The organism is Streptomyces sp. NPDC059957, from assembly GCF_042730015.1.
Taxonomy (GTDB): Bacteria; Actinomycetota; Actinomycetes; order Streptomycetales; family Streptomycetaceae; genus Streptomyces.
In genome coordinates this window covers 49,872-105,357 of record NZ_JBHWMB010000007.1, presented here as the reverse complement: position 1 = coordinate 105,357, position 55,486 = coordinate 49,872, and the positions used below count along the sequence as shown (strand labels likewise).

General features: G+C 71.3%; 53 protein-coding genes and 1 pseudogene (1 of these 54 running past the window's edge). 33 read left to right on the top strand and 21 right to left on the bottom strand.

Annotation, left to right across the window (positions count from 1 at the left end; all coding sequences use genetic code 11):
• The 11 genes from ACFWBW_RS07175 to ACFWBW_RS07125 all read left to right on the top strand — a co-directional run.
• Positions 1–63, top strand: the 3' portion of a protein-coding gene (locus ACFWBW_RS07175; RefSeq protein ID WP_385369358.1) for an MraY family glycosyltransferase. It extends 1,272 nt beyond the left edge of the window; 63 of the gene's 1,335 nt are visible here — the last part of the coding sequence; the start codon falls outside the window, past its left edge; its stop codon occupies positions 61–63.
• A gap of 275 nt (positions 64–338) precedes the next feature.
• The gene (locus ACFWBW_RS07170; RefSeq protein WP_385369189.1) at positions 339–776 is read left to right on the top strand and encodes a hypothetical protein; all 438 of its coding nucleotides are present in this window, start codon (positions 339–341) and stop codon (positions 774–776) included.
• A gap of 210 nt (positions 777–986) precedes the next feature.
• Positions 987–1,823 (top strand): F0F1 ATP synthase subunit A, encoded by an 837-nt coding sequence (atpB, locus tag ACFWBW_RS07165; protein ID WP_385369356.1) that lies wholly within the window; start codon positions 987–989, stop codon positions 1,821–1,823.
• An 81-nt stretch (positions 1,824–1,904) separates the two neighbouring features.
• The gene (gene atpE / locus ACFWBW_RS07160) at positions 1,905–2,135 is read left to right on the top strand and encodes an ATP synthase F0 subunit C (protein ID WP_030768902.1); all 231 of its coding nucleotides are present in this window, start codon (positions 1,905–1,907) and stop codon (positions 2,133–2,135) included.
• A gap of 50 nt (positions 2,136–2,185) precedes the next feature.
• The gene (locus ACFWBW_RS07155) at positions 2,186–2,719 is read left to right on the top strand and encodes a F0F1 ATP synthase subunit B (protein WP_382753146.1); all 534 of its coding nucleotides are present in this window, start codon (positions 2,186–2,188) and stop codon (positions 2,717–2,719) included.
• The gene (locus tag ACFWBW_RS07150; RefSeq protein WP_385369187.1) at positions 2,716–3,531 is read left to right on the top strand and encodes a F0F1 ATP synthase subunit delta; all 816 of its coding nucleotides are present in this window, start codon (positions 2,716–2,718) and stop codon (positions 3,529–3,531) included. Before ACFWBW_RS07155 ends, ACFWBW_RS07150 begins: the two co-directional genes overlap by 4 nt.
• 130 nt (positions 3,532–3,661) lie before the next feature.
• A complete protein-coding gene (atpA, locus tag ACFWBW_RS07145) occupies positions 3,662–5,257 on the top strand; it encodes a F0F1 ATP synthase subunit alpha (protein WP_266881149.1) in 1,596 nt (531 codons plus the stop codon).
• A gap of 20 nt (positions 5,258–5,277) precedes the next feature.
• The gene (locus ACFWBW_RS07140) at positions 5,278–6,195 is read left to right on the top strand and encodes a F0F1 ATP synthase subunit gamma (protein WP_266904423.1); all 918 of its coding nucleotides are present in this window, start codon (positions 5,278–5,280) and stop codon (positions 6,193–6,195) included.
• On the top strand, positions 6,195–7,634 hold the full coding sequence (atpD, locus tag ACFWBW_RS07135; RefSeq protein WP_385369184.1) for a F0F1 ATP synthase subunit beta: 1,440 nt from the start codon (positions 6,195–6,197) through the stop codon (positions 7,632–7,634). The genes ACFWBW_RS07140 and atpD overlap by 1 nt, the downstream gene beginning before the upstream one ends.
• A gap of 129 nt (positions 7,635–7,763) precedes the next feature.
• Positions 7,764–8,138 carry a F0F1 ATP synthase subunit epsilon gene (locus ACFWBW_RS07130; RefSeq protein ID WP_243336233.1) on the top strand — a complete coding sequence of 125 codons (375 nt, stop codon included), beginning with the start codon at positions 7,764–7,766 and terminating at the stop codon, positions 8,136–8,138.
• Positions 8,139–8,293: 155 nt separating this feature from the next.
• Positions 8,294–8,743, top strand: coding sequence for a DUF2550 domain-containing protein (locus tag ACFWBW_RS07125; RefSeq protein ID WP_385369182.1), 450 nt, complete (start codon positions 8,294–8,296; stop codon positions 8,741–8,743).
• Positions 8,744–8,813: 70 nt separating this feature from the next.
• Here ACFWBW_RS07125 and ACFWBW_RS07120 read toward each other — a convergent pair whose 3' ends face one another.
• From ACFWBW_RS07120 to ACFWBW_RS07110, 3 genes are all read right to left on the bottom strand, one after another.
• Positions 8,814–10,661, bottom strand: coding sequence for a glycosyl hydrolase family 18 protein (locus ACFWBW_RS07120; protein ID WP_385369180.1), 1,848 nt, complete (start codon positions 10,659–10,661; stop codon positions 8,814–8,816).
• Between the two features lie 202 nt (positions 10,662–10,863).
• On the bottom strand, positions 10,864–11,505 hold the full coding sequence (locus ACFWBW_RS07115) for a response regulator (RefSeq protein WP_385369178.1): 642 nt from the start codon (positions 11,503–11,505) through the stop codon (positions 10,864–10,866).
• Entirely contained in the window at positions 11,502–12,785 is a 1,284-nt protein-coding gene (locus ACFWBW_RS07110; protein WP_385369176.1) for a sensor histidine kinase, read from the bottom strand. Before ACFWBW_RS07110 ends, ACFWBW_RS07115 begins: the two co-directional genes overlap by 4 nt.
• Positions 12,786–12,892: 107 nt before the next feature.
• On the opposite strand from ACFWBW_RS07110, the gene ACFWBW_RS07105 reads away from it, so the two are divergent.
• Both ACFWBW_RS07105 and ACFWBW_RS07100 read left to right on the top strand, forming a co-directional pair.
• Positions 12,893–13,462, top strand: coding sequence for a hypothetical protein (locus ACFWBW_RS07105; RefSeq protein ID WP_385369174.1), 570 nt, complete (start codon positions 12,893–12,895; stop codon positions 13,460–13,462).
• Positions 13,463–13,601: 139 nt separating this feature from the next.
• Entirely contained in the window at positions 13,602–14,720 is a 1,119-nt protein-coding gene (locus tag ACFWBW_RS07100; RefSeq protein ID WP_385369172.1) for a hypothetical protein, read from the top strand.
• A 62-nt stretch (positions 14,721–14,782) separates the two neighbouring features.
• Here the strand turns inward: ACFWBW_RS07100 and ACFWBW_RS07095 are convergent, their stop codons facing one another.
• The gene (locus ACFWBW_RS07095; protein ID WP_385369170.1) at positions 14,783–15,355 is read right to left on the bottom strand and encodes a cob(I)yrinic acid a,c-diamide adenosyltransferase; all 573 of its coding nucleotides are present in this window, start codon (positions 15,353–15,355) and stop codon (positions 14,783–14,785) included.
• Positions 15,356–15,570: 215 nt separating this feature from the next.
• Between ACFWBW_RS07095 and ACFWBW_RS07090 the strand changes: the two genes are divergently transcribed.
• The 3 genes from ACFWBW_RS07090 (at position 15,571) to ACFWBW_RS07080 (ending at position 19,988) form a co-directional block, all read left to right on the top strand.
• Positions 15,571–16,419 (top strand): 3-hydroxyacyl-CoA dehydrogenase family protein, encoded by an 849-nt coding sequence (locus ACFWBW_RS07090; protein ID WP_250744745.1) that lies wholly within the window; start codon positions 15,571–15,573, stop codon positions 16,417–16,419.
• Between the two features lie 159 nt (positions 16,420–16,578).
• Positions 16,579–16,902, top strand: a complete 324-nt coding sequence (locus ACFWBW_RS07085; protein WP_243336243.1) for an STAS domain-containing protein — start codon at positions 16,579–16,581, stop codon at positions 16,900–16,902.
• A gap of 212 nt (positions 16,903–17,114) precedes the next feature.
• Positions 17,115–19,988 (top strand): ATP-binding protein, encoded by a 2,874-nt coding sequence (locus tag ACFWBW_RS07080; protein WP_385369168.1) that lies wholly within the window; start codon positions 17,115–17,117, stop codon positions 19,986–19,988.
• Between the two features lie 31 nt (positions 19,989–20,019).
• Here the strand turns inward: ACFWBW_RS07080 and nucS are convergent, their stop codons facing one another.
• Positions 20,020–20,691 (bottom strand): endonuclease NucS, encoded by a 672-nt coding sequence (gene nucS / locus ACFWBW_RS07075; RefSeq protein ID WP_327304507.1) that lies wholly within the window; start codon positions 20,689–20,691, stop codon positions 20,020–20,022.
• A 220-nt stretch (positions 20,692–20,911) separates the two neighbouring features.
• Between nucS and ACFWBW_RS07070 the strand changes: the two genes are divergently transcribed.
• The gene (locus ACFWBW_RS07070; RefSeq protein WP_243336246.1) at positions 20,912–21,304 is read left to right on the top strand and encodes an SCO5389 family protein; all 393 of its coding nucleotides are present in this window, start codon (positions 20,912–20,914) and stop codon (positions 21,302–21,304) included.
• A 114-nt stretch (positions 21,305–21,418) separates the two neighbouring features.
• Here the strand turns inward: ACFWBW_RS07070 and ACFWBW_RS07065 are convergent, their stop codons facing one another.
• The gene (locus tag ACFWBW_RS07065; RefSeq protein WP_385369165.1) at positions 21,419–22,450 is read right to left on the bottom strand and encodes an LLM class flavin-dependent oxidoreductase; all 1,032 of its coding nucleotides are present in this window, start codon (positions 22,448–22,450) and stop codon (positions 21,419–21,421) included.
• A gap of 241 nt (positions 22,451–22,691) precedes the next feature.
• On the opposite strand from ACFWBW_RS07065, the gene ACFWBW_RS07060 reads away from it, so the two are divergent.
• On the top strand, positions 22,692–23,033 hold the full coding sequence (locus tag ACFWBW_RS07060; RefSeq protein ID WP_254384262.1) for an ATP/GTP-binding protein: 342 nt from the start codon (positions 22,692–22,694) through the stop codon (positions 23,031–23,033).
• On the opposite strand, the gene ACFWBW_RS07055 is transcribed toward ACFWBW_RS07060, so the two are convergent.
• The 7 genes from ACFWBW_RS07055 to mce all read right to left on the bottom strand — a co-directional run bounded on the left by ACFWBW_RS07055 (position 23,030) and on the right by mce (position 33,490).
• On the bottom strand, positions 23,030–23,893 hold the full coding sequence (locus ACFWBW_RS07055; protein ID WP_385369163.1) for an ABC transporter permease: 864 nt from the start codon (positions 23,891–23,893) through the stop codon (positions 23,030–23,032). The genes ACFWBW_RS07060 and ACFWBW_RS07055 overlap by 4 nt on opposite strands.
• Positions 23,890–25,077, bottom strand: a complete 1,188-nt coding sequence (locus tag ACFWBW_RS07050; protein WP_385369161.1) for an ABC transporter ATP-binding protein — start codon at positions 25,075–25,077, stop codon at positions 23,890–23,892. Before ACFWBW_RS07050 ends, ACFWBW_RS07055 begins: the two co-directional genes overlap by 4 nt.
• 154 nt (positions 25,078–25,231) lie before the next feature.
• Complete coding sequence (locus ACFWBW_RS07045) at positions 25,232–26,011, bottom strand: ABC transporter permease subunit (protein WP_385369354.1); 780 nt, start codon at positions 26,009–26,011, stop codon at positions 25,232–25,234.
• A gap of 2 nt (positions 26,012–26,013) precedes the next feature.
• Positions 26,014–27,036 (bottom strand): ABC transporter ATP-binding protein, encoded by a 1,023-nt coding sequence (locus ACFWBW_RS07040; protein ID WP_385369159.1) that lies wholly within the window; start codon positions 27,034–27,036, stop codon positions 26,014–26,016.
• Positions 27,037–27,149: 113 nt separating this feature from the next.
• Positions 27,150–28,088 (bottom strand): cellulose-binding protein, encoded by a 939-nt coding sequence (locus tag ACFWBW_RS07035; protein ID WP_243336252.1) that lies wholly within the window; start codon positions 28,086–28,088, stop codon positions 27,150–27,152.
• A 202-nt stretch (positions 28,089–28,290) separates the two neighbouring features.
• Positions 28,291–32,880, bottom strand: a complete 4,590-nt coding sequence (scy, locus tag ACFWBW_RS07030; RefSeq protein ID WP_385369157.1) for a polarized growth protein Scy — start codon at positions 32,878–32,880, stop codon at positions 28,291–28,293.
• A 181-nt stretch (positions 32,881–33,061) separates the two neighbouring features.
• The gene (gene mce, locus ACFWBW_RS07025) at positions 33,062–33,490 is read right to left on the bottom strand and encodes a methylmalonyl-CoA epimerase (protein ID WP_073773050.1); all 429 of its coding nucleotides are present in this window, start codon (positions 33,488–33,490) and stop codon (positions 33,062–33,064) included.
• A gap of 137 nt (positions 33,491–33,627) precedes the next feature.
• Here mce and ACFWBW_RS07020 point away from each other — a divergent pair, with 137 nt between their 5' ends.
• From ACFWBW_RS07020 to ACFWBW_RS07010, 3 genes are all read left to right on the top strand, one after another.
• Positions 33,628–34,824, top strand: coding sequence for an acetyl-CoA C-acetyltransferase (locus tag ACFWBW_RS07020; RefSeq protein WP_385369156.1), 1,197 nt, complete (start codon positions 33,628–33,630; stop codon positions 34,822–34,824).
• 76 nt (positions 34,825–34,900) lie between these two features.
• A complete protein-coding gene (gene meaB / locus ACFWBW_RS07015) occupies positions 34,901–35,914 on the top strand; it encodes a methylmalonyl Co-A mutase-associated GTPase MeaB (protein WP_385369154.1) in 1,014 nt (337 codons plus the stop codon).
• Positions 35,915–35,954: 40 nt separating this feature from the next.
• Positions 35,955–36,029 (top strand): 50S ribosomal protein bL37, encoded by a 75-nt coding sequence (locus tag ACFWBW_RS07010; RefSeq protein WP_099895366.1) that lies wholly within the window; start codon positions 35,955–35,957, stop codon positions 36,027–36,029.
• 75 nt (positions 36,030–36,104) lie between these two features.
• On the opposite strand, the gene ACFWBW_RS07005 is transcribed toward ACFWBW_RS07010, so the two are convergent.
• The 5 genes from ACFWBW_RS07005 to ACFWBW_RS06985 all read right to left on the bottom strand — a co-directional run bounded on the left by ACFWBW_RS07005 (position 36,105) and on the right by ACFWBW_RS06985 (position 39,440).
• Positions 36,105–36,668: a PepSY domain-containing protein gene (locus tag ACFWBW_RS07005; protein ID WP_385369152.1), complete on the bottom strand. Its 564-nt coding sequence runs from the start codon at positions 36,666–36,668 to the stop codon at positions 36,105–36,107.
• 119 nt (positions 36,669–36,787) lie between these two features.
• Positions 36,788–37,264, bottom strand: a complete 477-nt coding sequence (locus tag ACFWBW_RS07000) for a MarR family winged helix-turn-helix transcriptional regulator (protein WP_385369352.1) — start codon at positions 37,262–37,264, stop codon at positions 36,788–36,790.
• A gap of 69 nt (positions 37,265–37,333) precedes the next feature.
• Positions 37,334–38,140 carry an AIM24 family protein gene (locus ACFWBW_RS06995; RefSeq protein WP_385369351.1) on the bottom strand — a complete coding sequence of 269 codons (807 nt, stop codon included), beginning with the start codon at positions 38,138–38,140 and terminating at the stop codon, positions 37,334–37,336.
• A gap of 11 nt (positions 38,141–38,151) precedes the next feature.
• Entirely contained in the window at positions 38,152–38,802 is a 651-nt protein-coding gene (locus tag ACFWBW_RS06990) for an AIM24 family protein (protein ID WP_385369150.1), read from the bottom strand.
• Positions 38,802–39,440: an AIM24 family protein gene (locus tag ACFWBW_RS06985; protein WP_385369148.1), complete on the bottom strand. Its 639-nt coding sequence runs from the start codon at positions 39,438–39,440 to the stop codon at positions 38,802–38,804. Before ACFWBW_RS06985 ends, ACFWBW_RS06990 begins: the two co-directional genes overlap by 1 nt.
• Before the next feature lie 183 nt (positions 39,441–39,623).
• On the opposite strand from ACFWBW_RS06985, the gene ACFWBW_RS06980 reads away from it, so the two are divergent.
• The 5 genes and pseudogenes from ACFWBW_RS06980 to ACFWBW_RS06960 all read left to right on the top strand — a co-directional run bounded on the left by ACFWBW_RS06980 (position 39,624) and on the right by ACFWBW_RS06960 (position 44,917).
• Complete coding sequence (locus ACFWBW_RS06980; protein WP_385369146.1) at positions 39,624–39,968, top strand: DUF3817 domain-containing protein; 345 nt, start codon at positions 39,624–39,626, stop codon at positions 39,966–39,968.
• Positions 39,965–40,261, top strand: coding sequence for an MTH1187 family thiamine-binding protein (locus tag ACFWBW_RS06975; protein WP_250744763.1), 297 nt, complete (start codon positions 39,965–39,967; stop codon positions 40,259–40,261). The genes ACFWBW_RS06980 and ACFWBW_RS06975 overlap by 4 nt, the downstream gene beginning before the upstream one ends.
• 83 nt (positions 40,262–40,344) lie before the next feature.
• Positions 40,345–40,971, top strand: coding sequence for a C39 family peptidase (locus tag ACFWBW_RS06970; RefSeq protein ID WP_385369144.1), 627 nt, complete (start codon positions 40,345–40,347; stop codon positions 40,969–40,971).
• 167 nt (positions 40,972–41,138) lie between these two features.
• A pseudogene (locus ACFWBW_RS06965) lies at positions 41,139–42,901 on the top strand (glycosyltransferase family 2 protein).
• A gap of 3 nt (positions 42,902–42,904) precedes the next feature.
• Positions 42,905–44,917 (top strand): galactose oxidase-like domain-containing protein, encoded by a 2,013-nt coding sequence (locus tag ACFWBW_RS06960; RefSeq protein WP_385369142.1) that lies wholly within the window; start codon positions 42,905–42,907, stop codon positions 44,915–44,917.
• Between the two features lie 125 nt (positions 44,918–45,042).
• Here ACFWBW_RS06960 and ACFWBW_RS06955 read toward each other — a convergent pair whose 3' ends face one another.
• Entirely contained in the window at positions 45,043–46,062 is a 1,020-nt protein-coding gene (locus ACFWBW_RS06955) for a glycoside hydrolase family 6 protein (RefSeq protein WP_385369140.1), read from the bottom strand.
• A 276-nt stretch (positions 46,063–46,338) separates the two neighbouring features.
• A complete protein-coding gene (locus ACFWBW_RS06950) occupies positions 46,339–47,319 on the bottom strand; it encodes a DUF5937 family protein (RefSeq protein WP_385369138.1) in 981 nt (326 codons plus the stop codon).
• Positions 47,320–47,477: 158 nt separating this feature from the next.
• Between ACFWBW_RS06950 and ACFWBW_RS06945 the strand changes: the two genes are divergently transcribed.
• The 6 genes from ACFWBW_RS06945 to ACFWBW_RS06920 all read left to right on the top strand — a co-directional run bounded on the left by ACFWBW_RS06945 (position 47,478) and on the right by ACFWBW_RS06920 (position 53,459).
• The gene (locus tag ACFWBW_RS06945; protein WP_385369136.1) at positions 47,478–48,950 is read left to right on the top strand and encodes an MFS transporter; all 1,473 of its coding nucleotides are present in this window, start codon (positions 47,478–47,480) and stop codon (positions 48,948–48,950) included.
• Between the two features lie 21 nt (positions 48,951–48,971).
• Positions 48,972–49,481 carry a MarR family winged helix-turn-helix transcriptional regulator gene (locus ACFWBW_RS06940; protein WP_385369134.1) on the top strand — a complete coding sequence of 170 codons (510 nt, stop codon included), beginning with the start codon at positions 48,972–48,974 and terminating at the stop codon, positions 49,479–49,481.
• A 104-nt stretch (positions 49,482–49,585) separates the two neighbouring features.
• Complete coding sequence (locus ACFWBW_RS06935) at positions 49,586–50,668, top strand: MBL fold metallo-hydrolase (RefSeq protein ID WP_385369132.1); 1,083 nt, start codon at positions 49,586–49,588, stop codon at positions 50,666–50,668.
• 69 nt (positions 50,669–50,737) lie between these two features.
• Positions 50,738–51,067: a DUF3817 domain-containing protein gene (locus ACFWBW_RS06930; protein ID WP_385369130.1), complete on the top strand. Its 330-nt coding sequence runs from the start codon at positions 50,738–50,740 to the stop codon at positions 51,065–51,067.
• Positions 51,068–51,152: 85 nt separating this feature from the next.
• Entirely contained in the window at positions 51,153–52,853 is a 1,701-nt protein-coding gene (locus ACFWBW_RS06925; protein WP_385369128.1) for a methylmalonyl-CoA mutase, read from the top strand.
• Between the two features lie 54 nt (positions 52,854–52,907).
• Complete coding sequence (locus tag ACFWBW_RS06920; protein WP_385369126.1) at positions 52,908–53,459, top strand: hypothetical protein; 552 nt, start codon at positions 52,908–52,910, stop codon at positions 53,457–53,459.
• Here ACFWBW_RS06920 and ACFWBW_RS06915 read toward each other — a convergent pair.
• Positions 53,401–54,063, bottom strand: a complete 663-nt coding sequence (locus tag ACFWBW_RS06915; RefSeq protein WP_385369124.1) for a TetR/AcrR family transcriptional regulator — start codon at positions 54,061–54,063, stop codon at positions 53,401–53,403. The two genes, ACFWBW_RS06920 and ACFWBW_RS06915, sit on opposite strands and share 59 nt — an antisense overlap.
• A gap of 250 nt (positions 54,064–54,313) precedes the next feature.
• Here ACFWBW_RS06915 and ACFWBW_RS06910 point away from each other — a divergent pair, with 250 nt between their 5' ends.
• Complete coding sequence (locus ACFWBW_RS06910) at positions 54,314–55,321, top strand: tetratricopeptide repeat protein (RefSeq protein ID WP_385369122.1); 1,008 nt, start codon at positions 54,314–54,316, stop codon at positions 55,319–55,321.
• The last annotated feature ends 165 nt before the right edge of the window (positions 55,322–55,486 follow it).

Below are 55,486 nucleotides of genomic sequence, written 5' to 3'. Positions count from 1 at the left end.
GCGACCGCCATCGGCCCCCGTTCGCGCTTCCCCGACCGGCGTAAGGCCGGGTCCGCGCGCTGACGTCCGGAGCGCATGTCGGACATGAACGCCTTTTACCAGACAAGCCACTTGGTTGTCGCGCACACACGCGCAGGGTCACTCTCATGTGTGACAGTCCGCACACCCTCCGAGTAAAGCTCTCATCAAATACTTTGTGATACCGTTCACTAAACCCGGCGACAGAGCCGAAGGACCGTAGTGCGACGGTCCATTGGCCCGAGGTACTCACTCGGACCGGGCTTACGCTCGTCCTGTACGAGTCCCTGTGCCCCCACCACCACGCGGAGCAAACCGCCATGCGGTCAGATGACGTCCGACCCCTTCTGCAATCCGCCGTTCCCACGGCTGTCGCCGGCGCTCTCGCCGCCGTCGTCAGTGGGATCGTCGCCGGTGGCAAGGGGGCCGTGGGCGCCGTCGTCGCGACGGTCGTGGTGATGCTGTTCATGGGCATCGGATTCCTCGTACTGCAGCGCACGGCGAAATCGCTTCCGCACCTGTTCCAGGCCATGGGGCTCATGCTCTACACGGCCCAGATCCTGCTGCTCTTCGTCTTTCTCGCCGTGTTCAAGAACACCACCCTGTTTAATCCCCGGGCCTTCGCCATCACGCTCGTCGTCGCCACCCTGGTGTGGATCGGCGCACAGGCGCGTGCTCATATGAAGGCCAAGATCCTCTACGTCGAACCTGACTCGATGAAGGGCGACAAGCCCGGAAATTCGGGTCAGAAGTCGTGAGGGGTAGGGGCGGAATAAGTACGCGTTCGGGATGCTGCTATCGTCCGGTTTCAACTGTGGCAATGCGGGCGCGGGCATCTGAGCTGACGCCTGTTCCATCGCGAGGCTCGATGCCCGACCGCCGCCCCCACATCCGTTACACCAGTCCAGTGCCGAACAGCGGCTGTCCGCCGCGCCGACACAACGAGGTTGCCGTACCTATGCGCCACGCTGAAGGAGCCCGCGGTGAGTGCTGACCCGACGACGGTGCTCGCCTTCGAGACCGATTGCCACATCTTCGACGGTTGTGGATTCCCGGCTCCCGGCCTGCACTCGTTCCTGTTCGAGCCGATCTTCGGGGACGGTGACAGCAGCGCGTACTTCAACAAGACGATGCTGCTCGCCCTGCTCGGCTCGGTCGTCATCGTCGCCTTCTTCTGGGCCGCCTTCCGCAAGCCGAAGGTCGTCCCGGGCAAGCTGCAGATGGTCGCCGAGGCGGGCTACGACTTCGTGCGCCGCGGCATCGTCTACGAGACGCTGGGCAAGAAGGAGGGCGAGAAGTACGTCCCCCTGATGGTCTCGCTGTTCTTCTTCGTCTGGATCATGAACCTCTGGTCGATCGTTCCGCTCGCCCAGTTCCCGGTGACCGCGATCATCGCGTACCCGGCGGGCCTCGCGGCCATCGTGTACGTGATCTGGATGAGCGTGACCTTCAAGCGTCACGGCTTTGTCGGTGGCTTCAAGAACCTGACCGGCTACGACAAGTCGCTCGGCCCGGTTCTGCCGATGGTCATGGTCATCGAGTTCTTCTCGAACGTCCTGGTGCGCCCGTTCACCCACGCGGTCCGACTGTTTGCGAACATGTTCGCCGGTCACACCCTGCTGCTGCTCTTCACCATTGCCAGCTGGTACCTGCTGAACGGCATCGGGATCGCCTACGCCGGCGTCTCGTTCGTCATGGTGATCGTGATGACGGCCTTCGAGCTGTTCATCCAAGCTGTCCAGGCGTACGTCTTCGTCCTCCTCGCCTGCAGCTTCATCCAGGGCGCGCTGGCCGAACACCACTGATCCAGGTCGAGTCCGCTCAGACCCCCGTATTCGTCCGGTGGCCAACCCCCACCGGTCCGTGAAAGAGAAGGAAGAACTGGCATGTCCCAGACCCTTGCTGCCGTCACCGGCTCCCTCGGCTCCATCGGTTACGGCCTCGCTGCCATCGGCCCCGGCGTCGGCGTCGGCATCATCTTCGGTAACGGCACCCAGGCTCTTGCTCGTCAGCCCGAGGCGGCCGGCCTGATCCGCGCCAACCAGATCCTCGGCTTCGCCTTCTGTGAGGCGCTCGCCCTCATCGGTCTGGTCATGCCGTTCGTCTACGGCCCGTGATCCTCGGATCCACGACCACCCCCTAGACGAAAGGCACTGATGTGAACCTCATGGTTCTCGCGAGCGAGGAAATTCAGAGTCCTCTGATTCCGCCGCTCCCCGAGCTCGTCATCGGCCTGATCGCCTTCGTCATCGTCTTCGGCTTCCTCGCCAAGAAGCTCCTCCCGAACATCAACAAGGTTCTGGACGAGCGCCGCGAGGCCATCGAAGGCGGTATCGAAAAGGCTGAGGCCGCTCAGACCGAGGCCCAGAGCGTGCTGGAGCAGTACAAGGCCCAGCTCGCCGAAGCCCGGCACGAGGCCGCGCGCCTGCGCCAGGACGCGCTGGAGCAGGGCACTGCACTCAAGGAAGAACTGCGCGCAGAGGGCCAGCGGCAGCGTGAGGAGATCATCGCTGCCGGTCACGCCCAGATCGCGGCTGACCGCAAGGCTGCCTCGTCCGCCCTCCGTCAGGACGTCGGCAAGCTGGCGACCGACCTGGCCGGAAAGCTTGTCGGCGAGTCCCTCGAGGACCACGCCCGGCAGAGCCGCACGATCGACCGCTTCCTCAGCGAGCTTGAGGAGAAGGCCGAGGCCGCCCGATGAACGGAGCGAGCCGCGACGCGCTGGCCACCGCCCGCGAGCGTCTCGACGCGCTGACGGACAACACGTCCGTCGACGCGGCGAAGCTCGCCGGTGAGCTGGCGGCCGTCACCGCGCTGCTCGACCGTGAGGTCTCGCTGCGTCGGGTCATCACGGACCCGGCGCAGTCCGGCGAGGCCAAGGCCGAGCTGGCCGGTCGTCTGCTCGGCGGCCAGGTGGGCGGGGAAACCCTCGACCTGGTGTCCGGCATGGTCCGGTCCCGCTGGTCGCAGTCCCGTGACCTGGTGGACTCGCTCGAGGTCCTGGCGGCCACCGCCGACCTCACCGCCGCCCAGCGCAGCGGAGGCCTCGACGACGTCGAGGACGAGCTGTTCCGGTTCGGCCGGATCGTCACTTCGAGCACCGAGCTGCGCGCAGCACTGACCGACCGGTCGGCGACCGCCGCCGCCAAGAGCCAGCTGCTGCGCAGCCTGCTCGGCGGCAAGGCGAACGCCGTCACCGAGCGGCTGGTCACGCGTCTCGTCACGCACCCGCGTGGACGTAGCCTGGAAGCGGGCCTCGAGTCCCTTTCGAAGGTCGCCGCCGAGCGTCGTGGCCGCATGGTCGCCACCGTGACCACCGCGGTTCCGCTCAGCGACGTCCAGAAGCAGCGTCTCGGCGCGGTGCTGGCCAAGCTGTACGGCCGCCCGATGCACCTGAACCTCGACGTGGACCCCACGGTCCTCGGTGGGATCTCGGTGCGGGTCGGCGACGAGGTCATCGACGGCACCATCGCGGACCGCATCGCCGAGGCGTCGCGCCGCATGGCCGGCTGACCAGCCACACATTAGAAAAAAGTATTGCCAGCGGCCCGGTTGGGCCGTGCAGAACTTGCAGAAGATTCCTGGGGGTCGCCCCCAGACCCCTAAGAAGCTTCAGGCCCAACAAGGAGAGCAGGGAACCCAGATGGCGGAGCTCACGATCCGGCCGGAGGAGATCCGGGACGCACTGGAGAACTTTGTCCAGTCGTACCAGCCGGACGCGGCCTCGCGCGAGGAGGTCGGTACGGTCAGCGTTGCCGGCGACGGCATCGCGAAGGTGGAGGGCCTGCCCTCCGCCATGGCGAACGAGCTGCTGAAGTTCGAGGACGGAACCCTTGGTCTCGCCCTGAACCTCGACGAGCGCGAGATCGGCGCCGTCGTACTCGGCGAGTTCAGCGGTATCGAGGAGGGCCAGCCGGTGCAGCGCACCGGTGAGGTGCTCTCCGTCGGCGTCGGCGAGGGTTACCTCGGCCGCGTTGTCGACCCGCTCGGCAACCCGATCGACGGCCTCGGCGAGATTGCGACCGAGGGCCGCCGCGCCCTCGAGCTGCAGGCCCCCGGCGTCATGGTCCGCAAGTCGGTCCACGAGCCGATGCAGACCGGCTACAAGGCGATCGACGCGATGGTTCCGGTCGGCCGTGGTCAGCGTCAGCTGATCATCGGTGACCGTCAGACCGGCAAGACCGCTCTGGCCGTCGACACGATCATCAACCAGCGCGACAACTGGCGCTCTGGCGACGTGAACAAGCAGGTTCGCTGCATCTACGTCGCCATCGGCCAGAAGGGCTCGACCATCGCGTCCGTTCGCGGCGCCCTGGAAGACGCCGGCGCGCTCGAGTACACGACGATCGTCGCCGCCCCGGCGTCCGACCCGGCCGGCTTCAAGTACCTGGCCCCGTACACCGGTTCGGCCATCGGCCAGCACTGGATGTACGCCGGCAAGCACGTCCTGATCATCTTCGATGACCTGTCGAAGCAGGCCGACGCCTACCGCGCCGTGTCGCTTCTGCTGCGCCGTCCGCCGGGCCGCGAGGCCTACCCGGGCGACGTCTTCTACTTGCACTCCCGTCTGCTGGAGCGCTGCGCCAAGCTCTCCGACGACATGGGTGCCGGTTCGATGACCGGTCTGCCGATCGTCGAGACCAAGGCGAACGACGTGTCGGCGTTCATCCCGACCAACGTCATCTCCATCACCGACGGCCAGTGCTTCCTCGAGTCCGACCTGTTCAACGCGGGCCAGCGCCCGGCGCTGAACGTCGGTATCTCGGTCTCCCGCGTCGGTGGCTCGGCCCAGCACAAGGCCATGAAGCAGGTTTCCGGCCGTCTGCGCCTGGACCTCGCCCAGTACCGCGAGCTGGAGGCGTTCGCCGCCTTCGGTTCCGACCTGGACGCCGCTTCGAAGGCCTCGCTGGAGCGCGGCAAGCGTCTGGTGGAGCTGCTCAAGCAGGGCCAGTACCAGCCGATGCCCGTCGAGGAGCAGGTCATCTCCGTCTGGGCCGGCACCACCGGCAAGATGGACGAGGTCCCGGTCAACGACATCCGTCGCTTCGAGTCGGAGCTGCTGGAGCACCTGCGCGTCTCGCGCAAGGACCTCCTGACCTCCATCGCGGACGGCGGCAAGATGTCGGACGACACCCTCACCTCCATCGCTGACGCCATCGCTGACTTCAAGCGTGGGTTCGAGACCTCGGACGGCAAGCTCCTGGGCGAGGACGCGCCGGCCGTCAACGTCTCCAAGTGACGACGGAAGGAAGCTGACTCATGGGAGCGCAGCTCCGGGTCTACAAGCGTCGTATCCGTGCCGTCACGGCGACCAAGAAGATCACCAAGGCGATGGAAATGATCGCCGCCTCGCGCATCGTCAAGGCGCAGCGCAAGGTGGCGGCATCGATGCCGTACGCAACCGAGCTCACCCGTGCGGTGACCGCGGTGGCGACCGGTTCGAACACCAAGCACGCCCTGACGACCGAGGTCGAGGCACCGGTGCGTGCCGCGGTCCTGCTCATCACGAGCGACCGCGGTCTGGCCGGCGGCTACTCCTCGAACGCCATCAAGCAGGCGGAGCGGCTCACCGAGCGGCTCCGCGGCGAGGGCAAGGAGGTCGACACGTACATCGTCGGCCGCAAGGGTGTCGCCTACTACGGGTTCCGCGAGCGCAAGGTCGCGGAGTCGTGGACCGGCTTCACCGACAGCCCGGCTTACGCCGACGCCAAGCGCGTCGCGGCGCCGCTGATCGAGGCCATCCAGACGGTTACGGCCGAGGGTGGCGTCGACGAGCTGCACATCGTCTACACGGAATTCGTGTCGATGATGACGCAGAACGCGGTGGACGGCCGGATGCTGCCGCTCAGCCTCGACAAGGTCGAAGAAGAGACCGGCGCGAAGGGCGAGATCCTTCCGCTGTTCGACTTCGAGCCGTCGGCGGAGGACGTCCTCGACGCCCTTCTGCCGCGCTACGTCGAGAGCCGCATCTACAACGCACTGCTGCAGTCGGCCGCTTCCGAGCACGCCGCCCGCCGCCGCGCGATGAAGTCGGCCACCGACAACGCCGGGGATCTCATCAAGAGCCTCTCCCGGCTTGCCAACGCGGCCCGCCAGGCCGAAATCACCCAGGAAATCAGCGAGATCGTCGGTGGCGCCAGCGCCATGGCAGACGCGACCGCGGGGAGTGACAAGTAATGACGACCATTGAGACGGCCGCCGCCACGGGCCGCGTTGCCCGGGTCATCGGCCCGGTCGTCGACGTGGAGTTCCCCGTCGACGCCATGCCCGAGATCTACAACGCCCTCAAGGTCGAGGTCGCAGACCCGGCCGAGGACGGCAAGCTCAAGACCCTGACCCTCGAGGTCGCGCAGCACCTGGGTGACGGCCTCGTCCGTACCATCTCGATGCAGCCGACCGACGGTCTGGTCCGCCAGGCCACGGTGGTCAACACGGGCGAGGGCATCACCGTCCCCGTCGGTGACTTCACCAAGGGCAAGGTCTTCAACACCCTGGGTGAGGTGCTGAACTACCCGGAGGAGAACGCCAACGTCACCGAGCGCTGGCCGATCCACCGCAAGGCGCCCCGCTTCGACGAGCTCGAGTCGAAGACCGAGATGTTCGAGACCGGCGTCAAGGTCATCGACCTTCTCACCCCGTACGTCAAGGGTGGAAAGATCGGTCTGTTCGGTGGTGCCGGTGTCGGCAAGACCGTTCTGATCCAGGAAATGATCTACCGCGTCGCCAACAATCACGACGGTGTGTCGGTCTTCGCGGGCGTCGGTGAGCGTACCCGTGAGGGCAACGACCTCATCGAGGAGATGGCCGAGTCCGGCGTCATCGACAAGACGGCGCTTGTCTTCGGTCAGATGGACGAGCCCCCGGGCACCCGTCTTCGCGTCGCCCTTGCCGGTCTGACCATGGCGGAGTACTTCCGCGATGTGCAGAAGCAGGACGTGCTCTTCTTCATCGACAACATCTTCCGTTACACCCAGGCCGGTTCGGAGGTGTCGACCCTTCTGGGCCGCATGCCGTCCGCCGTGGGTTACCAGCCGAACCTGGCTGACGAGATGGGTCTGCTGCAGGAGCGCATCACCTCGACCCGCGGTCACTCGATCACCTCGATGCAGGCGATCTACGTCCCCGCGGACGACCTGACCGACCCGGCGCCGGCCACCACCTTCGCCCACCTCGACGCGACGACGGTTCTTTCCCGTCCGATCTCCGAGAAGGGCATCTACCCGGCCGTGGACCCGCTGGACTCGACGTCCCGCATCCTCGACCCGCGGTACATCGCGGCGGACCACTACGCCACGGCGATGCGCGTCAAGGGGATCCTGCAGAAGTACAAGGACCTCCAGGACATCATCGCGATCCTCGGTATCGACGAGCTGGGCGAGGAGGACAAGCTCGTTGTCCACCGTGCCCGTCGCGTCGAGCGCTTCCTGTCGCAGAACACGCACGTCGCCAAGCAGTTCACCGGCGTCGACGGTTCGGACGTTCCGCTCGAGGAGTCCATCGTTGCCTTCAACGCGATCTGCGACGGAGACTACGACCACTTCCCCGAGCAGGCGTTCTTCCTGTGCGGTGGCATTGAGGACCTCAAGGCCAACGCCAAGGAGCTGGGCGTCTCCTGAAGCCGCGCTCATCCGTGAGCACAGCTGATTGACGGAGAGGGGCGGGTGTGTCCCGTCCCTCTCCTCACGCCCATTAGAATTTGACCCAACACCCGGCCATACCGCCGGGTGGTGACCCGAGGAGCCACCATGGCTGCTGAGCTGCACGTCGAGCTGGTCGCGGCGGACCGCAATGTCTGGTCCGGCGAGGCCACCCTTGTTGTCGCCCGCACCACGTCCGGCGACATCGGCGTCATGCCCGGTCACCAGCCGCTTCTCGGTGTGCTGGAATCGGGCCCGGTGACCATCCGTACCGTCGGGGGCAACACTGTTGTCGCCGCGGTGCACGGCGGATTCATCTCGTTCGCGGACAACAAGTTGTCGCTGCTGGCCGAGATCGCCGAGCTTGCCGACGAGATCGACGTCGAGCGGGCGGAGCGGGCACTGGAGCGCGCGAAGGCGGAGACCGATTCGGTCTCCGAGCGTCGCGCCGATGTCCGGCTGCGCGCGGTTTCGGGGCGCTGAGCCCCGGTACTGGTAAGAGTTTCAAACCTCAGCCGCGGCCTGTTCCGGAATTTTCCGGACCGGGTCGCGGCTGAGGCGATACGGGTCCCCCAGACTCCGTCTGGCAGGAACGCTGTCGTTTGGGTTTATTCGATGAGCGAGGAGGTCGGTGAAAGATGCTCCTCGCTCTGCTTGTGAGCGGCCTGGTCGTCGTGGCCCTGGTGGTGATCGGGCTGTTTGTGTTCGGGCTGCGCCGCAGGCTGATCCAGCGCTCCGGCGGCACCTTCGACTGCAGCATGCGCTGGGACGTGTCCGAGGAACCCGACGTCTCCGGCAAGGGCTGGGTGTACGGGGTCGCGCGCTACAGCGGTGACCGCATCGACTGGTTCCGTGTCTTCAGCTACTCCCCGCGGCCGCGCCGGCTGCTGGAGCGGTCCTCCATCGAGGTCATCGCCCGCCGTGCGCCCGAGGGCGAGGAGGAGCTGGCCCTGCTCTCCGACGCCGTCGTACTCTGCTGCGCGCACCGCGGCACCCGCCTGGAACTGGCGATGAGCGACGACGCGCTGACCGGTTTCCTGGCCTGGCTGGAGGCGGCGCCGCCCGGACAGAGGGTCAACGTCGCCTGAGGACCGGCGCGTGAAAAACGAAAAGCCGGGGAGGACGGGGGCGGACCCGTCCTCCCCGGCTTCGGTCTTTCTACTGCAGTCCGCTGTGGATCGCGGAGGCCAGCTCACCGTTCGTGGTGTCGCCGCTGAACTCCCAGAAGAAGGCGCCCTTGAGGCCCTGCTGCTTGGCCCAGGTCATCTTCCCGGCGATGGTGGCGGGGGTGTCGTAGCTCCACCAGTTGCTGCCGCACTTGGCGTAGGCGGTGCCGGCGATGGTGCCGGTGGCCGGGCAGGTGCTCTTGAGCACCTTGTAGTCCTCGATGCCCTGCTCGTAGGTGCCGGCGGCCGGGCCGGTGGCGGTGCCGCCGGGGGCGGCCTGGGTGACGCCGGTCCAGCCGCGGCCGTAGAAGCCGATGCCGAGGTTGAGCTTGGAGCCGGTGATGCCCTTGCCCTTGAGCTTGGTGATGGCGGCCTCTGAGTTGAACCCGGCGGTCGGGATGCCGCTGTACGAGGTGAGCGGGGAGTGCGGGGCCGTCGGGCCCTGCGCCGCCCACGCGCCGAAGAAGTCGTAGGTCATCACGTTGTAGAAGTCGACGTACTGCGCCGCTCCCGCGTAGTCCGCGGCGTCCAGCTTGCCGCCGTTGGAGCCGTCGGCGGAGATGGCGGCGGTGACCAGGTTGCTCGCGCCGAACTTGGTGCGCATGGCCTGCATCATGTTCTTGAGGGAGGCCGATCCGCTGGTGTCGCAGGTCAGGCCGCAGGCGTTCGGGTACTCCCAGTCCAGGTCGATGCCGTCGAAGACGTCGGCCCAGCGCGGGTCCTCGACGAGGTCGTAGCAGGACTGGGCGAAGGCGGCCGGGTTCGCGGCGGCCTGTCCGAAGCCGCCGGACCAGGTCCAGCCGCCGAAGGACCACAGCACCTTGATGTTCGGGTACTTCTTCTTCAGCTCGCGGAGCTGGTTGAAGTTGCCGCGCAGCGGCTGGTCCCAGGTGTCGGCGACGCCGTCGACGCTCTGGTCGGCGGTGTAGGCCTTCTCGTAGTCGGCGTAGGAGTCACCGATGGTGCACTTGCCGCCCTGGACGTTGCCGAAGGCGTAGTTGATGTGGGTGATCTTCGCCGCCGAGCCCGAGGTGACCAGGTTCTTCACGTGGTAGTTGCGGCCGTAGACGCCCCAGTTCGTGAAGTAGCCGAGCTTGACCGGGCCGCCCGGCGGCGGGGGATCGACGACTCCGCCGGTGGTGGTCACCGAGAGGGCGCCGGAGGAGGGACCGGTCTGGTCGATGGTGTCGCGGGCGGTGACCGTGTAGGTGTAGGTCGTGCCCTTGGTCAGGCCCGAGTCGGTGTACGAGGGGCTGGTGACGGTGGCGATCTTGGCGCCGCCGCGGAAGACGTCGTAGTTCTTGACGCCCTTGTCGTCGGTGGCCGCGGCCCAGCCGAGGGTCAGCCCGGTGTCGGTGACGCCGCTGGCCGTGGGGGTGCCGGGAGCGCTGGGCGGGTTGTCGGTGGGGTTGGTGCCGCCGTCGCAGCTGCCGCCGTTGATCTTGCAGCCGCTGGGGGCGCCGGCGCCGGTGCCGTTGAAGCCGAAGCTGACGGTGGCGCCCGGGGCGAGGGTGCCGTTCCAGCCGACGTTCTTGCCGGTCCAGTGGGTGCCCGAGCTGGTGACGGTGGCGTCCCAGGCGGAGGTGACGGCGGTGCCGGCCGGGTAGTCCCACTCCACGGTCCAGCTGCTGAGGGTGGTCGTGCCGGTGTTCTTCACCGTCCACTTGCCCTCGAAGCCGGAGCCCCAGTCGGAGACCTTGGTGTACGTCGCGGTTGCGGAGGCGGCTGCCTCGGCGGGACCGGCGATGGCCACGAGTCCGGCGACGGGCAGGGTGAGGACGGCCAGTGCGGCCGCGACTCTTCGAAACAGCGATGCGCGTCGTGGGGGTGCTGTGCTCAAGGGTGCTCCTCCGAGGTCCGCAGCGGGCGTGGGGACGACCGCTGCATGGGGGTGGGACCTGCGCCGCCCGTGAGTGCGCCGTATGACGTTTTGTCATGGCGTGCTCACCACAGTTGTGCGTGAGAGTAGAAAGGTCTGGACCAACCGTCAAGAGGTCCAGACCTTATGTAGCAGCCCCGGAAATATTTCCGGCCGGATTCGGCTAGAGCCCCAACTCCTGCGCCAGGACGGCTGCTTGGACCCGGCTGCGCAGCTCCAGCTTGGCCAGCACCCGGCTGACGTGGGTCTTCGCCGTCGCCTCCGCCATCTCCAGGCGCACCGCGATCTCCGCGTTCGACAGACCCTCGCCCAGGCAGCCCAGGACCTCCCGCTCGCGCGGGGTCAGCGACTCCACCGTCGCCGGTACGGGGACCCGTACGGGCCGTGGATCCGCGAATTCGGCGATCAGCCGCCGGGTCACCGCCGGGGCGATCAGGCCTTCCCCGCGCGCGACGGTCCGTACCGCCGCGATCAGCTCCGCCGCGTCCGCGTCCTTCAGCAGGAAGCCCGACGCGCCCGCGCGCAGCGCGCCGAAGACGTACTCGTCCAGGTCGAAGGTGGTGAGCACGAGGACGTCGGCCAGACCCTCCGCGACCACCTGGCGGGTCGCCGACACCCCGTCCAGGCGCGGCATCTGCACGTCCATGAGCACGAGGTCGGGCCGCAGCTCGCGGGCCAGGCGCACGGCCTCCTCCCCGTCCGCGGCCTCGCCCGCCACCTCGATGTCGCCGGCGCTGCGCAGGATCAGGACCAGCCCGGCCCGCACCGCGCTCTGGTCCTCCGCCACCACGACCCTGATCGTCACTTGCGTACCGCCTCTTCTTCCACGGGCAGCGTCGCCCGGACCCGCCAGACCGCGTCCGCGCGGCCCGCTTCGAATGTTCCGCCGAGCAGTTCCGTCCGCTCGCGCATGCCGATCAGGCCGGCTCCGGAGCCGGGCGCGCGGGGGCCGGGGCGTTCCCCGTAGGGGGAGTCGACCGCGACGTGCAGCGCGCCGCCACCGCTCCTGGTCCCGGCTCCGGTGTGCTCACGGGCCAGGCGGACGGTGACCGTGCCCGGGGCGGCGTGCTTGAGTGCGTTGGTCAGGGACTCCTGGACGATCCGGTACGCGGCCAGCTCCACCGGGGTGGGCAGGGGCTCCCCGGACGGCCGGTCGTCGACGAAGGCGAAGTCCAGCCCGCTCGCGGCCCCGTTCGTACGGGCCTGGTCCAGCAGGGCGTCCAGCCCGCCCAGCGAGGGGGTGGCGACGGCCTCCTGCCCGGCGCCCGCGTCCCGCAGCAGCCCGATCAGACGGCGCATCTCGGCCAGCCCCTGCACGCTGTTCTCCCGGATCACCCCGAGCGCCTCGCGGCTGGTGGCGGGGGAGTCGATGGAGAGCGCGGCGGTGGAGTGGATGGCGATGGCGGAGAGGTGGTTGGCCACCATGTCGTGCAGTTCGCGGGCCATCCGGGCACGCTCGGCGACGACCGCCTGCGACCGGTCCATTTCGGCCAGCAGGGCGGTCTGCTCGGCGCGCAGCCGGGCGGCCACGGCGGCCTCCCGGTGGTTGCGCAGGGTGGCACCGGTCAGGGCGGGGCCGAAGCTCACGATGCCGGTGACCACGCCGATCAGCAGTGCCTGCGGGGTGCGCAGCCAGGCGACCGAGGCGATGGTCACGGCGATGGTGATCAGGCCGGTGGTCACGGGGAGGCGGCGGGCCATGGCCGGTTTGCCGTAGACGACGGCCGCGTACATCAGGTCGGTGAAGATCAGGATGGTGGCCAGGTTGCCCACGGTGAACTGGTCGGCGATCAGCCCCGCGGTGCCGACGGCCAGGGTCACCCGGGGCATGCTGCGGCGCAGCAGCTCCATCGCGCCGAGCACGAGGAGCGGGACCAGGGCGGCCCAGGCCGGGAACAGGTCCCGGGTGGGGGAGCTGTGCACCCCGAGCGACCACAGGAGCAGGCCGGCGGCCACGCTGGACACGGCGAGCAGCACGTCGTCGCGGTGCGGCGGCGGGATCTTGAGGGTCACGGCCCCATCCAACAGGCTGCGGCGGGGGCGGGCGTCGCCATCGCGGCTGCCTTTTCGGACGGGTCCGTACATCGAAGGATGCAGGACGGCCCCGCGGCGTTCGTCATCGGCGACGAGGAATCGGTGCGAAACCGGGGGGAAGCTGGAGGCATCCCCCCACCACAGGAACGGAGACTCCCGTGCTCGTCACCCTGATCATCGCCTGTGAAGTCGGCTTCTGGGTCCTGCTGGCCGGCGGCCTGGCCCTGCGCTACCTCGCGAAGATGCCGAAGACCGGCGCGGCCGTCCTGCTGTGCGAGCCGCTCCTGGAGCTGGTGCTGCTGATCGCCACCGCGGTGGACCTGCGCGGCGGCGCCGAACCGGACTGGAAGCACGGGCTCGCCGCGCTCTACCTCGGCTACACCGTCGCCTACGGGCACTACACCGTGCGCTGGCTCGACGGCCACGCCGCGTACCGGCTGGCCGGGGGCCCGAAGCCGGCCGGCGCCGGTCACGGCATGGCGCGGGCCGTCCACGAATGGAAGCTGGTCGGGCGGACCCTCCTCGCGGCGGCCGTCGCGGCCGGCCTGCTGCAGGCCGCCATCTGGTACGTCGGCGGTTCGGGCGACACCTCCGTGCTGCGCGGATGGCAGCTCACGGCCCTGCGCGTGGTGGGCATCCACGCACTGATCGCCGTCACCTACACGGTGTGGCCGAAGCGGGCACCGGTGGCGAAGGCCGCCGCGCGCGACTCCGTGGACGCGCCCTAGGTTTCCAGTGGACGTTCCGCGCTACGGCAGTCGGCTGGTTCGCGGCCGACTCGGTGGCGCGGGCCGGGCGGTTCCCGGGCTCGAGCTGATAGGCCGTCACCTGTCACTCTCCCGTAGCTCACCGCAAAGGGGCTGGTCCATGCCGGGCACACCGATGATCCGCCGACGATTCCACCGCCTGCTCACCGCGTCCCTGGGTGCCCTGCTCGCGGTCGCGGTGCAGGCCGCTCCCGCCCGGGCCGATGTGGGGGACATGACGGAGTATCCGGTCCCGACCCCCGCGAGCTTCCCTGCCGGGATCACGGCGGGACCGGACCGGGCGCTGTGGTTCACCGAGTCCGGTGCCAACAAGATCGGGCGCATCACGACCGGCGGCACCGTCACCGAGTTCGCCGTACCCAGCGAGGCGAGCTTCCCCTTCGACATCACACAGGGCCCCGACCGCGCCCTGTGGTTCACCGAGGGTGCGACCGACAAGATCGGGCGCATCACGACCTCGGGCACGGTCACCGAGTTCCCCCTGCCCGTGGCGGGCAGTTTTCCCACGGGCATCACGCTCGGCGCCGACCGGGCCCTGTGGTTCACCGAGAACGGCACGAACAAGATCGGGCGGATGCGGCTCGACGGAACCGTCACCGAGTACGCCATCCCCACACCGGACAGCTTCCCGTACCACATCGCCGCCGGACCCGGCGGTGTGTGGTTCACGGAGGTGATCGCGGGCAAGATCGGCCGCGTCGACCACTCGGGCAACGTGACCGAGTACCCGCTGCCCACCGGTTTCGAGTTCCCGATCGACATCGCGGCCGGCCCCGGCGGGATGTGGTTCACCGCGTCCGAGCAGATCGGGCGGATCACCCCGACGGGCACCATCACGCTCTTCCCCCGGCCGAACCCGGTCGGAGGTGCCGACGGCATCACCCGCGGGCCCGACGGGAACATGTGGTACGCCGACCAGCTCGGTGTCATCGGGCGGATCACCCCGACGGGGGAGGTCACCGAGTTCCCGGTGCCGGGCGGCGCGGAGAAGGTGCCCTTCAACATCGCGACGGGGCCCGACCGGAACGTCTGGTTCACCGAACTCTTCGGCGACGCCATCGGCCGGGTCGACGCCCTCCCGGGCCGGGGCCACGACGCCCCGCACGCCGCCGCCCCGCAGCCGGTACCGGGTGACGGGCACGCGCGCCACGAGCGCCCGCGCCCCTTCCTGCCCTGCGGCACCGGGACACCGCCGGGGGCGGCGCCGTTCTGCCGCTGACGACACATCGGGACGTTCCGCACCGGTACGGCCGGGCGGGACGTCCTACTGCTGTGACCGCACTAGCGGTCGCCGCCCGGGACCCACAGGACGTCGCCGACCTCCTTGTTGGCCGTGCGGGCCAGGATGAAGAGGAGGTCGGAGAGGCGGTTGAGGTAGGTGGCCGTCAGCGGGTTCATGACCTCGCCGTGCGCCTCCAGGGCCGCCCACGTGGAGCGCTCGGCGCGCCGGACCACCGTGCAGGCCTGGTGCAGGAGGGCCGCGCCGGGGGTGCCGCCGGGGAGGATGAAGCTGCGGAGCTTCTCCAGCTCGCCGTTGAAGAGGTCGCAGTCGGCCTCCAGCTTGTCCACGTAGAACTGCTCGACGCGCAGCGGCGGGTACTCGGGGTTCTCCACGACCGGGGTGCAGAGGTCGGCGCCCACGTCGAACAGGTCGTTCTGCACACGGACCAGGACCTTCACGACATCGGCGGGCAGTGAACCGAGTGCGATGGCCGTCCCGATGGCCGCGTTGGCCTCGTTGGCGTCGGCGTACGCCGAGATCCGCAGATCGGTCTTGGCCGTGCGGCTCATGTCGCCCAGTGCGGTCGTGCCCTGGTCGCCGGTACGGGTGTAGATGCGCGTGAGGTTCACCATGCCGCCAGCCTAGTGCGGGCCAACTGCAGGCCCCTGTCGCACTGCTGGGCCGTCCCGGTGTGATGTCCGTCATCTGAGACGTGACGCGTGTTACTTCGCGGTCACCGGACCCCTCTCGGACGCTAGTCTCCGCCGGAGAACGCACGAGGCTGTGCCGTATCTGAGGCCGTGTCCTGTTGAAGGCCGTGTCCTCTTCAAAGAACTTGGGGTGTGCAGTGGCTGGGAAGCTCGCCGTCATCGGTGCCGGACTGATGGGTTCCGGAATCGCGCAGGTCTCCGCCCAGGCGGGTTGGGACGTCGTGCTGCGCGATGTGACCGATGCCGCTCTGACGCGCGGTACCGACGGGATCAAGGCCTCGTACGACAGGTTCGTCTCCAAGGGCAAGCTGACGGCCGAGGACGCCGAGGCGGCGCTCGCCCGCATCACCACGACCACCGAGCTCGAAGCGGTCGCCGACGCCGACATCGTCGTCGAGGCCGTCTTCGAGAAGCTCGAGGTCAAGCACGAGATCTTCCGCGCGCTCGACAAGCTGGTGCGCGAGGACGCGATCCTGGCCTCCAACACCTCCGCCATCCCGATCACCAAGATCGCGGCCGTGACGGAGCGTCCGGAGCGGGTCGTCGGCGCGCACTTCTTCTCGCCGGTCCCGATGATGCAGCTGTGCGAGCTCGTGCGCGGCTACAAGACGAGCGACGAAACCCTCGCCACCACCCGGGCGTTCGCCGAGTCGGTCGGCAAGACCTGCATCGTCGTCAACCGCGACGTCGCCGGATTCGTGACGACCCGCCTCATTTCGGCACTGGTCGTCGAAGCGGCGAAACTGTACGAATCGGGCGTGGCCTCGGCCGAGGACATCGACATCGCCTGCAAGCTCGGCTTCGGGCACGCGATGGGCCCGCTGGCCACCGCGGACCTCACGGGCGTCGACATCCTGCTGCACGCCACCAGCAACATCTACACGGAGTCCCAGGACGAGAAGTTCGCGCCGCCGGAGCTGATGCGCCGCATGGTGGACGCGGGCGACATCGGCCGCAAGAGCGGTCAGGGCTTCTACAAGCACTGAGCACCAGTTCGAATGCCTGCACCCCAGAGGGTGAATTAGGTATCGGTTCGCTCACGGTCGGCAACTTCCCTGCCCCTGAGGCAGTCAGTTGCAGTGAGAGTTGCCGACCACGGACCAGTCGGACCATACGCAATCAGTACCGCGCTGCCGGGAGTACACATGCACATCAGGGGCGACCACGCCGAACTCGCAGTCGGGGGTCGCCTCGACGTGCGCAGCGCGGCGGACGCCCGTACGGTCCTGCACACCGCCCTGGACGACGGTCACGGCGACCTCGTGCTGGACCTCACCGGGCTCGACTCCTGGGACGCGACGGGCCTCGGCGTGATCATGGGCGCCCACCGCCGCGCCGGCCGGACCGGCCGCCGGCTCGTCCTGCGCGGGGTCCCGCCGCAGATGCAGCGGCTGCTCGTGGCCACCCGGCTGCACCGGATCCTCGCGATCGAGGGCGGGCTCGAGGCGGAGTCGCTGCCGCGCGCGTGACGCCCGTACCCGTTTCGAGCGCGCGCGCTCTGCCCTGCCGGGCCTGCTTCACAGGGCCTGCGCGAACGTAACGGTCCGGTGGTGAAGGCACCCCTGCGGTTCCCGCCCCGCCGGGCACGGTCTAGGGTTCGGGCGGAAACCGGACCAGTAGCGACAGCGGCGTGAGCGAAGGCCGGGCGAGACGGCGCACGGCGCGATCGGGGGACTTGGTCATGGACCGCAGCAGCACACAGGGGCAGGCCGACCCGGCGGAGCAGCCGGCACGGGTGGTGACGCTGACGTCCGGGGACCTCACCCTCACCGTGAACCCCGTCGACGGCAGCGAGATCGTCCGGACGCACCGCCCCGGCGGCGAGCCCGCCCCCGCCCCGGTCAAGCGCACCCCCGCCGCCCGCGCCTCCGCGGCAGCCGCCGCACGGCCCCCCGTACCGCCGGGCGCCCCCTCCGGCACGCGCCCCCTGCTGGGCCGCGAAGAGGAAGTCGAACGCCTCGTACGCCTCCTCACGCGCGGCCGCTCCGTACGGCTGACCGGACCGGCCGGATCCGGGCGCACGGCGCTGCTCGACGCGGTCGCCGACGCCTGCGCCGACCTCGCCCCCGACGGGGTCGTACGGCTCTGCGGGCACGGGCACCAGCAGCCCGGCGAGCTGCTCCAGGCGCTGTACGCCACCGTGTACGAGGCTCCGGCGGAACGCCCCGACCGGGCCGGGCTCCTCGCCCGGGTGGCGGAGATAGGGGCCGTCGTCCTCGTCGACGACCTCGACATGGGCGGCACCGCCCTCGATGAACTGCTGCGGGCCACGCCGGAGTGCGCGTACCTGCTGACCGCCACCCCCGACACCCGGGCCCCCTCCGACGGCTCGCACCTCGAAGAGGTCTTCCTCGGCGGACTGGCCCGCGCCGACTGCGTGGCCCTGCTCGAAGCCGGCACCGGCCGGGCCCTGACGGACGCGGAAACGGCCTGGGCCGGCGACCTGAGCTTCGCCTCCGAAGGGCTGCCGATGCGCTTCGTGCAGGCGGCCGCGCTCCTGCGCCAGCGCGACGAGCTCAACCGGACCGGCCACGTCGACGAGGCCGACGAGGGCGAGGAGCCCGGCGTCTTCCAGGAGAAGCCGCGCGACACCGTCTTCGTGCCGCTGCCCACGCTGGCCGAGGGCGCCGCTCCGGCGGAGCTGCTCGCCTCGCGGGTCAGCGAGTCGGCGCGGGCCGCACTGCGGATCGCGTGCGCGCTCGGCGGGGAACTGCCGCACCACGCGCACCTGCCCGCGCTGGTCGGCGACACGCACGCCGACACGGCCGTCGCCGAGCTGCTCGACTGCGGGCTGCTGAGCCCCGTCGGGACGCGCCACCGGCTGGCCGCCGGAGTCGCGCGACAGCTGGAGGAGATCGGCTACGGGGACACCGCGGCCGAGGAGGCCCGTACGGCCGCCCGCCACTACGCCTGGTGGACCGGGCACGCCTCGGTCAACCCCGCGCGGGTCGCGGCGGAGGCCGACGCGGTGCTCGCGGCGCTGGCCGGGGCCGATGTGGTGGCCGCGGTACTGCTCGCGCGGACGGCCGCACCGGCGTTCGCGGCCTCGCTGCACTGGGAGGCCTGGGAGCGGGTGCTGCGCGCGGGCGCGGAGGCCGCGCGCAAGGCCGGGGAGGTCGCGGAGCAGGCGTACTTCCACCACGAGCTGGGCGTACTGGCCCTGTGCGAGGGCCGCCTCGACCGGGCGCGGGCCGAGCTGGAGGCCTCGATCGGGCTGCGCGGAGCGCTGGCCGACAAGCGGGGGACGGTCGCGGGACGGCGTGCGCTGGCCCTGGTCACCGACCGCGAGGCGGCGGAGGTCCAGATATCACCGCCGCTGCGACTGGCTCCGCCGGCTGCGTCTGCGGCGGGGGCCGCAGGAGCGGCGAAGCCGGCCGGGCCCGGCCGGCCGGGGGCGGGGGCACCGGACGCTCCGGGAGCTCCCGGTGTCCTGCCGGTCCGGGGTCTGCCGGGGCTTGCGCCGGGTGCGGGGGCCGCGCTGCTTCCTGGGGCTGCCGGTGCTGCCGCACCGACTCCCGGGCTTCCTGCTCTTCCCGGGTCTCCCGGGCTTCCGCCGGCCGGCGGGACTTCGCAGCTTCCTGCGGCTCCCGGGGCTGAGGGGACGCCGCTTGCTCCTGGTGCTCCTGGTGCTGCTGGTGCTGCTGCTGGTGCTGTCGGGGGAGCGGGGGCTCAGCCCTTCCCTGAGGTTCGCCTGGTTCTGGGCGGTCCCGGTGTTTCCGGTGCCGCAGGGGCTTCGTTGGCTGCCGGTGCTGCCGGTGCTGCCGGTGCTGCCGGTGCTGCCGGTGCTGCCGGTGCTGCCGGTGCGCAGTCCGCGCCTCTGGCGCCCTCGGCTCCCGTGACTCCGGCGGCCCTGTCGAAGCGCACGCCGGGTACCCGGCCCGGGGCGGGTACCGCCTCCGTGTCCGAGAGCGCCGCGACGCGGGTTCCGGACTCCTTCACGACGGTGGTGCCCGCGGTGGCGCCGCCGGGCTCCGTCGCGCCCGCGACCCTGGCCGAGGTCTTCGAGGACGCCTTCCCGCTCACCCCCGAGCCGGCTCCGGCGCCCAGGACGATGCCCGAGCCGAAGCCGAGACCCGGCCGCAAGCCGATGCTGCTGGCCGCGGCCGGTGCGGTGACCGTCGTGGTGCTGGGCACGGTGGTCGCCCTGGCCATGACCACCGAGGACGAGAAGCCGCCCGTACAGGCGCCGGCGGTCTCCACGGCGCCGAGCTCGGAGGAGGCGCAGCCGCAGCCGAGTACGGGGGACCCGAGCGGAGGCGACCCCTCGCCGGAGCCGGAGGCCTCGTCGCCCACCTCGCAGGCACCGAGTGCGACCCCGTCGCCGAGCACGTCCCCCTCGGCGACTCCGACGCCTACGCCGACTCCGTCGTCGTCGAGCTCGGTGAAGCCGCCTTCGCCGCCGGTGACGAGCTCGGCCCCGCCGGTGAGCAGCCCGCCGCCCTCCCCGAGCCCGTCCGGCTCCACGTCCCCGCCCGTGACACAGGGCCCCACGGCCACGGCGACCGTGACGAAACCCCCCGCGGACACGGGCGAGACGGAGACCGCGGCCCCCTGACGGCCCGTCCGAGCCGCCGGGGCAGCTCCTCCTAGAACAGGCGGAGCTTGTCGTCCTCGATGCCGCGCATCGCGTTGTAGTCGAGGACGACGCAGTCCATGCCGCGGTCGTTCGCCAGGACGCGGGCCTGGGGCTTGATCTCCTGGGCCGCGAAGACGCCCTTGACGGGTGCCAGGTGCGGGTCCCGGTTCAGGAGCTCCAGGTACCGCGTGAGCTGTTCGACGCCGTCGATCTCACCGCGGCGCTTGATCTCCACCGCCACCGTCGCCCCGGAGGCGTCCCGGCACAGGATGTCGACCGGTCCGATCGCGGTCATGTACTCGCGGCGGATCAGCGTGTAGCCCTCGCCGAGGGTCTCGATCCGGTCGGCCAGGAGCTCCTGCAGGTGGGCCTCGACCCCGTCCTTGATCAGACCCGGGTCGATGCCCAGCTCGTGCGAGGAGTCGTGGAGGACTTCCTCCATGGTGATGATGAGCTTCTCGCCCGCCTTGTTGACGACGGTCCAGACGCCGGCTTCGTCGCCGCTCCCCTCCTTGAGGGTGCACGGCGGCGACATCCAGTTGAGCGGTTTGTACGCTCGGTCGTCCGCGTGGATCGAGACACTGCCGTCGGCCTTCACGAGGATCAGACGGGGTGCCGAGGGCAGATGGGCGGTGAGCCGGCCCGCGTAATCGACGGAGCAGCGGGCAATGACGAGACGCATGGTCGGCAACGCTACTCGACGAGAAGGCCTGCACGCGATTCGCCCCCGAAAGCCCCGTTCGAGGATGGCGCGTTGTATGCGCATTCTCCTGGTGCGGTACCCGACGGGCGCCTACCGTGGTGAGCGGGAGGTTGCGAAGCGTGCACGCTGCGTCGCGATCTCCCTCCCTGCCCGTAAGGCTCCGGCAACCCAATCGGCCGGAGTCGCGAGAGGAGAACCCATGTCGCTCGACGTCTCACCGGCCCTACTCGAACAGGCCGAGCGAGGCGAGGTCGACGAAGCCGCATTCGTCGACTGCGTCCGGACCTCCCTGCCCTACGCATGGGAGATGATCAGCTCGCTGGTGGCCCAGCTCAAGGTGGACGGCGGACAGTTCGCCGACAACCAGACGCCGCCGCCGGACGAGCAGGCGCGTGGCCAGCTGCTGCGCGCTCTCGCGAGTGACGCGATACGGGGTGCGCTGCAGCGCCACTTCGGAGTGCGCCTGGCATTCCAGAACTGCCACCGGGTAGCGGTGTTCCCGCTGGACTCCTCGGTGGACGACCGGCTGGCCAAGTTCACTTCGATCCGAGGTCAGCTGCTCAACCAGTCGCCCGAAATGCGCGACTGCTAGCAAGAGGACCGTACGAACAGCAGGACCAGCACGACCAGTACGACCGCACTCCGCACCTCCGTACGACCGGTACCCCGCTGCCGCTCCGGTGCCAACGGAGCGGCAGCCCTGGTCTCAGCCGAGCCGGGGAAGCACCTCGGCGCCGAGGCGCCGGAGGTTCTCCTCGGTCGCGGCGAGGTCGCCCGATCCCTCCGTCAGCAGGGCGAACCGCGTGATCCCCGTACGTTCCGACGTGGCCGCGAGCCGGTCGGCCGCCAGCTTCGGTGTGCCCACGGGGTGGAGATCGCACAGCAGCTCGGTGTACGCGACCGGGTCCCGCATCGCCCGCTGCCGTCCGTCCACCGTGACGTGCGCGTCCAGGCCCTGCTTGAGCCAGCCCGGCATCGCCTTCAGCAGCGTCTCGCGGGCGTCCGCCGTCCGGTCCGCCAACTGGCAGACCCCCGCCGAGACGTGGCCCGCCTCGGGCGAACGCCCCGCGGCCCGTGCCGTACGCCGCCACAGCTCGACCATGGCGGCCTTGTCCTCGTCCCCGCAGTGCATGCCCAGCAGCATCGGCAGTCCGCGCTCCGCGGCCATCCGTACCGAGCCGGGGGAGGTGCAGGCGACGATCAGTTCCGGCCCTGTCCCGTCGCCGTGCAGCGCCTCCGACGCGCGCGGTACGACGGCCACTTCGCGGAAGCCGTACCGGCCGCCCGCCTCGGCCCCGGGTGCCCCCACGCGCGGCTCGCGCAGCCAGCGCCGCAACAGGTCCAGGTCCTCCGGGAAGCGGTTCTCGTACGCGTCGAGCCCGCCGCCGAAGACCTCCAGGTCCACCCAGGGGCCGCCCCGGCCCACCCCCAGGGTGAACCGCCCCTCCGAGGTCAGGTGCAGCAGGGCCGCCTGTTCGCCCAGGGTCACCGGGTGGGTGCTCGGCAGTACGCTCACCGCCGTCCCCACGCGCAGCCGCCGGGTGCGGCCCAGCATCAGGGCCGCCAGCGTCACCGCGGACGGGCAGACCCCGTACGGGACGAAGTGGTGCTCGGCGAGCCAGACCGAGTCGAGCCCGGCCTCCTCGGCCACTTCGGCAGTCCGCACCGCCCGGTGCAGTGCCTCGCCCTGTCCCTGTCCCGGGAACTGGGCCGCCAGTACAAATGCTCCTACGCGCATCGCCTTTAGCCTCCTCGCGGCTGACGCGGCCTCCCCCAGGCGGACCGTTTTCCTCATCGGCAACAACGTCTGACACGTGCCAAAGGCACGGCCTCACCGGAAAGTTATTGGGATTGTCAGGCCAGTCGCGCCCACCGGCTGCCCGGTACTACGGTCGTCTTCGGCCACCCTGCGGGTACCCGGGCTCGCTGCGCGTAGTCTGGGAGAAAGTCACTGCCGTCCGCCCATCCGTGAGGTATACGTGTCACCGCGCCACAACCGCCCCAGGGGCGGCGAGAATCCAGCCGATCGTTCGGACCAGGGCTCGGGCCCGGGCAGTCTGGACCGGTACGGCCTGGAGCGCACGGAGGAGTACCAGGGCGAGGACTGGAAGGTCCGGCACGTCGCGGGCGCGAGCGCCGCGGGCAAGCGCTACCGCTGCCCCGGCTGCGACCAGGAGATCCCCTCCGGCACCCCGCACCTCGTGGCCTGGCCCGAGTACGGCGGGGTCGACGACCGCCGGCACTGGCACAAGGCCTGCTGGAACGCGAAGGACCGCCGCACCTCCAAGGTGCAGCGGTCCCGCAACGCTCCCAAGTATTAGACGTCCCTGCGGCCGACCACCACGTACGAGGCGGCGACCGCGGCGCCCGTCACCACGAGGATCAGTGCCATGTGGCTCAGGCTGCCCGGGAGCGCCATGCCGGCGCCCGACGACGGGTCGGAGGCGTTGGTCGGCATGCCGAACAGCTCCATCATCGCCACCGGCGCGTTGAACTGGAGCAGGGTCCGGCCGACCGGGGCGACGGCCTCCCAGATGCTGAGCACCGCCCCTATCACCGGCGGCAGCGTGACGACGCCGAGCATCACGGCGATCGCCCCCGCGGAGTGCCGCACCAGCGCCCCGATCGCCAGGGCCAGGACGCCGAGCAGGGTGACGTACAGGCTGCCCACGAGCCCGGAGGCCCACTCGGAGGGCGGGTGCGGCCCGGCGCCGGGGCCGTCGCGCAGGATCGACGCGGCCAGCCCCACCAGGCAGACCGACCCGGCCGTGGTGAGGTACGCGGTGATGCCGAAGACCAGGTACTTCGCGGTGAGCACCCGGTACCGGTCGGGGGCTGCCGTGAAGGTGGTGCGGACCAGTCCGGTGCCGTACTCGGAGGTGATCGTCAGCACCCCGAGCACCATCACCGCGAGCTGGCCGACCAGCAGCCCGAACAGGGCGGGGGCGATGAACGGCATCTGCTCGTAGTCCAGGGAGCTGGTCTGCACGATGACCGTGCCGCCGATGCCGACGACGAGCAGCACCAGTGAGCCGAGCGTCCACATCGTGGAGCGCACCGAGGTCAGCTTGGTCCACTCCGAGGCCAGCGCGTGCCCCAGGTGCGGCCGGGGAGTCGGCAGCGGCGAGGTGTTGCCCGCCGGGCCTCGCTGCCCGGCGGTCGCGGTCGTCGGGGCGGTCATCGGGTGTCCTCGGGCTTCTGGGCGGGGGTGCGCACGAGGTCGGGGGAGTGCGTGCTCCCGGCGGAGGGCCCGGCCCCGGGGGCCGTGGCGCCGGGACCGGCGAGCTCACCGGGGCTGGTGGGCATCAGGAAGGGCCTGGAGCCGCTCCCGGGCGGCGGGGGCGCGAAGAAGCCCGCCTGCGGGACCTGGAGGGCCTCGGCCGCCTCCTCTTCCTCCCACTTCGGGACGCTCAGCGGTTCGGGCTCCCAGAGCTCGGCGCGCGGGTCCTCGGTGGAGGTGTACTCGACGGAGGACTGGGTCATCCGCATGTACGCCTCCTCCAGCGAGGCCCGGTGCGGCGACAGCTCCCACAGCCGTACGCCGGCCGCGTGCGCGAGGTCGGAGATCTGCGGCAGTTCCAGCCCGGTCACCCGCAGCGCGCCGTCGGGCTCCCGCAGGACCCGGCCGCCCGCCTTGGTGAGGACGGAGCCGAGGGTGTCCCAGCCGCCGGGGTCGGTGTCGGCCGTGCGGACCCGGGCGAATCCAGCCGAATTGTGGGTGATGAAGTCCTGGGTGCCCATGTCGGCCAGCAGCCGGCCCCGGCCGATCACGATCAGGTGGTCGGCGGTCAGCGCCATCTCGCTCATGAGGTGCGAGGAGACGAAGACGGTGCGGCCCTCGGAGGCGAGCCGGCGCATCAGATTGCGGACCCAGAGGATGCCCTCGGGGTCGAGGCCGTTGACCGGCTCGTCGAAGAGCAGCACCTGGGGGTCGCCGAGCAGTGCGGTCGCGATGCCGAGCCGCTGGCCCATGCCGAGCGAGAAGCCCTTGGCGCGCTGCCGGGCCACGTCCTGCAGCCCCACGACGCCCAGCACCTCGTCCACCCGCTTCTCGGGGATCCCGGAGAGCTGGGCGATCGACAGCAGGTGGGTGCGGGCCCGGCGGCCGCCGTGGACGGCCTTGGCGTCGAGCAGGGCTCCGACGTGCCGCTGGGCGTTCGGGAGCTCGCGGAAGGGCAGGCCGTTGATCGTGACCCGGCCGGCGGTGGGCCGGTCCAGGCCGACGATCATGCGCATCGTGGTGGACTTCCCGGAGCCGTTGGGCCCCAGGAATCCCGTCACGTGACCGGGCTTGACCTGGAAGGAAAGGTCGTCGACAGCGGTCTTCGCGCCGAAGCGCTTGGTCAGGCCGACTGCCTCGATCATCTTGCTGCCCCTTGCCAGGCCGGGACGACATTCGCCCGCGTAAGGGTTAAGAGGATATCCAGTCCCTTGCGGTTCCACGTCGTCCCGGACCCTGAGCTACCCCTGAGAACAGACCCGGGGATCCCCCGTACGACCCGGGGGATCCCGTAGTACGTCAGGCGTCCCTCTTCTTGAGGACGAGGTAGCCGCCGAGCACGGCCGCCAGCACCCACAGGGCCATGATCCCGAATCCGCCCCAGGGGCCGTAGGGCACCTTCTCGCTGCCCATCGCGCCCGGGATCACCTGCATGATCTTGGATCCGGCCTGGTCGGGGAAGTACTGGGCCACCTTCCGGGTCGCCGGGACCGCCCCCAGGATGTTCGAGACCAGGAGGAAGAACGGCATCAGGATGCCGAGCGAGAGCATTGAGCTGCGCAGCATGGTGGCCACGCCCATGGAGAACAGCGCGAGCATCGCCATGTAGAGCCCGGCGCCGAAGACGGCGCGCAGCACGTTCGGCTCGTCGATGCCGATGCTGCGGTCGCCCAGGATCGCCTGTCCGATGAAGAAGGACGCGAAGCTGGTGATCAGACCCACGATCAGCGCGAGCCCGGTGGCGACGAGGAGCTTGCCGGCCAGGAAGCTGCTGCGCCGGGGTACCGCGGCGAGCGAGGTGCGGATCATGCCCGTGCTGTATTCGGTGCCCACGACCAGCACACCGAAGACGATCATCGCGAGCTGGCCGAGGGACATGCCGGCGAAGCTGGCGAGCGTCGGGTCGAAGGTGGCCTGCTCCTGCGCGGGCATGTCCTTGAAGGAGGAGTTGATGAACACGCAGAGCAGGGAGCTGATGCCGACGGTGACGAGGGCGGCGGAGGCCAGGGTCCAGACGGTCGAGCCGACCGAGCGGATCTTGGTCCACTCGGACTGGAGGACGGCGGGGAAGGCGGACATGGTCACTTACCGCCCTTGCGCTGCGCGTCGAAGCCGGCGCCCCAGGCGGGTACGTCGGCGGGCCGGGCCGGGTTGTCGGCGGCCATGCCGGGTCCCGCCGGGAATCCGGCCGCCCCCGGCGCGTGGGCGTGGTACTCGACGGAGTCGGCCGTCATGCGCATGAACGCTTCCTCCAGTGAAGCCCGCTGCGGGCTGAGTTCGTGCAGCACGATCTGGTGCTGGGCGGCCAGCTCGCCGAGCCGCTCCGACTCCACGCCGTCGATCTCCAGTGCGCCGGTGGCCGGGACGCTGATCGCGTCGATACCGGCCTCGTGCAGGACGTCCTTCAGCCGTTCCTGTTGCGGCGTGCGGACGCGCACGTAACTGCGGGAGTTCTGCTGGATGAAATCCGCCATGGACAGGTCGGCCAGCAGCTTTCCCTGTCCGATGACGACCAAATGCTCTGCGGTCAAGGCCATTTCGCTCATCAGATGAGAAGAAACGAAGATCGTCCTTCCCTCTGCCGCGAGCCCCTTCATCAGATTGCGGATCCAGAGAATTCCCTCCGGGTCCAGACCATTGACGGGTTCGTCGAACATCAGGATCTCCGGGTCGCCGAGCAGCGCGGCGGCGATGCCGAGCCGCTGGCCCATGCCCAGTGAGAATCCCTTGGACTTCTTGTTCGCCACGGCCGTCAGGCCGACCAGGTCCAGTACGTGGGAAACCCGGCTGCGCGGGATCCGGTTCGCCTGGGCGAGGCAGAGCAGGTTGTTGTACGCGCTGCGGCCGCCGTGCATCGCCTTCGCGTCCAGCAGTGCCCCGATGTACTTCAGCGGCTCCGGCAGGTCCCGGTAGTGCTTCCCGTCGATCCGGACCGTACCGCTGGTCGGATTGTCGAGGTCGAGCATCATGCGCATGGTCGTCGACTTGCCCGCCCCGTTGGGGCCGAGGAAGCCGGTGACCACCCCCGGTCTGACCTGGAAGCTGAGGTTGTCCACGGCGGTCTTCGCGCCGAATCGTTTCGTAAGGCCCTCAAGCTCGATCATTACGCCACGCTAGAACGCCGAAGGGCCGAACGCCACCTCCTAAAGGTGACGCACGGCCCTACTTAGGTCGTGAAACGGGCGAACGGTACCGCCCGGTAACCGCGACGCGAAGGTCAGCGGCTCTGCTGCGCCGGAACGCCGCGGGTGACCGGCTCGTCGTCGATCGGCGCGGAGGCGGCCGCGACCGCGGCACCCGTCAGCGTCGCCAGCATCTCGCGGACGTTGGTGAGCTGCGCGTTGATCGAGTCGCGGCGGTTGGTGAGCGCCGCCAGCTCGCGCTCGGACTCGCTGCGGATCCGGTCGGCCTTGGCGTTCGCGTCGGCCACGATGTCCTCGGCCTGGCGCTGCGCGGTCTCCACGGTCTGGCGGGCGCGGCGCTCGGCGTCCGTACGGAGCTTCTCGGCCTCCAGGCGCAGCTGCTCCGCGCGGTGCTCGATCTCCGCGAGACGCTTCTCGGCCTTGGCCTGACGGCCGGCCAGGTCGCGCTCGGACTGCTCGCGGCGCTTGGCCAGGTTGGTCTCGAAGTCCGCGGCGGCCTGGGCGGCCTTGGCGCGGGTCTCCTCGAAGAGCGCGTCGGCCTCCTCGCGCTTGGAGGCGGCGTCCTTCTGGGCCTCGGTGCGCAGCGAAGCGGCGTCGCCCTTGGCCTTCTCGACGATCCGGACGCCCTCGTCCTCGGCGGTCGACTTCCGGTCGGCGGCGAACGACTCGGCGTCGTTGCGCACCTGCTGGGCGGCCGACTCGGCGAGCTCGCGGTGCTGCTCGGCCGCGCGACGGGCCTCCTCACGGAGGTCCTTCGCCTCCTCCTCGGCCAGGCGCAGGATCTTCTCGACCCGGGCGCCGAGACCGGCGTACGACGGCTCGGCGTCGTTCACCTGAGCCTGGGCGTTCTGCGTCTCGAGGTGCAACTCCTCGATCCGCTTTTCCAGAGAGTTGATACGTCCGAGGGCGCTGTCACGGTCGGAGACCAGCTTGGTGATGCGGTCGTCCACCTGACCGCGGTCGTAACCACGCCGCACGAGCTCGAAGCCGAAGGGGGAGGATGTGTCGCTCATGGGGTTCCTGTCGAATGAGACCGATGAGGTGCTACGCGGGGTGTTAGGTGTTAAGGGGAATCCTAGGCGCCAAAGCGGCGTGTCATCGAGTCAATCCGCGTTTGATCTGGACAATGACACCCCTTTTGAGTGGCAAGGCGACAGAATGCTTGTCACTCGTTCGCCTGAACCTCCATCAGGAGCACAGCGTCGAGCACACTGACTAGCCCTCTGACGTCTTGCCACCCGAACGAGTGGAACCCGCTGTCGCACCGGCCTTCACGCCCCCCGCGCCCTGGCCGCCGACCCCGGGCTTCGCGCCGGCCGAAGGCGCCTCGAATGATTCCAACGCCTCAAGAACGTCCTGGACACGGGAGATCTCCGCCTGAATGTCCTCGCGCCTGCGCACGAGGACCTCCAGCTCGCGCCGGCCCTCCTCGACGAGCCGCTCGGCCTCCGCCTTCGCCTCCGCGAGAGCGCCCTCGGCGGCCCGGACCAGCTCGGCCTTCTTCTGCTCGGCCTCCTTGAGCAGCGCCTCCGCCTTGCGCACCGCGGCGATGCGGACCTTGCTCGCCTCGCTGCTCGCGTCCGACACCAGCTCCTTGGCCTTCGCATCGGCCTCGACGCTCTGCTCGGTCGCCGCCCGCACCAGCTTGTCCACGCGCTCGCCGGCCGACTTCATCTGCTCGGCCGACTCACGGCGGGCCCGCTCGTGCAGCTCCTCGACCTCCGCCTCGACGCGGCCGCGCAGCTCCTCCGCCCGATCCCTTATGGCCGCAGCGTCGCTGCGCGCCCCGACCAGCAGCTCGTCGGCGTCCGTACGGGCCTTCTCCACCAGGGAGTTGCCCTCCACGGTCGCCTCCGAGGAGATCCGCGCCGCTTCCTTGCGCGCCGCGTCGACCATGGCGTCCGCCTGCTCCTCGGCCGCTGTCGTGGCGGCCAGAGCCTGCTTCTGCGCGTCCCCGGTGAGCTTCTCGGCCTCCGAGGAGGCCTCCGTGATGAGCCGGTCGACCTGGCTCGCGGCCTCGCTGCGGCGCTTGTTGGCCTCTTCGCGGGCCTCGTCCAGCACCCGCTCCGACTCGGTGCGCGCCTCGCTCCGGATCCGCTCCGCGTCGGTCGCGGCCTCGGCCTTGACCCGCTCGGCCTCGGACCGGGTACGGGTCGCGTGCTCCTGCGCCGAGGACAGCGCCTCGGAAGCCTCGGCCCGCAGCCGCTCGGCCTCGTTCGCCGCCTCGCCGACCGTGCGCTCGGTGTCCTTGCGGGTCTGCTCGGTGAGCCGGTCCGCCTCCGCGACGGCCTCGCCGATCAGGTGGTCCGCCTGCTCGGCGGCCTCGGTACGGATCCGGCCGGCCTCGGCACGCGCCTCGTCCAGGGTCCGTGTCGACTCCCGCTCGGCGCCCGCCAGGGTCTCGTTCGCCGCGACCGTGACCCGGTCCGCCTCCGCGGTGGCCTCGCCGATGATCCGGCCGCCCTCCGCGCGGGCGTCGTCCAGGGTGCGCGCCGCCTCGGCCCGCAGCCGGTCGGCCTCGGCCGCGGCCTCGCCGACGGTGGCCTCGTTGGCCGTGCGCGTCTCCTCGACCAGCCGGTCGCCCTCGGTGCGTGCGTCGACGAGGATCCCCGTCGCGTCCCGCTCGGCCCCGGCCAGCGTCTGCGCGGCCTGCGCCGTGAGCTGCTCCGCCTTCGCCTTCGCCGCGTCCAGGGCGGCGGCCGCCTCGGCGCGCAGCGCCTCGGCCGCGGCCTCGGCCTCGCCGACGGTCAGCGCGTTGGCCGCGCGGGTCTCCTCGGTGAGCCGCTCTGCTTCCGACGCCGCCTCGGTGATCAGGTGGTCCGCCTGCTCGGCGGCCTCCGTGCGCAGCCGGTTCGCCTCGGAACGGGCCTCGTCCAGTGTGCCCGCGGCCTCGGTACGGGTCGCCTCCGCCGCGGCCTCGGCCTCGGCCGTGAGCCGCGCCGCCTCCGCCGCGGCCTCGCCGACCGTGGCCTCGTTGGCCGCGCGGGTCTCCTCGGTGCGGCGCTCGGCCTCGGCCGTGGCCTCCGCGACGATCCGGCCGCCCTCGGTGCGTGCGGCCTCCAGGGCCTCCGCGGCCTCGCCGCGGATGCGGTTGGCATCGTCCCGGGCGTCGGCCTTCGTACGGGCCGCGTCGCGCTCGGAGGCGGCCAGCGCGTCGATGGCCTCCGTGCGCACCCGCTGCGCGTACTCCGCCGTGTCCGTGCGCAGCTGCTCGGCCTCGGCGATCGCGTCGCCGACCGTGCGCGCGGCCAGCTCCTTCGCCGCGTCCGTCTCGGTGCGCGCCTCACTGCGGACCCGGTTGGCGTCCTCGGTGGCCCGCTCCCGCTCCGCGTAGGCGTCGGCGCGGACCCGGCCGGACTCCTCCTCGGCCTCGGTCCTCGTACGCTCCGCCGCGTGCTCGGCCGCGCTGCGCAGCCCCGCGACCTCTTCCTCGGCCTGCTCGTGCAGCCCGGCCACGGCATCGCGCACCTGCTGGGCGGTGGCCTCGGCCGCCGCGACCACCTCGGACGCGCGCCGCTCGGCCTCCTCGGTGAGCCAGACCGCCTCGGCCGTGGCCTCCTCGGAACGCTTGCGGGCCTGGGCGAGGAGCTCCTCGCTCTCCTCCCGGGCCTGCGCCCGCTCGCTCTCCGCGTCCGTACGGGCCGAAGCCAGGGTCTCCTCGGACTCCCGGCGGCGCCGGGCGGCCTCGTCCTGCGCGGCGGCCAGCGCCTCGGCGGCCTCCTGCGCGACCCGCTCGGCGGCGGCCTTGGCCTCCGCGCGCAGCCGGTCCGCGGTCTCCTGCGCCTCGGAGCGCAGCCGCTCCGCCTCCGCCTCGGCCTCGCCGGTCAGCCGCACCGCGGTCTGCTCGGCCTCCGCGCGGACCCGGCCGGCGTCCTCGGCGGCGTCGGTGCGCAGCTGGGCGGCCTCCGCCTCCGACTGCGCCTGCAGCGTGCGGATCCGCTCCGCGGCCTCCGCGCGGAGCCGGTCGCTCTCCTCGGTGGTCTCCTTGCGGATGTTCTCGGCGGCGGCCCGGGCGTCGCGCAGGGTCTGCTCGGCGGTGGTCAGGCGTCCCTCGGCGTCGGTGTGCAGCCGGACGAGCTCCTCGTCGGCCTCCGTCCGCTTCGCCGCCAGCGCCCGCTCGGTCTCCTCGCGCCGTACGGCCGCCGCGGCGTCCGCCTCGGCCCGTACCGACTCCGCCTCCTCCTCGGCCTCCGCGCGCAGCCGCTCGGCCTCGGCGCGGGTCCGCTCCAGGGTCTCCTCGGCCTGCTTGCGCAGGGTGGTGGCCCGCTCGACGGCTTCGCCGCGGACCCGCTCGCTCTCCGCGTTGGCTCCGGAGCGCACCTCGTCGGCGTCGGCCCGGGACTTGCCCAGCAGCTCCTCGGCGGTGCGGGCCGCCTCCTCGATCTGCTGGACGGCCTCGCGGCGGGCCTCGCCGCGGATCCGCTCGCCCTCGGCGACGGCCTCGGCGCGCAGCTGCTCGGCCTCGCCGCGCAGCCGGCGGGCATCCTCCTGGAGCTCGACCGTACGGGCCCGGTACTCCTCCGTGTCGTCCTTCGCGGCGCCCTTGAGCTCATCGGCCGTGGCCGCGGCCTGGGCGCGCAGCCGCTCGGCCTCCGCCTCGGCCTCGCCGCGGATCCGCTCGGCCTCCTCGGACGCCGCCCGGGTGGTGGCGCGGGCGTCCTCCGAGGCCTTGTTCAGGACCTCCTCGGCGGTGCGGGCCGCCTTCGCCAGCTGGGCCGCCGTGTCCTCGGCCGCCGCGGTACGGGCCTGCTCGCCGGCCTCTTTGCGCAACCGCTCGGTCTGCGCGCGGGCATCGGCGAGCGCCTGCTCGGCCTCGGCCTTGAGGGTCTCGGCCTCCTTGTTGGCCTCGCCGACCAGGCGGGCCACCTGCTCCTTGGCCGTACGGGTGCGCTGCTCGTTGACGGATTCCGCCGAGGCGAGCTGCCGTGCGGCGCTCTCCTTGGCCTCCGCGAGCAGCTTCTCCGCGGCGGCGCGAGCCTCGCGCAGGGCCCCTTCGGCCTCCTGGGTGCGCTGCTCGGCGACCCGGCCCAGGTCCATCGTCTGGCGGCGGGTCTGCTCGGCCTCGGCGGAGGTGGTGGAGCGCAGCCGCTCCGCGTGCTCGGTGGCCTCCTGGGCCTGCGCGGAGGCGGCGGTCAGCAGCCGCTCGGCCTCCTTGCGGGCGCGCAGCAGCGTCGATTCGGCCTCGGCGCGGGCGGATTCGTTCTCGGAGGCGAGCCGGCGGGTGGCCTCGGAGGCGACCCGGGCGGCCTCGGCGCGGGCGGCGTTCAGGGTCTGCTCGGCCTCGACGCGGGACTCGTCCATGAGCCGGCGGGCCTGCGATTCGGTGCGGGCGCGCAACTGCTCGGCCCAGGCCACGTTCTCGTTGACGTGGGCTTCCACCGTCTGGCGGCGCTCGCTCAGCTCCTGGTCCAGGCGCTGGCGGCGGTTGACGGCCTCGGCGTGCAGTTCGGCCTGGAGGCGCGCCTGGTGCTCGGCGTGCTCCTGGAGGATGCGCTGGGTCTGCGCCCGTACGTCGCGCAGTTCGCGCTCGGCGTCGGACCGCATCTGGTCGGCCTGGATCTGGGCATTGCGGAGCAGCTGCTCCGCCTGGTAGCCCATGTCCGCGCCGTCGTAGGCGGGGCGGGACGCCAGATTGCGGCGTACCTCGTGGAGCTTGGCGCGCAGCACCTCGACCTGGTACCCCAGGTCATCGGCGTGCTGGACGGCCTTCCCGCGTTCCTTCTTCAGCCGCTCCATCTCGGCTTCGAAGCGCGAGAGATGGTCGGCCTCGGCCTGATGACTCTCCTGGCTTTCGTAGCCCCGCACAGCGCGGTCCCATCCGTCCCCTGGTCGCAAGCCCGATCCCAAACGAGCACCGTCCGCCCGCTGAACGACGCCCCCGGGGAATGGTGTCAGATTCCGGGTCGGGCGATACAGGCCCCGACCCCGTCTCCGCACCGAACCCCGGCCGAGCCAAAGCCACTCTACCGGCCGGGGAAACGGGACATCAGTGCTCGGGGCTGCTCGTGACCAGTTCGGTGAGGACGCCGTGGCAGTCCTTGGGGTGCAGGAAGGTGATGGAGGAGCCCATCGAGCCGGTGCGGGGCTGGTCGTAGAGGACGCGGACGCCCTTGCCGCGGATGGCCTCCGAGTCGCCCTGGACGTCCTCGGTGCCGAAGGCGATGTGGTGGACGCCCTCGCCGTTCTTGGCCAGCCACTTGCCGACCGCGGAGTCCTCGCGGGTGGGCTCCAGGAGCTGGAGGTAGGAGGCTCCGCCGTCGGAGGTCTCGTTGATCTTGAGCATGGCCTCGCGGACGCCCTGCTCCTCGTTGACCTCGGAGTGGAACACCTCGAAGCCGTACGTGGCACGGTAGAACTCAACCGTCTTGTCCAGGTCGAAGCAGGCGATCCCGATGTGGTCGATTCTTGTCAGCATGGACACAGTGCAGCGCTACCGGAGCCGGTTACGCAACGTGCGCGCGATCACACTGACGCGCCGGTGACGCCACGGGTACCGCTCAGTACATTCGGGTAAACCCTCGTTCACTCCTCATCTTCAAGGGGCTGTGCTCCATGTCCGGAACGAACAACACCACGTCAGTGATCGTCGCCGGGGCCCGCACGCCCATGGGGCGACTGCTCGGCTCGCTGAAGTCCTTCTCGGGTGCCGACCTCGGCGGCTTCGCCATCAAGTCCGCGCTGGAACGGGCCGGGATCTCCGGCGACCAGGTCCAGTACGTGATCATGGGCCAGGTGCTCCAGGCCGGTGCGGGCCAGATTCCGGCCCGCCAGGCCGCCGTCAAGGCCGGGATCCCCATGAACGTCCCCGCGCTCACCATCAACAAGGTGTGCCTGTCGGGTCTGGACGCCATCGCGCTGGCCGACCAGCTCATCCGCGCCGGGGAGTTCGACATCGTGGTCGCGGGCGGTCAGGAGTCCATGACCAACGCCCCGCACCTGCTGCCGAAGTCCCGTGAGGGCTTCAAGTACGGCGCCATCGAGATGCTGGACGCGATGGCCTACGACGGTCTCACCGACGCCTTCGAGAACATCCCGATGGGCCTGTCCACCGAGACGCACAACGGCCGCCTCGGCATCGAGCGGGCCCCGCAGGACGCGTTCGCGGCCACCTCCCACCAGCGCGCCGCCGCCGCGCAGAAGAACGGCGTCTTCGAGGCCGAGATCACCCCGGTCGAGATCCCGCAGCGCAAGGGCGAGCCGGTGGTGTTCTCGCAGGACGAGGGCATCCGGGCCGAGACCACGGTCGAGTCCCTCGGCAAGCTGCGTCCGGCCTTCGCGAAGGACGGCACCATCACCGCCGGCACCTCCTCGCAGATCAGCGACGGCGCCGCCGCCGTGGTCGTGATGAGCAAGGCCAAGGCCGAGGAGCTGGGCCTGGAGTGGCTCGCCGAGATCGGCGCCCACGGCAATGTGGCGGGTCCGGACAACTCGCTCCAGTCGCAGCCCTCCAATGCGATCCTGCACGCCCTGAAGAAGGAGGGCCTCGGCGTCGAGGACCTCGACCTCATCGAGATCAACGAGGCCTTCGCGGCGGTCGCCGTGCAGTCGATGAAGGACCTCGGCGTGACCCCGGAAAAGGTGAACGTCAACGGCGGCGCCATCGCCCTGGGTCACCCGATCGGCATGTCCGGCGCCCGCGTGGTGCTGCACCTGGCGCTGGAACTCAAGCGCCGCGGCGGCGGGGTCGGCGCGGCCGCCCTGTGCGGCGGCGGCGGCCAGGGCGACGCCCTGATCGTCCGCGTCCCGTAGGGGAGGGGCGGCCGCCCGGCCGCCCGCACCCGTATGTGTAGCCGTACCCGTACGAGAACCGAGGAGCGCAGCAAGAATGACGGCGGTGGACGTCCCCCAGCTGGTGGCCCAGGCCCGTGAGGGCAGGCCGCGAGCGGTCGCCCGGCTGATCTCGCTGGTCGAGGGGGCGTCCCCGCAGCTGCGCGAGGTGATGGCGGCGCTGGCGCCGCTCACGGGCAACGCGTACGTGGTGGGCCTCACCGGCTCCCCGGGCGTCGGCAAGTCCACGACGACCTCGGCGCTGGTCTCCGCGTACCGGCAGGCCGGCAAGCGGGTCGGCGTCCTGGCCGTCGACCCGTCCTCGCCGTTCAGCGGGGGCGCGCTGCTCGGCGACCGGGTGCGGATGTCGGACCACGCCTCCGACCCGGGGGTGTACATCCGCTCCATGGCCACCCGCGGCCACCTGGGCGGGCTCGCCTGGGCCGCCCCGCAGGCGATCCGGGTGCTGGACGCGGCCGGCTGCGAGGTGATCCTGGTCGAGACCGTCGGGGTCGGGCAGTCGGAGGTGGAGATCGCGGCGCAGGCCGACACCTCGGTGGTGCTGCTGGCCCCCGGGATGGGCGACGGGATCCAGGCCGCGAAGGCGGGCATCCTGGAGATCGGCGACGTCTACGTGGTGAACAAGGCCGACCGGGACGGCGCGGACGCCACCGCCCGGGAGCTGAACCACATGCTGAGCCTGGGGGAGTCCCGGGGCAAGGGCGACTGGCGGCCGCCGATCGTCAAGACGGTCGCGGCGCGCGGTACGGGCATCGACGAGCTGGTCGAGGCGCTGGAGAAGCACCGGGCGTGGATGGACGAGCGCGGGGTGCTGGCGCAGCGGCGTACGGCCCGGGCCGCGCGCGAGGTGGAAACGATCGCGATCACCGCGTTGCGGGCCCGGCTGGCCGACGTGCACGGCGACACCCACCTGGAGGCCCTGGCCGGGCGGGTGGCGGCGGGCGAGCTGGATCCGTACGCGGCCTCGGACGCACTGCTCGCGACCCTGACGGAAGCGGCGGAATCGGCGGAACCGACGGAACCGGATGCGGAGCCCGAGGGCCGGTCATAGACTGGCGAACGCCCGGAATGCCCCAACGCAGGGAGGTTTCATGGCGAAGCGCGGCAACAAGAAGCGAGCCCGCAAGAAGAAGAAGGCCAACCACGGAAAGCGTCCCAACGCCTGACCGTGCGGACTGACCACACACGGAAGCCGCACCCCGTCCACGGGGTGCGGCTTCCGTGCGTGTGGCGCGTGGGGCTCAGTTGTCCCCGTCGTCGTTGTCGGACTCGGAGGAGACCACCTTCGCCGTGGCCGTGTCCACGTGCACGTTCTGGGTCTTTCCGTCGGTCGTCTTGACCTCGACGTTCCAGGTGGCGGCGCGGCCGTTGCCGTCATCGTCTTCGTCCCACTCCACCGACCAGACCTTGCCGGGGTGGGCGGCCACGGCCGTCTTCATCGCCTGCTCGGCGGTCACCTTCGCGGCGAGCAGCGAGGCGTAGTCGTCGGCCTTCTGGTCGTCGTCCTGGTTCTCCTTGGTGACGCTGCCGCTCACGGCGTCCACTTCCAGCTCCGAGTGGGTGCCGTCCTTGCTGACGACGTCCACGTGCCAGATCGCGCCGTCGCGGTCCAGGGACTCGATGACTCCGGGGTTGGCCTTCAGGGCCGCCGCTGCCGCCGCCTCGGCGGTCACGTCGGCGCGCGCGGCCGTGGCCGCGGTCAGGGCCGTCGGCGTGGCGGCGGATGCCGTCGCCGCGGCCGCCACCGGGCCTCCCAGGGCCAGGACCACGGCCGCGGCCGCGGAAACGTACGTGTTGCGCTGCATGGCAGGACCTCCTCGGGCCGGCCATGTGCGCCTACGGTCGCTCGGCGTGGGCCGGCTGCGGATGCGTTGCCACCATTGTCCGGTGATCCGCCGCGATGGGCGCGCCGAGCGACCGGGGGTCAGGCTTTGCCGCGGTTCGCCCGCAGGTGCTCGGCGACCGGTCCCAGGGACGCGCGTAGAGCCGCGAGCGCCTCCGGCGGGAGCAGGTCGATGAAGTGCCGGCGGACGGACGCCACGTGGTGCGGGGCGACCTTGCGCATCGTCTCCATGCCCTCGGGGGTGAGGACGGCGTAGAGCCCGCGGCGGTCGGACTCGCAGTTCACGCGGCGGACGAGGCCCGCCGATTCCATGCGGGTGATCTGGTGGGAGAGCCGGCTCTTGGACTGCAGGGTGGACGTCGCGAGATCGCTCATCCGCATCCGGAGTTCCTCGGATTCGGAGAGGTTCACGAGGATCTCGTAGTCGTTGTTGGTGAGCCCGAACGGCTGGAGGTCCTTTTCCAGCTGGTGCGACAGCAGTCTGCTGACGTCCAGGTGGGTGCGCCAGGCGCACTGCTCGGCGTCGCTCAGCCAGGGGGTGGCCGTCTCGGTCTCGATGGTCTCCATGAAAGAACTCTACCTAAGAAGTTGAATTACGTACAAAAATACGGCGGAGTGAGAGGTTTCCTACAGACCGAAGCGCCGCTGGAGATCACCGAGCTGCCCCGGCATCCGCGGTACGCCGCTCTGGCCCATCTGACCCATCGGACCCTGTCCGGGCACGCCCTGGGCGTTGCCCGTGGCCGCGCCGGCGCCCACGGTCCCGACCGCCTGCTCCGCCATCAGCATCTCCGAGGACTGGAGCAGTACCGTACCCGCGCCGACGAACTCGAACTGGTGCTCCTCGCCCGAGGAGCCCCCGATGCCCGTCAGCGAGCGCAGGCCGCCGATCACGCCCGACATGTACTTGTGGTCGTAATGGTGGCAGGGGGAGGGACAGTCCGCCCACCCTACGAGCGCCTGCGGGTCCACGCGCAGCGGCGGCTCCATGAACACCACCGGCCCGTTGGAGGCCGCCACGAACTTGCCGGTCCCGATCAGGGTGAGGAAGCCCGGCACGATCGACTGCTTGAGCGCGAGCGTGGGCTGGTAGGCGAGCAGGTTGCCCGACCGGATGGTCAGGTTGCCGTTGTCCAGGTCGTACGAGTTCACGTCGAAGGCCCGGTCGGCGAGCAGCATCTTGCCCTGGCCCTCGGCCACCACCCAGTCGCTCGCGTGCAGCGGCGAGTGGAAGCTGGTGCGCAGCAGCCGGTCGAACCGGCCGTGGCCGATGCCGTTGAACTCGATGCGCCCGTAGTAGGCGATCATCTTGCCCTTCTGCAGGAACCACTGGCTCCCCTTGAGCTCCACGCAGAAGGTGTAGGCGTTGACGTTGTCGTCGGACGGCAGGGTGTACGGGTCGAAGACCGTCGGGCCGCCGGGTCCGCCGGTCACGGGACCAAAGTTCACAGCTTCTCCTCCGAGGCCTGTACGTACACCGCGCCCTGGCCGGACAGCTCCAGCTGGAACGCCTCGCCCGAGCCGCGCCCGACCATGTCCCGCCAGCCCAGCGCCGTGGACAGCTTGTTGCGGACCTCGCCGTGGTGGGCGACGTAGGCCTGCGGGTCCACGTGGATCGGGCGGCCCGGGTGGATCGGCAGCTCGATGACCCCGCCGTGGGCCATCACGGCCACCGAGCCGTGGCCCTTGAGGGTGGTGGTGAACAGGCCCTGGCCCGTCACCTGGCCGCGGACCATGCCCATGACCCCGCCCTGCGCCCCCATGAACATCGTCCCCTGCTGCAGGGTGCCGTCGAAGGCGAGCAGCCGGTCGGCCTCCACGTAGAGCGTCTCGCCCGTGAGGCTGATCACCTGGATGTGGTGGCCGCCGTGGCCGAACATCACCGTGCCGCTGCCCTCGACCTCCATCAGCGGGGTCTGCTCGTTCGCCACGCGGCGCCCGATCATGCCCATCACGCCGCCCTGGCCGCCGGTCAGGCTCGGGGTGAAGGAGACCTCGCCGCGGTAGGCGAGCATCGCGCCGCGCTGGCTGTACATCTTCCGCCCCGGTACGACCTGGGCCTCGACCATCTTCGAGTTGATCTCGCGGAACGGCATCAGACGTCGCCCCCGATGGTGTTGCGCTCGCTGGGCTGGACGTACACCAGGCCCTCGCCCTCGAAGCGGATCTGGAAGGACTCGCCGGAGCCCTCGCCGATCAGCGTGCGGAAGTTCACACCGGACTGGAAGGACTGCTGGAGGTTGCCGGTGTGCGCGATGTACGCCCCCGGGTCGACGGAGAGCGGGTACTGGGCGCTGACGCGCAGCACCACCGCCGGGCCGTCGGACATGATCGCCGCCTGCCCGCTGCCTTCGACGGTGGTGGTGAACAGGCCGTTGCCCGTGCTCGCACCCCGCAGGCCGGTGAAGGTGGTGCCGGTGCGCAGGCCGGCGTCGGTGCACAGCAGGTTGCTGGACTCGACGTACAGCTTCTCGCCGCGCAGGTTGACCAGATTGATCTCGCTCGCCCGGTCGGCGAAGAAGCAGGTGCCGTGCCCCTGCACTTCCATCACGGTCATCTGCTCGCCGGTGAGCCGCCGGGTCACCATTCCGCGGAGGCCTTCGCCGCCGCCGGTCATCTTCTTGAAGGCCATCTGGCCGTCGTACGCGACCATGGAGCCGTTTTTCGCTTTCACGGCGTCCCCGGTCAGGTCGACGGCGAGCACCTTGCTGCCTTGGAGTCGGAACTGAGCCACGGGAAGACGTTATCCGCAGCGAGCGGCACCGAACAGGGGCCCGTTGGCCGATATGCGTCACGGTTCGGCACGGTCCGGTCGGGGTCGTGGCCCGGTCCGCCGGGACCCCGGCCCCGCGCCAAGATCGCCCGGCGCGGCTGAGACACTGGGACGGACCCCCGGCATCCATCCCGAAGGTTCCACGTGGACATCAAGACCGCTTCCGCCCTGCACCGGCTGCGCCTCATCTCCGTACCGGAGGCGCTCTCGTTCCCGGCGCTGCTGATCTTCGGCTCGGTGCTGAGCCGGATCTCGGACATCGACTACCTGATGATGCCGCTCGGCATCATCCACGGGATCCTGTTCGTCATCTACGGCGTCTTCCTGCTGGACGTCTGGTTCAAGGCGAAGTGGCCCCTGAAGAAGGTCGTGCTGTTCTTCCTGCTGGCGCTGGTCCCCTTCGGCGGGCTCTACGGCGACCGCCTGCTCAAGCGCGACGAGTCGGCCGGCGTGCTCGCCGCCCGTGCCCGTGAGGCGGCCCGCGCATGATGATCGCGTTCTCGGTGACCCCGCTGGGCGTCGGCGAAGAGGTCGGTGAGTACGTGGCCGACGCCGTCCGCGTCGTCCGCGCGTCGGGGCTGCCGAACCACACGGACGCCATGTTCACCACCATCGAGGGCGAGTGGGACGAGGTGATGGACGTGGTCAAGCGCGCGGTGGCCGCCGTGGAGGCGCGCGCCCCCCGGGTCTCCTTCGTCCTCAAGGCCGACATCCGCCCCGGCGTCACGGACGGCATGACGTCCAAGATGGAAACGGTGGAACGCCACCTCGCCGGGGGCTGAGCCCACTCGCGAGCCCCTCGCGCAGGGCTTGCACCGGGGGCGCCCGAGGCCGGGGGACCTCGCGTAGAGCAGACTGCGGAGGCATGACCGTCTCCGTGATCAAGCACGCCGTCCCGTACTACTCCCAGTGGGAGTCCGCCGCGCTGGTGCCCGAGTTCGTCGCGGGGGCCGACGCGGCGCGGGATCCGCTGTGGGCCGGGTCCGGCGCCGGGTCCCCCGAGGAGTACGCCTTCTGGGCGCCCCGCATGTGCGGAGTGGCCTGTCTGCGGATGGTGCTGGGGAGCCTGGGGCTCCCGGTGCCGCCCTCGGTGGCGCTGGTGAAGGAGCTCTGCGGGGCCGGGGCGTACGTCCGGGACGGGGACGCCGTGCAGGGGCTGATCTACCGGCCGTTCGCCGAGTACGTGAACGCCCGCTGGGGCCTGGACGCCCGCTCGGTGCCCGTACTGGGCCACCAGGCCGTCCGGGACACGCTCGCCGCGGGCGGGATGGCGATGCTGTCGGTGCATTGGTCGATCCGTACCCCGGCCGCCGCGGTGGAGGCCAGGGGCGGCCACCTGGTGCTCGCCGTCGGGGCCACCGACGATGCCGTCCTGGTGCACAATCCCTCCGGCTTCCCCGATGCTTCGCAGCAGTACGCGCCCGTTCCCTGGGCCGAACTGGACCGCTTCTACGCCGGACGCGGCATCCTGATCGGCGGCCGGGCCGGCTGAGGGCGCGGCCGGCGCCCGGCGCCCGGCGCTCGGCGCCATGACCCGTTCGGCCCTGGCCGTGAGGGCACGGAACGGAACCGCCCGGTCGGGTGCATCCAGTTCGACAGGCCGAGGCATCTCCCCTTTCGTTGGGATACGTACCCCGGTTTCGAGCGCTGGAGGAAACCGTGCGGCAGGAAGCCTTCGACTACGAGACCCACAGCCGACTGGCCGGCCCCTGCGAGGAGCCGGACCCCGCCGTCGCCTACCGGGTGAAGTACCGCTCCCTGCTCGCGCGCGAGGACCTCCGGACCCGAATACGGGCCGTCGCGCTCATGACCCTCGCCCCCGTCGCCGCCACCGGACTGCTGCTCTACCTCGTCTGGCCCACGCACCGCACCGTCCGGGAGGGCGGCGAGACCTGGCTGGTGCGGCTCGACGCCGTGATGCTCGGATCCGTCGCCCTGATCATGCTCTTCATGGTGGTCAACGTCGTCTCGATCGCCCACGCCACGATGGTCGCCCGGGACCCCGTCCCCGTCCCCGCCGAGCCCGGCACCCGCGTCGCCTTCCTCACCACCTACGTCCCCGGCAAGGAACCCCTCTCCATGGCGGCCGCGACCCTGCGCGGGGCCGTCGCCGTCCGCCACGACGGGCCGCTCGACGTCTGGCTCCTCGACGAGGGCGACGACCCCGGGGCCAGGGAACTGTGCGCGGCGCTCGGCGTGCGCCACTTCACCCGCAAGGGCGTCGCCGAGTGGAACACGGCGAAGGGGGCGCACCGGGCGAGGACCAAGCACGGCAACTACAACGCCTGGCTCGCCCGGCACGGCGCGGACTACGACTACTTCGCCTCCGTGGACACCGACCACGTGCCGCTCCCGCAGTACCTGGAGCGGATGCTCGGCTTCTTCCGCGACCCCGACATCGCCTTCGTCGTCGGCCCGCAGGTCTACGGCAACTACACCGCCTCGGTCACCAAGGCCGCCGAGTCCCAGCAGTACCTCTTCCACGCTCTGATCCAGCGCGCGGGCAACCGCTACGGCGCCCCATGTTCGTCGGCACCAACAACGCCGTCCGGATCAGCGCCCTGCGCCAGGTCGGCGGGCTCTACGACTCCCTCACCGAGGACATGGCCACCGGCTTCGAGCTGCACCGCAGCAGGAACCCCGCGACCGGCAGGTTCTGGCGTTCCGTCTACACCCCCGACGTGCTCGCCGTGGGGGAGGGGCCGAGCACCTGGACCGACTTCTTCACGCAGCAGCTGCGCTGGTCGAGAGGGACGTACGAGACCCTCCTGCGGCAGTACTGGCGGGGCTGCTTCCGGATGCCCGCGGGCCGCCGGCTCAACTACACCCTGATGCTCGTCTACTACCCGATGACCGCCGTCAACTGGCTCCTCGGCGTCCTCAGCTGCGTGCTGTTCCTGTGGTTCGGCGCCTCCGGCACCCAGGTCTCCTCCGAGGTCTGGCTGATGCTCTACACCGACGCCGCCGCCCTCCAGGTCGGCCTGTACCTGTGGAACCGCCGCCACAACGTCTCGCCCCACGAGCCGGAGGGCTCCGGCGGGCTCGCCGGCATGGCGATGTCGGCAGTCTGCGCGCCGGTCTACCTGATGTCGCTCGGCTCGGCGGTGCTGCGCACCCGGGGCCGTTTCATCGTCACGCCCAAGGGCGGCACCGCCAGCCCCGACCGGCCCGCGACCTTCCGCATCCACCTCTTCTGGGCCGCCGTCCTCCTCGTCTCCCTCGCCGCCTCCGTGCGCTACGAACACACCCACGCGGCCATGCGCGTCTGGGCGGTCCTCGCGCTGGCCGTCACCCTCGCCCCGCCGGCCGTATGGGCCGTGACCCGGCTGCGCACCCGTACGGCCCGGGGTGCGTCCGGCGCGGGCCCCGAACCGGGGGAGGAGCCGGAGCAGGCGTTCGCGACCACCGCGGGAGGGAACTGAGCCATGGACTACCGCCCTTCGAAGCAGTTCAAGAAGACGGCCCTGGGCGCCGGAGCCGCCGCCCTGCTGCTCGCGCTCAACGCGCCCGCCGCGCTCTCCTTCGCCGGGGACCGCTACCACTCGTACAAGATCGGGCAGGCCGGCTACCGCGTCCAGTACGGCTCGTGGGGGCTCATCGAACTCCCCGAGGAGTACCGGATCAACGCCATGCACGCGGCGCTGCTGCGCACCGGCAAGGTGCTGCTGATCGCCGGCTCGGGCAACGATCAGCGCAACTTCGACAAGGGGAGCTTCTCCACCGTCCTGTGGGATCCGCGGGACGACAGCTTCAAGAAGATCCCGACCCCGGAGGACTTCTTCTGCTCGGGCCACAGCCAACTCCCCGACGGACAGCTCCTGGTGGCCGGCGGCACCGCGCGCTACGAGGTGCTCGACGGGAAGGTCACCCGGGCCGGCGGCGGCATGCGGGTCAAGAACGAGAGCCCCGACAAGGCGGTCAGGCTGCCGAAGGGCACCGTCTTCCGGTCCCCCTCGGGCGTCGAGTACGTGTCGAAGTTCGCCGTCACCGTCCCCAGGGCCACCCGGCGGTTCGAGATCGCCTACGGGAGCGGCGGGCAGATGATGCCGTGGAAGGCCAAGGTGGTCGCGGCCGAGGCGCGGGTCTTCGTGGAGGCGGTCCACGAGGGCGCCGCGGGGCTGACCACCCAGGCAGCCCAGTACACGGTGGCCGGGCTCACCGGCAAGGACGCCGCCGACGTCTACGGGCTCGCGGAGCGGCTCGGCGCCGGCAAGCAGGACTTCCAGGGCATCAAGTCCGCCTACGAGTTCGACCCCCTGGCGGAGAAGTACGTACCGGTGGACCCGATGAAGGACGCCCGCTGGTACCCGACCCTGGTGGGGCTCCAGGACGGGCGGGTCCTCGCCGTGTCCGGGCTCAACGACGTGGGCGACGTCGTACCCGGCGACAACGAGTACTACGACCCGAAGACCAAGAAGTGGTCCAAGGGTCCCTTCCGCTACTTCCCGACCTACCCCGCCCTCTTCCTCACCCAGGGCGGCAAACTGCTCTACACCGGCTCCAACGCGGGCTACGGACCCAAGGGCAAGGGGCGCGAGCCGGGCGTGTGGGACCTGGCGACGAACCAGTACCGCAAGGTCGGCGGACTCGCCGACCCCGACCAGCTGGAGACCTCCTCCTCCGTCCTGCTCCCCCCGGCCCAGGACCAGAAGGTGATGGTGCTCGGCGGCGGCGGAGTCGGCGAGTCCAGGCTGTCCACGGACCGCACGGCCGTCGTGGACCTCAAGGCGGAGGTGCCGGCCTTCCGGTCGACGGCCCGGCTGCCGCAGGGCGTGCGCTACCTCAGCAGCGTGCTGCTGCCCGACGACTCCCTCTTCACCACGGGCGGCTCCGCCGACTACCGCGGCCGGGGCGCCAGCGACATCCGCAAGGCGCAGTTCTACTACCCGCGCACCGACACCTTCGTGGCCGCCGCGTCCCCGAAGGTCGGGCGCAACTACCACTCCGAGGCGCTGCTGCTGCCCGACGGGCGGGTGGCGACCTTCGGCTCCGACCCGCTCTTCGCGGACAAGGACAACACCAGGCTGGGCCGGTTCGAACACCGGCTGGAGGTGTACAGCCCGCCCTACCTCCACCGGGACCCGGCGCTGCGGCCGGTCCTGGGGGAGGGGCCCGAGGAGGTGGAGCTAGGCGGCTCCGCCACCTTCCGGGCACCGCGGGCCGAGCGGATCCAGCGGGCCCGGCTGATGCGGCCGAGCGCGGTCACGCACACCACCGACGTGGAGCAGCGCTCGATCGAGCTCGGGCTGGCGAAGACGGCCGACACGGTGACGGTCACCGTGCCCGCGGACCCGACGCTGGTGCCGCCCGGCTGGTACATGGTGTTCGTGACGGACGCGGACGGCACGCCGTCGGTGGCGAAGTGGGTCCGGGTGCGTCCGGCTCCGAAGCCTCCGGAGCCCCCGTCGGCGGCCTCGCGGGACGGGTGGCTGAGCTAGGGCCCGGGTCAGGCGGACAGGGCGCGGAACTGGCCGATCGCCGTGATGACGGACCCCCCGGCGCCGCGTTCGTAGCGCACAGGATCCATCTCAACTCCCCGCAGGGCAAGGGGGATTCGGTCAGTCTAGTCCGTGGAGCGGCGGGCCAGGCCCAGGGCGTAGTCCGGCCACCACTTCCCGGCCGGGGGGCCGCCGCGGCAGGTGCCGTCCGATTCGCCGGGGCGCTTGATCCAGAGGTACGCGTCCACGAGCGGGTCGCCCGTCCCGTCGGTCGGGGGCGTGCCCAGGGCGCGGCCCGGCGGGTTGCACCAGGCCTGGGCGCGGTCGCCCTGGAGGGGGCCGTCGCCGTTGCGGCTGGTGTCGATGACGAAGTGCTTGCCCTTGGTGGCCTTGGAGAGGGTGGCGCCGTACTTTTGGCCGGCCGCGCTGGGCTGGAAGTTGGAGACGTTGAGGGCGAAGCCGTCGGCGCGGTCCAGTCCCGCCTTGTAGAGGGGATCGACCAGTTTCCGCGGGTCCCGGATCCAGGCCGGGTTGCCGGCGTCCAGGTAGACCTTGGTGTTCTTGTTGCGCTTGAGCCGGTCGACGGCCTCGGAGAGGAGCCGCAGCCGCTCGTCGCGGTGGTCGGCCCGGGTGCAGCCGTCCACGAGGTGCGCAATCGCGTCCGGCTCCAGGACGACCAGCGCCTTGGTGTCGGCGATGTTGTCGGCGAAGGCGCCGATCCAGCTCCGGTACGCGGCGGCGTCCCGGGCGCCGCCCGCCGAGTGCTGCCCGCAGTCCCGGTACGGGATGTTGTACGCGACGAGGACCAGGGTGCGGCCGGCCGTACGGGCGCTCGCCCTGGCCCGGCGGATCTCGGGGCCGGGGTCGCCGGCCGGGCCCCACAGGGCCATCGGCCGGTCGGCGATGCGGCGCAGCACCTGGGCGTCGCTGTTGCGGCCCTGCGCCTCCCAGGCGGCGACCTGGCGGGCGGCGTCGCTCTGCGGGTCCACCCAGAACGGGGACTCGTCGACGAGGCCGACTCCGGCCGGGTGGTGGGGCGGAGCGGACTCCGGCTGCGCGGTGGGGGTGGCGCTGCATGCCGCTGTCGCGGCCAGGGCCAGGGCTGCGGTGAGGAGGGTGGCGGGGCGTCTGCGGGGGGCTGGCATCCGGCTTCCTCGGGGCGAAGGGGCGGGCGGCGGGTGCGGGCGTGGCCGTGGCCGTGGGCCGGGTCATCGTGACATGGGGGCAGGTGGGGAGGGGTGCGACAGCGCCGCGTGCGTATGGGTGCTGGTGTGGGGCGAAGTCCCCGCAGCAACCCTTGCCGCTGCGCGGGGCCGAGTCCCCGGCCCGCCCTTCCTCCGTTCCCCGGGCGCTGCCCGGACCCGCCGAGCCCCCGGGGCTCCGCCCCGGACCCCGCGCCTCAAACGCCGGCGGGGCTGGATCTACCCCGGATTCGTCAGGGCGATCGCCAGGGGGGTGCGTTCGTAGAGGATCTGGTGGCCGTGGCGGGAGGGGATGAGGAGGCCGGCTTCCTGGAGGGTTTTGAGGTGGGCGGAGACCGTGGAGGGGGCCAGGGACAGACGGTGGGCCAGGGCGGTGGTCGAGGCCGGCTCGGTCAGGGCGCACAGGACGTCGGCGCGGCCGCGGCCCAGGAGGCGGGCCAGGGCCTGCGGGGCCGGGCCTGCCGGGGCCGTCCACAGGGCGCCGATGCCCCTGGCCGGGTACACCAGGGTCGGCTGCCACGGCGGGTCGTAGCCGCCCACCACCTCCGGCCAGACGAAGGCGCTCGGCATCAGGAGGAGCCCCTGGCCGTCGAGGGAGCGGTCGTGGTGGCCCCGGCGGGCGATGCTGAGGGTCTTCCCCGACCAGCGCAGATCCGGGTGGAGGCCGTCGAAGAGGGCCTCCAGCCCGCCCGCGGCCAGCCGCCGGGAGTGGAACAGGATGTCCGCCTCCAGCAGGGCGCGCAGCCGGGGCCAGTGCGGGGCGACCAGCGCCCGCCAGGCCTGCTCGTAGAGGTCGGCCAGCTCCTGGACCGCCCGCTCCGGGTCGGCCAGCATCCGCTGCCCGGCCGCGCTCTCCAGGGCGCCCGGGGTACAGACCAGGGAGCGCCGCAGGTCCTCCCGGGCCGCCTGCGGATCGGCGGCCCGGACCCGCGCGAGCTCCTCCTCGAAGGTGACCGACGGGCCCGCCGGGGGCGGGCTGAGGAAGTCCGGGTTGTGTCCCGTGCGCGGCATCAGCAGCCACAGCGGCCGCAGGTCCAGCCCGGCGGCCGCCGTACGGATCCCGCGGAGCCAGGGCAGGTGGTAGGCGTGGCGCCGCCGGTCCAGCAGGACCCGTACCGCCTCCTGGGTCTCCCAGCGGGGCGAGATCGAGAACCGGCAGCGCAACAGGTCGGCGGCGCCGAAGCGGAAGTGGAAGGGCACGGGTCCCTCCGGGGGTGGGACGGGTGGGGGGCGGACGGGTCGGTCGGGCCGGTCGGGCCGGTCGGGCGGGGCTGCACGGCTGCCGGGCCCGGAGGCGGGTGATTCGGGTGGGGGCGAATCTCTGTCGCCCCAGCCTAGGCGTCGCCAAGGTGCACCGTATGACCAACGCAGAACCGTCCGGGTCCCCGGCAACCGCCGCCCCGGGCACGCCGGGCCAAGCCCCGGCCGCCGTCACCGCTCCCGGGCGGGCCGCTTCGCCCGGGGACGCGCCCGCCCCCGGGCCGGGTGCGGACGGCCGGGCCCCGGCCGCCGTCACCGTTCCCGGGCCGGGCGCGCCGGGCCCGGCCCGGTCCGTCACCGCTCCCGGGTCCGCTCCCGGCCCGGGCGGGCCGTCCGTTCCGGGCTCACCGCCGGAGCCCGTCGGATACCGGGCCGTCTTCCGGGTCGGGGAGTTCCGGCCGGTGTTCGCCGCGCACCTGCTGTCCGTGCTCGGCGTCGTCATCGCCGAGATCTCCCTCACCGTCCTCGTCTACCGCGCCACCGGCTCCCCCCTGATGAGCGCGCTCACCTTCGCCCTCGGCTTCCTCCCCTACGCCCTCGGCGGCACCCTCCTCGCGCCGCTCGCCGACCGGCTCCCCGCCCGCCGCGTGCTCGTCGGCTGCGACCTCGTCTGCGCGGCCTGCGCCGCCGCCATGGCCGCGCCCGGCACCCCGGTCGCGCTGCTCCTCGTCCTGCGCTGCGCGATGGCCTTCGTCGCGCCGCTGTTCCAGGGCACCCGCAGCGCCTCCCTCGCCGACGTCCTCGGGGCCACGGACGCGTACGTCCTGGGCCGCTCGCTGCTGCGCATGGTGGCGCAGAGCGCCCAGCTGATCGGCTTCGGGCTCGGCGGGCTGCTGCTCACCGTGCTGGCCCCGCGCGGGGCCATCCTCCTTACGGCCGCCGGTTTCCTCGGCTCCGCCCTCCTGCTGCGCCTGGGCACCCGGGCCCGGCCCGCCCGGTCCGCAGGCGCCGGGACGCGGGTCTCCCCGCTCGCCGGGCTGCGGGCCGTGCTGGGCCACCGCCGGCTGCGGGCCCTGACCCTGCTGTCCTGGCTGCCGCCGCTCTTCGTGGTCGTACCGGAGGCGCTGCTGACGCCGTACGCCACCGGCCTCGGGATCTCCACCGCCGGGCTCGGGCTGCTGATGTGCGCGATGCCGGCCGGAGCCATCGCCGGGGAGGTGTGGGCGGGCTCCGCGCTCACCGCCCGAACGCGTTCGCGGATCACGGCCCCGCTCGCCGCCGTCTCGCTGCTGCCGCTGCTCGCGTACGCCGTCCGGCCCGGCCTGCCGCTCCTGCTGGCCGCGCTCGTCCTGGCCGGGCTGGCCCACGCGTACACCCTCGGGCTCGACCAGTGGTACGTCGAGGCCGTGCCCGAGGATCTGCGCGGCCGGGCGATGACCCTGCTCAGCACCGGCCTGATGACCCTTCAGGGCGTCGGCATGGCGCTCGCCGGAGTCGCGGCGGAGTTCCTGTCCGTCCACGTGGTGGTGGCGTCGGCCGCGGTGCTGGGCACGGGGGTCGTCCTGCTGCTGCTCGCCGAGGTGCGCCGGACGGACGGGCCGAGGCGTGAGACGGATCCCGCGGCCAAATGACCGCCCGGTAGGGTCTGATGCGTGCCCAAGCCGCTCAGTCTTCCCTTCGACCCGATCGCCCGCGCCGACGAACTCTGGCAGCAACGCTGGGGCCCGGTCCCCTCGATGGCCGCGATCACCTCGATCATGAGGGCGCACCAGATCCTGCTCGGCGAGGTCGACGCGGTCGTCAAGCCGTACGGTCTGACCTTCGCGCGCTACGAGGCGCTGGTGCTGCTGACCTTCTCCAAGGCCGGCGAACTGCCGATGTCGAAGATCGGCGAGCGGCTCATGGTGCACCCGACGTCGGTGACGAACACGGTGGACCGGCTGGTGAAGTCCGGCCTCGTCGCCCGGCGCCCGAACCCGAACGACGGGCGCGGCACCCTCGCGTCGATCACGGACAAGGGCCGCGAGGTGGTCGAGGCGGCCACGAAGGCGCTGATGGAGATCGACTTCGGTCTGGGCGCCTACGACGCCGAGGAGTGCGGGGAGATCTTCGCGCTGCTGCGCCCGCTCCGGGTGGCGGCGGCCGACTTCGACGAGAAGTAGACCGACCCCCGTTCCCCCGTCGCCCGGCGCCTGACGCGGGCGGCGCCCTCCCCGGTGGCGGCGTACGCTCGGCAGGGGTGCCCGGACTGGACCGCGGAGGGCCGATGACCGCGCTCGGTGACCTGATCGAGATCGACGACCGGACCGTACTGGTCCTCGGGCAGGAGCTGGACCTCGCGCACGGCCAGCCGGACGTCGCCAATGCCCTCGTGCACCGGGCCGGCGACACCCTCGTGGTCGTCGACACCGGTGTCACCACGGCCTTCCGTACGGCGCTCCTGGAGGCGACCGGCCGCGTCGGCCCCTGGTCCCGGGCCCTGGTGCTGACCACGCACGGCCACCTCGACCACGTCGGCAACAACGACCTGGCCGACGGCCTGGGCGTACCGGCCGAGCACTGGGTCCCCGCCCCCGACCTGCCGCAGATGCGGGACCCGGCCGAGTACTGGGCCCGGACCTTCGAGCGGGCCGCCGGGGCCGCGGCGCTCCCCGACCCGGGGCGGACCGCGGCCGGGCTGGTCGCGCTCTTCCGGCCGATGCGGCCCTTGGGCGCGAAGACCCGGACCTACGAGGAACGCCCGCTGGAGCGGATCCGGATCGGCCCGCTGCGGTTCACCGGCTGGACCTTCGCCGACGGCGCGGTCCGGGTGCTGCGCAGCCAGGGCCACTGCGCCGGGCACGTGATCGTGCACCTCCGGGACGCCGGCGTCCTGCACCTGTCCGACGAGGGCAACGGGCCCTGTGGTGCGATGGCCGACGCCGACCAGCTCAAGATCCAGACCGTCCTGGCCTCCGCGGCCCTCCTCTTCGAGCGGGGGGAAGCGGAGCTGCTCACCGACGGGCACACCTTCGCCGTGCGCCGGCGTGCCGAAGCGGCGTCCCACCTGGAAGGCCTGCTGGAGCAGGCCACCGCGCTGCAGGGGGTGGCGCTGGGTCTGACCGGGGAGGGCGTGCGGGTCCGGCCGGACGCGTTCGCGGGGGCCGTCGCGGAGCTGGGCATCGGCGGGGCCAACCCGAACGCGCTGTTCACCGCCATGGTGGCGGTCAACCTGCTCCACGAGCTCGGTCTGCGGCCGGAGTCGGACGCCGCCGGTGCGCCCTGGTCGCGGCCACCGCTGCGCAACCGGGATCCGAACCCGGAGCCGAACGCGAACCCGGAGCCGGCCCCGCCGCCCGGCTCCGGCTGACCCGGGCGGGCAGGGCACCAACCCGGCCCGCGTCAAGATCGTGCAAACCGGACGGCTAGGCTCGACGGCATGAAACGAAGCGTGCTGACCCGCTACCGCGTCATGGCCTACGTGACCGCGGTCATGCTCCTGATCCTCTGTGCCTGCATGGTGGCGAAGTACGGCTTCGACACCGGCGCCGACCTGACCTTCGCGGTCTCGCAGGCGCACGGTGTGCTGTTCATGGTCTACCTGGTGTTCGCCTTCGACCTGGGCTCCAAGGCCAAGTGGCCGTTCGGCAAGCTCCTGTGGGTCCTGGTCTCCGGCACCATCCCGCTCGCCGCGTTCTTCGTGGAGCGGGGCATCCGCGCCGAGGTCGAGCCCCTCATCGCGGGCGACCCGGCCGCCGCCCGCGCCTGACCTCAGCTGATCCATCCGCCCCCGGGGTGACTCCCCGGGGGTTGCCCATCGACATTTACTAGGACGTCCTAGTAAATTCATCGGTATGGACGCTGACGCCATTGAGGAAGGCCGCCGTCGCTGGCAGGCCCGGTACGACAAGGCCCGCAAGCGCGAGGCCGATTTCACCACGCTCTCCGGCGACCCCGTCGATCCCGTGTACGGACCGCGGCCCGGCGACTCGTACGAGGGCTTCGAGCGCATCGGCTGGCCGGGGGAGTACCCGTACACCCGGGGCCTGCACGCCACCGGCTACCGGGGGCGGACCTGGACCATCCGGCAGTTCGCCGGGTTCGGGAACGCCGAGCAGACCAACGAGCGCTACAAGATGATCCTGGCCGCCGGCGGCGGCGGGCTCTCCGTCGCCTTCGACATGCCCACCCTGATGGGGCGCGACTCCGACGACCCCCGCGCGCTCGGCGAGGTCGGCCACTGCGGGGTCGCCATCGACTCCGCCGCCGACATGGAGATCCTCTTCAAGGACATCCCGCTCGGCGACGTGACCACCTCCATGACGATCAGCGGCCCCGCCGTCCCCGCCTTCTGCATGTACCTGGTGGCCGCCGAACGCCAGGGCGTCGACCCGGCCGTCCTGAACGGGACGCTCCAGACCGACATCTTCAAGGAGTACATCGCCCAGAAGGAGTGGCTCTTCGAGCCCGAGCCGCACCTGCGCCTCATCGGCGACCTCATGGAGTACTGCGCGAACGGCATCCCCGCCTACAAGCCGCTCTCCGTCTCCGGCTACCACATCCGCGAGGCCGGGGCCACGGCCGCGCAGGAGCTCGCGTACACCCTCGCCGACGGGTTCGGGTACGTGGAGCTGGGCCTTTCGCGCGGGCTGGACGTGGACCACTTCGCGTCCGGACTCTCCTTCTTCTTCGACGCGCACCTCGACTTCTTCGAGGAGATCGCCAAGTTCCGCGCCGCCCGCCGCATCTGGGCCCGCTGGATGAAGGAGGTGTACGGGGCGAAGTCCGAGAAGACGATGTGGCTGCGCTTCCACACCCAGACGGCCGGGGTCTCCCTCACCGCCCAGCAGCCCTACAACAACGTCGTGCGCACCGCGGTGGAAGCCCTCGCGGCCGTCCTCGGCGGCACCAACTCCCTCCACACCAACGCCCTCGACGAGACCCTCGCGCTGCCCAGCGAGCAGGCCGCCGAGATCGCCCTGCGCACGCAGCAGGTGCTGATGGAGGAGACGGGCGTGGCCAACGTGGCCGACCCGCTGGGCGGCTCCTGGTTCGTCGAGCAGCTCACCGACCGCATCGAGGCCGACGCCGAGAAGATCTTCGAGCAGATCAAGGAGCGCGGGCTGCGCGCCCACCCGAACGGGCAGCACCCGATCGGACCGATCACCTCGGGCATCCTGCGGGGCATCGAGGACGGCTGGTTCACCGGCGAGATCGCCGAGTCGGCCTTCCAGTACCAGCGCTCCGTGGAGAAGGGCGACAAGCGCGTCGTGGGCGTCAACGTCCACCACGGCTCGGTCACCGGAGACCTGGAGATCCTGCGCGTCAGCCACGAGGTGGAGAAGGTCCAGGTCCGCGAACTCGCGGAGCGCAAGGCAGCCCGGGACGACGCGAAGGTCAAGGCGGCCCTGGGCGCCATGCTGGCCGCCGCCCGCGACGGGTCGAACATGATCCCGGCGATGCTCGACGCGGTGCGCGCCGAGGCCACGATGGGCGAGATCTGCAACCTGCTGCGGGACGAGTGGGGCACGTACACGGAGCCGCCGGGCTTCTGACGCCCCGTCGTCCGCGACGCCCCGATCCGAAAGGGACGACCTAAGGTGGCGGCCATGACAGGCCGCCACCTTCCCGTTCCCGTGTACGGGGTGAGTGCCCGCGTGCTCATGCAGACCAACTGCGGGCCGTACGCGTACATCGCCGCCGACTTCGAGCCGCCCGGCCCGTCCGGGCTGACGGAGGTCCTCAACGCCGTCCCGGCGCACCGCCGGCTGCCCGAGGTGTACGCGGCCTGCGTGCGTGCGGGCATCGTGCGCGGCCTCGACGGGGTGGCGGCCTCGGTGCTGCTCACCGACGCCCACGTCCACGAGGTGGACTCCTCGGAGTACGGCTACCGGCTCGCCGGGCTCGAAGCGGGCCGGGCGGCCCTGGTGGCCTCCGGCCTGCTGCCGCCGGAGGAGGCCGACAGCCTGCGCTGGGCCGACTGGCCGGGGCGCCCGAGGCCCTGGCCCGGCCACAACCCGCGCTCGGAGGCGCTGATCGCCTCGGCGCCGGCCTGGTGCGAGGACTTCACGCCCCTGTCGGACGGTGGCCGGCCCGCGGTGGTCACGCCGCCGGAGCGGGGCCGGAAGGGGCGGCGGCGGAACCCTGGAGGCCGTACATGAGCAGGGCCGTGAAGGTGGCCACCCACAGTTCGTCCACCGGCTCGGAGCTGACCAGCGCGCGGTGGACCACGGTGCCCGCGATCACGTCGAAGATCAGGTCCGTGGTGTGGGAGGCGAGGGACTCGTCCTCCTCGTAGGGGAGTTCGCCCCGGGCCTGCGCCCGTTCGCGCCCCAGTACGACGAGACGTTTCTGCCGGTCCACGATCGCCGACCGGATCCGGTCCCGCAGGGCCTCGTCCCGGGTGGACTCGGCGACGACCGCCATCAGCGCGGTACGGGCCTCCGGGCGCCGCAGCAGCGCCGCGAACTGGAGCACCACGTACTCGATGTCGGCTTCGAGCGAGCCCCGGTCGGGGAGCTCGAGGGAGTCGAAGAGTTCCGCGACGGCGTCCACGACCAGCTCGTTCTTGCCCGACCAGCGCCGGTAGAGGGTGGTCTTCGCGACCCCGGCCCGCGCCGAGACGTCCCCCATCGTCAGCTTCGACCAGCCCAGCTCCACCAGCGCGTCCCGGGTCGCGGCGAGGATCGCGGCGTCCGCCGCGGCGCTGCGCGGGCGTCCGGTGCGGCCGGGCGGGCAGGAGGTGTCCGAGCTGGGGTTGCGCATGGCCGAGACCATACCCGCCGGTAGCAGAGCCGATCGGCCCCCCGGGCGTGTGGTTCAGATCACGGGGCGCGGGCGGGCGGAGGGAGTTACGCTACGACTCGTAGCGTAAGAGCGACAACCACGCGAAGAGCTACCGGCGCCAGGTGGGGACCCGGCGCCACAGCAGTAGGAGAAGCACGGCAGGTACCGCGATCGGTTCGTTTCGGCCGATCTTTTTCGTCGGCGCGCGCACTCGGGGGAGGATGTACGCATGCAGCCCAGAAACATGTCCATGAGCGGCGTCGTCGACCTCGCCGCGGTGAAGGCGGCCGGCGAGGCCAAGGCCAAGGCCGAGCAGGCCCGTGCCGACGCGGCCCGGAAGGCCGCTCAGGGCGGTGCGCCCGCGCCCGCCGGGGCCGTTCCGCCGTCCGCGCTCGTCTTCGACACCGATGAGACCCGCTTCGAGAGCCATGTGGTCCCGCTCTCGGGCGAGGTTCCGGTCATCCTCGACTTCCGCGCCGAGGGCTTCGAGCAGGGGCAGGAGCTGAGCCTGCTGCTGGAGCGGCTCACCATCGAGGCGAACGGCCGCCTCGCGCTGGCCGCGCTCGACGTCGCGGCCAACCAGAACCTGATCCGAGAGTTCCGCATCCAGGCCCTCCCGGCCGTCTTCGCCGTGGTCGCGGGCCAGGCGATGCCGCTGTTCCAGGACTTCGCGTCCGAGGGCGAGGTCCGCGGGGTCCTCGCCCAGCTGGTCCAGATCGCCGAGGAGCGCTTCGGGGTCATCGGCGTCGAGGTGGACCCCGGCGCCGAGGGCGCCGCCGCCCCGGGTCCGGGCGCGGTGGAGGCCGAGGAGCCGGCCGGTCCGTACGACGCGCTGCTCGACCAGGCGATCGAGGCGCTGGACGCCGATGACCTGGACGGGGCGGTGCGCGCCTACAAGGCCGTGCTCGCGGCCGATCCGTCCAACACCGACGCCAAGCTGGGCCTCGCCCAGGCGGAGCTGTTCGCACGGGTGAAGGACATGAACCCGCAGGCGGTGCGCACCGCGGCGGCCGAGAACCCGAAGGACCCGGCGGCGCAGATCGCCGCGGCCGACCTGGATCTGGCCGGCGGTCACGTGGCGGACGCCTTCGGGCGGCTGGTGGACACCGTGAAGGTGACGTTCGGTGAGGACCGGGACGCGGTGCGCGTGCGGCTGCTGGAGATGTTCGAAGTGGTCGGTTCGGACGACCCGCTCGTGACCTCGGCCCGTACCGCTCTCGCCAGGGTGCTGTTCTAGACCGGCACAGGACCGACACAGCACCGGCACACGCCGGTGATTTGTTGACACGGAGATAAACAGCGGCCGCGCTTTGCCAAAAAACGCAAAAAAGCAGGAAATGGTCCTCGCAGCAAACAGAAACCCCCAAAACACCCTGTGTGTTTCACTTCTCCCCCCTCTTTC

Excerpts from the sequence above, each read along its gene's own strand:
- nucS (WP_327304507.1), bottom strand. The coding sequence starts at position 20,691 with ATGCGTCTCGTCATTGCCCGCTGCTCCGTCGATTACGCGGGCCGGCTC.
- ACFWBW_RS06925 (WP_385369128.1), top strand. The coding sequence starts at position 51,153 with ATGGACGCTGACGCCATTGAGGAAGGCCGCCGTCGCTGGCAGGCCCGG.
- ACFWBW_RS07055 (WP_385369163.1), bottom strand. The coding sequence starts at position 23,893 with ATGACCGCCCCGACGACCGCGACCGCCGGGCAGCGAGGCCCGGCGGGC.
- ACFWBW_RS06945 (WP_385369136.1), top strand. The coding sequence starts at position 47,478 with ATGACCAACGCAGAACCGTCCGGGTCCCCGGCAACCGCCGCCCCGGGC.
- ACFWBW_RS07085 (WP_243336243.1), top strand. The coding sequence starts at position 16,579 with ATGCACATCAGGGGCGACCACGCCGAACTCGCAGTCGGGGGTCGCCTC.
- ACFWBW_RS07045 (WP_385369354.1), bottom strand. The coding sequence starts at position 26,011 with ATGTCCGCCTTCCCCGCCGTCCTCCAGTCCGAGTGGACCAAGATCCGC.
- atpE (WP_030768902.1), top strand. The coding sequence starts at position 1,905 with ATGTCCCAGACCCTTGCTGCCGTCACCGGCTCCCTCGGCTCCATCGGT.
- ACFWBW_RS07170 (WP_385369189.1), top strand. The coding sequence starts at position 339 with ATGCGGTCAGATGACGTCCGACCCCTTCTGCAATCCGCCGTTCCCACG.
- ACFWBW_RS06910 (WP_385369122.1), top strand. The coding sequence starts at position 54,314 with ATGCAGCCCAGAAACATGTCCATGAGCGGCGTCGTCGACCTCGCCGCG.
- atpA (WP_266881149.1), top strand. The coding sequence starts at position 3,662 with ATGGCGGAGCTCACGATCCGGCCGGAGGAGATCCGGGACGCACTGGAG.
- atpD (WP_385369184.1), top strand. The coding sequence starts at position 6,195 with ATGACGACCATTGAGACGGCCGCCGCCACGGGCCGCGTTGCCCGGGTC.
- ACFWBW_RS07100 (WP_385369172.1), top strand. The coding sequence starts at position 13,602 with ATGCCGGGCACACCGATGATCCGCCGACGATTCCACCGCCTGCTCACC.
- ACFWBW_RS07005 (WP_385369152.1), bottom strand. The coding sequence starts at position 36,668 with ATGCAGCGCAACACGTACGTTTCCGCGGCCGCGGCCGTGGTCCTGGCC.
- ACFWBW_RS06975 (WP_250744763.1), top strand. The coding sequence starts at position 39,965 with ATGATGATCGCGTTCTCGGTGACCCCGCTGGGCGTCGGCGAAGAGGTC.
- ACFWBW_RS06930 (WP_385369130.1), top strand. The coding sequence starts at position 50,738 with ATGAAACGAAGCGTGCTGACCCGCTACCGCGTCATGGCCTACGTGACC.
- ACFWBW_RS07110 (WP_385369176.1), bottom strand. The coding sequence starts at position 12,785 with ATGTACGGACCCGTCCGAAAAGGCAGCCGCGATGGCGACGCCCGCCCC.
- ACFWBW_RS06955 (WP_385369140.1), bottom strand. The coding sequence starts at position 46,062 with ATGCCAGCCCCCCGCAGACGCCCCGCCACCCTCCTCACCGCAGCCCTG.
- ACFWBW_RS07080 (WP_385369168.1), top strand. The coding sequence starts at position 17,115 with ATGGACCGCAGCAGCACACAGGGGCAGGCCGACCCGGCGGAGCAGCCG.
- ACFWBW_RS07040 (WP_385369159.1), bottom strand. The coding sequence starts at position 27,036 with ATGATCGAGCTTGAGGGCCTTACGAAACGATTCGGCGCGAAGACCGCC.
- ACFWBW_RS07095 (WP_385369170.1), bottom strand. The coding sequence starts at position 15,355 with ATGGTGAACCTCACGCGCATCTACACCCGTACCGGCGACCAGGGCACG.
- ACFWBW_RS07150 (WP_385369187.1), top strand. The coding sequence starts at position 2,716 with ATGAACGGAGCGAGCCGCGACGCGCTGGCCACCGCCCGCGAGCGTCTC.
- ACFWBW_RS06970 (WP_385369144.1), top strand. The coding sequence starts at position 40,345 with ATGACCGTCTCCGTGATCAAGCACGCCGTCCCGTACTACTCCCAGTGG.
- ACFWBW_RS07125 (WP_385369182.1), top strand. The coding sequence starts at position 8,294 with ATGCTCCTCGCTCTGCTTGTGAGCGGCCTGGTCGTCGTGGCCCTGGTG.
- meaB (WP_385369154.1), top strand. The coding sequence starts at position 34,901 with ATGACGGCGGTGGACGTCCCCCAGCTGGTGGCCCAGGCCCGTGAGGGC.
- ACFWBW_RS07065 (WP_385369165.1), bottom strand. The coding sequence starts at position 22,450 with ATGCGCGTAGGAGCATTTGTACTGGCGGCCCAGTTCCCGGGACAGGGA.
- ACFWBW_RS06935 (WP_385369132.1), top strand. The coding sequence starts at position 49,586 with ATGACCGCGCTCGGTGACCTGATCGAGATCGACGACCGGACCGTACTG.
- ACFWBW_RS07130 (WP_243336233.1), top strand. The coding sequence starts at position 7,764 with ATGGCTGCTGAGCTGCACGTCGAGCTGGTCGCGGCGGACCGCAATGTC.
- ACFWBW_RS07035 (WP_243336252.1), bottom strand. The coding sequence starts at position 28,088 with ATGAGCGACACATCCTCCCCCTTCGGCTTCGAGCTCGTGCGGCGTGGT.
- mce (WP_073773050.1), bottom strand. The coding sequence starts at position 33,490 with ATGCTGACAAGAATCGACCACATCGGGATCGCCTGCTTCGACCTGGAC.
- ACFWBW_RS07155 (WP_382753146.1), top strand. The coding sequence starts at position 2,186 with ATGGTTCTCGCGAGCGAGGAAATTCAGAGTCCTCTGATTCCGCCGCTC.
- ACFWBW_RS07070 (WP_243336246.1), top strand. The coding sequence starts at position 20,912 with ATGTCGCTCGACGTCTCACCGGCCCTACTCGAACAGGCCGAGCGAGGC.
- ACFWBW_RS07020 (WP_385369156.1), top strand. The coding sequence starts at position 33,628 with ATGTCCGGAACGAACAACACCACGTCAGTGATCGTCGCCGGGGCCCGC.
- ACFWBW_RS06920 (WP_385369126.1), top strand. The coding sequence starts at position 52,908 with ATGACAGGCCGCCACCTTCCCGTTCCCGTGTACGGGGTGAGTGCCCGC.
- ACFWBW_RS06960 (WP_385369142.1), top strand. The coding sequence starts at position 42,905 with ATGGACTACCGCCCTTCGAAGCAGTTCAAGAAGACGGCCCTGGGCGCC.
- ACFWBW_RS06915 (WP_385369124.1), bottom strand. The coding sequence starts at position 54,063 with ATGCGCAACCCCAGCTCGGACACCTCCTGCCCGCCCGGCCGCACCGGA.
- ACFWBW_RS06990 (WP_385369150.1), bottom strand. The coding sequence starts at position 38,802 with ATGCCGTTCCGCGAGATCAACTCGAAGATGGTCGAGGCCCAGGTCGTA.
- ACFWBW_RS07050 (WP_385369161.1), bottom strand. The coding sequence starts at position 25,077 with ATGATCGAGGCAGTCGGCCTGACCAAGCGCTTCGGCGCGAAGACCGCT.
- ACFWBW_RS07140 (WP_266904423.1), top strand. The coding sequence starts at position 5,278 with ATGGGAGCGCAGCTCCGGGTCTACAAGCGTCGTATCCGTGCCGTCACG.